The following is a 55966-nucleotide window of genomic DNA, read 5'->3' as shown; positions in this document are numbered from 1 at the left end:
GCCCAGGGCAGCCATACGGCGCGCTTCGGCGAGATCGAACAGCGCGGCGCGGCGCTGACGCCCAAGGGGCGCCAGCTGTACGACCGTCTGCTGGATGCGACCCGTGAAGCCTTGGGCGGCGCGCCGGCGGAGGCCAATGCCGAGCGTTACAAGGCGCTGCTCGCGGAGCACTTCGCCGAGTTTCCGGATGACCTGGGGCAGATGCGCGAGCAGGGGCTGGCGTACTTTCGCTACTTCGCCACCGAGAAAGGCCTGGCCGAGCGCGGGCAACAGGATCGCCCGACCACCCTGCAGGGGTTGATCGACGCCGGGCACGTGCATTTCGAGGCGCTGGTGTACGAGGATTTCCTGCCGGTGAGCGCGGCGGGGATCTTCCAGTCCAACCTGGGGGACGATGGGCAGGCCGACTATGGCAGCAACGCCAACCGCGAGGCCTTCGAGCAGGCGCTGGGGTTGCAGGTGCAGGATGAGCTGGCGCTGTATGCGCAGAGCGAGCGCAGGTCGTTGCAGGCGTGCGCGCAGGCGTTGGGTCTGGGGACGCTGTAGGGTTTGAAACCGCTGGGGCCGCGTTGCGGCCCTTTCGCGGCACAAGGCCGCTCCTACAGGAGAGCGCAATCCCATGTAGGAGCGGCCTTGTGCCGCGAACGGGCTGCAAGGCAGCCCCTGTGCACTATCGGTGGGTGCGGAACCGATCCACTTCCTGACGCAACTGCCCCGCCAGCCCTTCCAGCTCGCGGGCGGTCATGGCCAGTTCATTGGCCACATCGCGCTGTTCGCTGTTGGCCTGGGCGATGCTCTGCAGGTTGCGGCTGAGCACCGTCGCGGTGCTGCTCTGCTCCTGGGTCGCGGTGCTGATCACGGCGAACTGCTCGCCCGCCACCCTGCTCTGCTCGTCGATCCGGGCCAGGGCCTCGGCCACCTTGTCGTTGCGCGCCAGGCCTTCCTGCATCAGCTGGTTGCCCTGCTCCAGGGTGCTGATGGCATGGCCGGTCTGCTGCTGGATGCTGGCGATCATGCCCGAGATCTCGTCGGTGGCCTGGCGGGTGCGCGCGGCCAGGCCACGAACCTCGTCGGCGACCACGGCGAATCCACGGCCCTGCTCGCCGGCGCGCGCCGCCTCGATGGCAGCGTTCAGCGCCAGCAGGTTGGTCTGCTCGGCAATCGAGGTAATCACGCCGACAATCCCGCCGATCTCCTGCGAACGGGCACCCAGGGTGTCCATCACACTGGCGGTGCCGCCCAAGGCCTCGGCGATCTGCCGCAGGGAAACCGAGGCTTCGTCCATGGCGCTGCGGCCGATGCGGGTCTGCTGGGCATTGTCGCGGGCCATGCGCTCGGTACCGGCCATGTTGTCGGCGATGTTCATCGAAGTGGCGCTGAACTCCTCCACCGCGCCGGCCATGCTGGTGATCTCGCCGGACTGCTGGTCCATACCCTCGCAGGCGCCGGACGACAGGCCCGACAACGAGCGGGCACGGCCACTGACCTGGTCGGAGGCGGCGCGAATATGCTCGACCATGGTCGCCAGGGCCTCGCCCATCTGGTTGAAGCTGCGGGCCAGCTGGCCGATTTCGTCATGGCTGGTGACGCTCAGGCGGGCATTCAGGTCGCCGGCGCCAAGGGCTTCGGCCTGGCGCACCAGGTCGCCCAGCGGGCGCAGCTTGCGCCGCAGCAGCCAGAGGGTAGCGGCCACGGCCAGCAGCATCGCCAGCACGCTGCCGATGGCCAGGCGCAGGCCGACGCTCCAGGTCACTTCGCGGATCTCGCCCTCGGGCATGCTTGCCACCACGGTCCACGGGCCCTCGGCGAACGGCTCGGTGACGCTGAACAACGGCTCGCCGGCACCAGCCCAGAACTGCCCTGCTCCCGGCTTGATCGCCTTGACCGCCTGGGCTGCCGCCTCGCCGTCACGCACCTCGGCCGGCGGCACCAGCCACTTGCCCTGCTCGTCCAGCAACGCCAGCGAACCGGTCTGGCCGATGCGGAAGCGCTTGAGGTTGGCGAACTGGGCGTTCTGCGCGTCGGTGTAGTCGAAGCCGACAAACAGCACCGCGATCACCCGACCACCGCCGTCACGCACCGGCACGTAGCGAGTCATGTAGTTGCGCTCGAACAGCACGGCGCGGCCGACGTAGGTCTGCCCGGCCATCAGCTTGGCGTAGGCCGGATGCTGGCGATCGAGCTGGGTGCCGATGGCGCGGCTGCCGTCCTGCTTGGTCAGGCTGGTGCTGATGCGCACGAAATCGTCGCCGCTGCGCACGAACAGGGTAGCGACCCCGGCGGTCATCTGCTGGAACTCGTCGACCTGGCGGAAATCGTTGTTCAGCAGGTGGTCGCCCAAGTACAGCGCCGGTGTTGCCGCGCCAGCGACGTTGACGGTCTCGCCGGTGTGAAGCGCCAGCCCCGAGGCGAATCGGCGCTCGAACAGGCCGCTCAGGCGCTGGGTATTGTCCTTGAGCGAGCCGTGGAAGGTGTCGAGCTGGTCGGCCAGCAGCCGCGCCTCGCTGGCCAGGTGCGCCTGGCGGGTGGTGAGGTTGGCGTCGTCCAGCGAACGTAGGGCGAACAGGGTGCTACCGGTGATCACCAGCGCCAGCACGATGGCGAGGGCGATCCCGAGCTGCGAGGCGATTCGGGCACGCGGTTGAGACATGGCAAGGCTCCTGGCAAGAGGCCGGGATCGTCCTGATCACGCTGACCGCCCGCTGCATATCGACGGGGAATCGCGTCCTCTTCCGGGACGCTGGTGCAAGTTGATCGGCGTCTGTAGGAAATACTTGAGTGCAGGACCGGGATATTCGCAAACGTTTTCTTGCTGTGGCCCCGCGATGGTTATCAGCCTTGCGCCGACAGTACCTGCACCGCCGGCAGGTCCATCGCCGCCGCCTCCTCCTGCAGGAACACACTCAACCTGCGCAGCCGCTCCCCGCCCGGCCGGGTCCGCGGCCACACCAGGTAGTAGTCCATGCCACTGGCCACCGCGGTCGGCCAGGGCAGGCTCAGCCGGCGCTGGGCCACGTCCTCGGCCACCATCAGCAGGTCGCCCATGGAGATCCCGTAGCCCCGTGCCGCGGCGATCATGCCCAGTTCCAGGGTGTCGAACACCTGCCCGCCCTTGAGCGAAACCTTGTCGGTCAGCCCCATGCGCGCCAGCCAGGCACGCCAGTCGCGCTTGTCCGGCGTGGGGTGCAGCAGTTCGATGCCCGCCAGGCGCCGCTCGTCCCACGGCGCGTCGTCAAGCAGGTCCGGCGCGCCCACCGGGATCAGCAGCTCGGAGAACAGCCGGCGCACCTCCCAGTCCACCGGGAAGCTGCCATCGCTGAGCAGCACCGCGCAGTCGAACGGTTCCTGGTTGAAGTCGACATGGTCGACATCCATCCAGGCGCTGGTCAGTTGCACCTCGTTGCCCGGCTGCAGGTGGCGGAAACGGCTCAGGCGCGCCAACAGCCAGCGCATGGTCAGGGTCGAGGGCGCCTTCATGCGCAGGATGTCGTCCTCGCCACGCAAGGCCTCGCAGGCCCGCTCCAGCGAGGCGAAGCCGTCGCGCACACCGGGCAGCAGCATGCGTGCGGCTTCGGTCAGTTGCAGGCTGCGCCCGCTGCGCACGAACAGGCGACAGGCGAAATGCTCCTCGAGGGTGCGGATATGCCGGCTGACCGCGCTCTGGGTGATCGACAGCTCTTCACCGGCACGGGTGAAGGAACTGAGCCGGGCGGCGGCTTCAAATGCGCGCAGCGCATAGAGCGGAGGCAGTTGGCGGGTCATGGCGCACCTGTCAGGCGGGGCGTGGATCGGATGCACAGGATCATACATTCATGAGTCAGACTCATGTCAGTGATCGCATTTATCCTTTTGTGCAAAGCTGACCGAAGCCTCAAAATCGACGGCTCGCTTCCCCGAATCATCCAGAAGGACCGCCCCCATGCATGTCGCGCCTACCACCGAACTCAAGGCTTTGCTGCGCCTGGCCGGGCCGCTGATCGCCTCGCAGTTGGCGCACATGCTGATGGTGCTCACCGACACCCTGATGATGGCCCGCATCAGCCCGCAGGCCCTGGCCGGTGGCGGCCTGGGCGCGGCGAGTTATTCGTTCGTGTCGATCTTCTGCCTGGGCGTGATCGCCGCGGTCGGCACGCTGGTGGCGATCCGCAAGGGCGCCAACGACACCGAGGGCGTCACCCGCCTGGCCCAGAGCGGCCTGTGGCTGGCCTGGGGCCTGGCGCTGGTCTCGGCGCTGGTGATGTGGAACCTCAAGCCGGTGCTGCTGCTGTTCGGCCAGAAACCGGAGAACGTCGACTCGGCGATGCAACTGCTCACCCTGCTGCCGCTCGCCCTCCCCGGATACATGACCTTCATGGCCCTGCGCGGCTTCACCAGCGCCCTGGGCCACTCGACCCCGGTGATGGTCATCAGCCTGGTGGGCACGGTGTTCAACTACCTGTTCAACCATGCGCTGATCGAGGGCATGTTCGGCCTGCCCAAGCTGGGGCTGATGGGCATCGGCCTGGTCACTGCGGTGGTGACCCTGGGCATGGCCATTGCTCTCGCCCTTTATATTCGCTGGCACAAGGCCTATGCCGCCTATCCGCTGCGCAAGGGGCTGTCGCGCCCTTCCCTGCCGGCACTGCGCGAGCTGTGGCGGCTGGGCCTGCCGATCGGTGGTACCTATATGGTCGAAGTGGGTCTGTTCGCCTTCGCCGCCCTGTGCATGGGCGTGCTGGGCAGCACGGAACTGGCGGCGCACCAGATTGCCCTGCAGATCGTCTCGACCGCGTTCATGGTCCCGACCGGCCTTTCGTACGCGGTGACCATGCGCGTCGGCCTCTACTATGGTGCCGGCAACCTGTTGGCGGCCCGCAGCGCCGGGCGCGTGGGGATCGGCTTCGGTGCCTCGCTGATGTTCGCCTTCGCCGCACTGTTCTGGTTGTTGCCGGACGCCCTGGTCGGATTGTTCATCGACCGTAACGACCCGGCCTTCGCCGCGATCTTCATGCTGGCGGTACAGTTGGTGATGGTGGCGGCGTGGTTCGAGCTGTTCGATGGCGTGCAGACCATCGCCATGGGCTCGATCCGTGGCTTGAAAGACGCCAAGACCACCTTCCTGATCGGCCTGGTGTGCTACTGGCTGGTGGGGGCGCCGAGCGCTTGGCTGTTCGCCTTCAACCTCGGCGGCGGCGCGCAGGGAATCTGGTGGGGGCTGGCGCTGGGCCTGGCCTGCGCGGCGGTGGCGCTGACGTTCGGCTTTGAGTGGCGGATGAAGCGGTTGCTGGGCAAGGCCGAGCGGGCGCGGGGGGCGGCGGTATCGGCTTGAGGGGTTTGGGGGCGCTGGGGATCGCGTGATGGCGGACAGGTACCTGGCGCTGCAACTGTATCGTCGAACACCTCGAAGCAAAACCATCTAAAACTGTACTACTGTACCGCCTCAAACATCACTTCCTGCGTTCTATTTCCCCACCAACACCACAAAATCGCACCAAACTAGTGCGCACCAGTACAGTTCCCTCAATAACTGGTGCAACAGTCCCTTCCAACAGTTAACTGCCCCCTCACAATACACCTGAACTGTACCTACTGTTCTGGACGAGAGAAGAGGAAGATGGGCACCAGTTAAATCACTCCCTAATGCCGCCACAAGCGGAAGGATGACACATCATGGAACGTACCCTCAGTTCCGACCTGGTTTTCGAAAACGCCCAAGCTTCCAACGCCGCCCTGCCGCTGCGCGTCCTGTCCACCCTGGTACTGTGGCAGCGCCGCATGGCCAGCCGCCGCCAACTGGCGCGCCTGGACTCCCGCCTGCTGGCCGACGCCGGTATCAGCGAGTCGCAGCGCTACGAAGAGCTGAGCAAGCCTTTCTGGCGCTAAGCGCCGGCCGCCGGCCCAGGCCGGCACCGCGAATTCACAAGAACCCGTTGCAGGAAACTGCAACGGGTTTTTTGTTTCAAGGCCCGGATTAGAGCGCTCGCACAGCAAACCATAACAGTTCAAACTATTCTCGAATCGACAGGTACAGTTACTATTTGTGATCTTTTCTCGAGCCAAACGCCCGAACCAGCGCGTGTTACGCTTGTCTTACGCGCCTGGCAGAGAAAAGTACCGTGACGAGCCAAGCGAGCGTCCGATAAGCAGAACCATCCAGACCCTGTGCAGGAGTCCCCGACCATGTCCCGTTATCACCTGTTTGGCGCCGCCTTGCTGCTGTCGCTCGCCGGCGCGGCCAATGCCACCAGCTTCGTCGTCACCACCGACGCCGTGGTGGGCGCGGTAGCCGCCTCCACCGACGCCACCTCCGACATCTCCTCCTCGTTCCGCGACGACAAGATCGTCAAGGCCGCCCGTGACGATGCCGCCAGTTTCGTCGGCAGCGACGGTGCCATCCGCGGCGCCAAGCTGGAGAGCGCGTTCGCGCACATTCGCCAGCAACTGCCGGACCTGCAGGCCAGCGACGCGCAGCTGGCCCGCGCCATCCTCGCCATCTGAGCCCCACACTGCCCGGATTCACTGGCCCAGCCCGTGGATCCGGGGTAGCCTTCGCAGCCCGAGATCATCGCCAGACCGCCCATGCGTTACCTGTTGCCTTCACTGTTCGCCCTGGCCTGCATGAGCAGCGCCCAAGCCATGGATAGCACTACCCAGAGCCTGGTCATCAGCGGCTACGTCACCAGCCAGGTCACCGCCGCGCCGTTCGACCGCAAGCTGGTCGCCGCCGCCCGTGACGACGCCGCCGCATTCGTCGCCAGCGACGGCCAGATCCGTGGCGCGCGCCTGCAGGCGGCGCTGGACATGCTGCACCAGGACCTGGCCCGGCCTTGCGTCGGCGACCGTGAACTGGCCGAAGCGATTCTCGTCCAATAACTACATTCGACTCCCCTGTATTTCCGGAGATGCTCCATGCGTAAACCGCTGATCGCCGCCACCCTCGGCATGCTGCTGCTCGCCGACCTGGCCCAGGCGCACACCCTGGTGGCCACCAGCAACATCATCGTCCGCGCCTTCGGCCGTTCGATCGATTTCACCTCCGACACCACCACCTCGATCCGCGACTCCAAGGTGGTACGTGAAGCCCACGACGACGCCGCCAGCTTCGTCGCCAGCAACGGCGACATCCGCGGCGCCCAGCTCGAAGCCGCCTTCGACACCCTGCGCGCCCGTGTTCCCGAGGCCCGTGACGCCAGCGACCAGGTGCTGGCCGAAGCCATCCTCGCCCTGTGAAGCGCGTGCGTGCCTGGCTGCTGGGCTGCGCCCTGACGCTGCTCGGCACGCCCGCCCTGGCCGACCTGCAGCTGGTGCTGCAGCGCGACGGCCTCGACCCTGCGCAACAGCAGGCGACCCAGACGTTGCTCGACGAAGCCATGGCCAAGCTGCCACCGCGCTTCAAGCAGCAATTGGACCGGCAGATCCTGGTCGGCTGGACCGAGCGCATGCCCGAGGACGCCTACGGCCAGGCCTCTCCGGTGGCCAGCCTGGACCTCAACCGGCGCCTGCTGCCGGGGCTGGTCGACGGCAGCGCCGCCCGCGAGAAGACCAACCGTCCCCACGGCACGGTCCGCGAGGAACTGCTGGCCACCGTGCTCCACGAGCTCACCCATATCTATGACCGCGCGCGTCTGTGGCCGGACGCCGAGCGCCAGCTGATCAGCCGCTGCAAGCGCCAGCAGGGCGCCCTGGGCAAGGTCGGGCTGCCGCAGGACTGCCGTGGCCAGGCCGAACGCCGCTTCACCCTGAGCGACGACCCGCGCCTGCTGGACTTGGCCGGCTGGCCGCAGTACGTCGGCCGGCGCGGCGAGCGCGAACAGCACAACGGCCAGTTGGTGCGCAGCCCCGATCCCTACGAGCTGAGCAGCCCGAAGGAGTTCATCGCGGTCAACATGGAGTACTTCCTCCTCGACCCGAGCTACGGCTGCCGTCGCCCGGCGCTGAACCAGTACCTGCGCGACCACTTCGGTTGGGCGCCGCGACAGGACGCCTGCGCCAAAGGCCTGCCGTTCCTCAACGCCGGCAATGACTTCGCCCGCCAGCCATTGGGCGAGATCGACCCGGAACGGGTCTACGAGGTGGACTACCTGCTGGCCGAAGCCAACCAGAACTGGGTCAGCCGCTGGGGCCACAGCATGCTGCGGCTGGTGATCTGCGCCCCGGGCCGTCCACGCGGACCAGCCTGCCGCCTGGATCTGGACCAGAGCCTGGTGCTGTCATACCGCGCCTTCGTCAACGACGTGCAACTGTCCAGCTGGGACGGCCTGACCGGCGCCTATCCCTCGCGGCTGTTCGTGCTGCCGCTGGGGCAGGTGATCGACGAATACACCAAGACCGAGCTGCGCAGCCTGGCCTCGGTGCCACTCAAGCTCAGCCGCGGCGAGATCGAGAACCTGGTGCGCCAGGCCGCCGAGATGCACTGGAGCTACGATGGCAACTACTACTTCCTGTCCAACAACTGCGCCGTGGAATCGCTCAAGCTGCTGCGCAGCGGCACCGGCAACCCGCGCCTGAACGACCTCGACAGCATCATGCCCAACGGCTTGCTGGAGGTGCTCAAGGGCAGGGGACTGGCCGATACCCACGTGCTCGACGACCCGCGCGAGGCCCTGCGCCTGGGTTATCGCTTCGACTCCTACCGTGATCGCTACCAGGCGATGTTCGAGGTGCTGCGCAAGCAGTTGCCGATCAAGCAGACGAGCGTGGAAGACTGGCTGGCGCTGGACGCCGAGCAGCGCCGCCAATGGTTCGACCGCGCCGACCTGCGCACCAGCGCGGCCTTGCTGCTGCTCGAGCAGGCCGGCCTGCGCCGCCAGCTGCTGCTTGCCCAGGACGAGGTCAAGCAACGCTACCTGAACGGCCGGGCGCTCAAGGACGGCAGCTTCGACAAGGCCAACGAAACCTTGCAGGCGATGCTGGCCAACAGCGGCTTCCTCAGCCGCCCGGCGGAATTGCTGGGGGCAGGGGGCTATGGCCTGCCGCAGCCCGCGGAGCGCAAGCAACTGGAACAGGTGAGCAGCGAGCGCCAGGCGCAGCTGCTGCGCCTGAGCACCGACCTGGACCAGCAGGTGAGGGCGCTGCTGGGGCCGGAGCGGGGCAGGGAGATCAAAGCCGTGGAAGCCAATATCAAGCAGGTGGGCGAGCACCTGCGGGCGTTGCACAAGGCGGCCGGGGGGTTGCAGCTGCCCTGAGGTATGCCAGGTCCACCCTCATCGCTGTAGGAGCGGCCTTGTGCCGCGATTGGGCTGCGTAGCAGGCCCAGGATTCAGTGTTGACGCAAAAATCGCCGGGGCTGCTCTGCAGCCCATTCGCGGCACAAGGCCGCTCCTACAGAAAGTCTCGCAGCCCGACAGCCAGCACCAAACCTCAAAGGCTTTCCTCGTCCTCCTCCGGCAACCCCTGATCCACCTGCAACCACGGCAGCCGACTCCCCACCCAGATATGCCGATTGGCCGGCACCCGCTCGGGATGATCCAGCGTCGCCACCGTCACATCGATCGTTTCAGGGCTATGCGCCGTCACCAGCGCCACATGCGCCCCGCAGTTGCCACAGAAGTACCGGCTGCAACTCTGCGGCGCCATGTAGCGCTGGGGCGAGCCCGCCAGCCACTGGAAACCCGCGAGGGGCAGGGTGACCCAGGTCACCAGCGTGCCACCGCTGACCCGCCGGCAGATCGAGCAATGGCAATGGGCGACATCGCCCAGATCGGCCTGCAGCCGGTAGCGCAACGCCCCGCAATGACACCCGCCTTCCACGACATCCACCATCGAAACGACCTCCCGTCGCCTGACCGCAGGCGAAAGCTGGCTGAAAGCTTGCCCACATAGGATAGCGCCACCACCGGCAGCAGACCGGTCAGCCAGGGCACCCGGAAACTTCCGCGCCCGGCCCAATCAACAACAACAATGGTGATTCTGATGTTTTCCTGTGCCCGCCTTTTCGCAGTACCCCTCCGCCTGCTCCTCGCGCAGCGCCTGACGCGCTGATCCGCCCGAATCGTCCTTCCTTTCGCCGCGCCACGCCTGGAGTACCGTCATGCTGACCTTCCTCGGCTTCGCCATGGTCATCACCTTCATGTACCTGATCATGACCAAGCGCCTGTCGGCCTTGATCGCGCTGATCCTGGTACCGATCCTGTTCGCCCTGTTCGGTGGCTTTTCCGCCAAGATCGGCCCGATGATGCTCGAAGGCATCAGCAAGCTCGCGCCCACCGGCGTGATGCTGATGTTCGCCATTCTCTACTTCGCCCTGATGATCGACTCCGGCCTGTTCGACCCGGCCGTGCGCAAGATCCTCAAACTGGTCAAGGGCGACCCGCTGAAAGTCTCGGTCGGCACTGCGGTGCTGGCCCTGGTGGTGTCCCTCGACGGTGACGGCGCCACCACCTACATGATCTGCTGCGCCGCCATGCTGCCGCTGTACAGCCGCCTGGGCATGAGCCCACGGATCATGGCCGGCCTGATCATCCTCGCCGGCGGGGTGATGAACATGACCCCGTGGGGCGGCCCCACCGCCCGCGCCGCCAGCGCCCTGCATGTGGACCCGTCGGACATCTTCGTGCCGATGATTCCGGCCATGGCCTTCGGCGTAGCGGCGATCCTGGCCATCGCCTACTGGTACGGCAAGCGCGAGCGTGCCCGCCTGGGCGAGCTGCACCTGCCGACCGACGACATCGACCACAGCGAGATCAGCGTGTCGCAGTTCCCGGAGGCCCGTCGTCCGAAACTGATCTGGTTCAACGGCGCCCTGACCGCCGCGCTGATGGTCGCGCTGATCGCCGGCGTGCTGCCGCTGCCGGTGCTGTTCATGATCGCCTTCAGCATCGCCATGATCGTCAACTACCCATGCCTGCAGCAGCAGAAGGACCGCATCGCCGCCCACGCCTCCAGCGTGCTGGCCGTCAGTGGGCTGATCTTCGCCGCCGGCATCTTCACCGGCATCCTGTCGGGCACCGGCATGGTCGACGCCATGTCCAAGAGCCTGTTGGCGGTGATCCCGGAAGCGTTCGGCCCGTACATGGCGGTCATCACCGCCATCGTCAGCATGCCGTTCACCTTCTTCATGTCCAACGACGCCTTCTACTACGGCGTGCTGCCGGTGCTGTCGGAGTTCGCCAGCCACTACGGCGTCACCCCGGTGGAAATGGCCCGCGCGTCGATCGTCGGACAGCCGGTACACCTGCTCAGCCCGCTGGTACCCTCCACCTACCTGCTGGTGGCCCTGGCCGGCATCGAGTTCGGCGACCACCAGCGCTTCACCCTCAAGTGGGCAGTGCTGGTGTGCCTGTGCATAATGGCCGGCGCGCTGGCGCTGGGGACTTTCCCGCTATTCAGCAGTCTGTAACACAAGCGCATTATCCAACCGCCAAGCGCCCGAAATCCGGGCGCTTGGCCTTTACCGCTCGAAGGAATACACATGGAATGGCTGACCAGCCCGGAAATCTGGGTTGCCTTTTTCACCCTCACCGCGCTTGAGATCGTGCTCGGGATCGACAACATCATCATGATCTCGATCCTGGTCAGCCGCATGCCCAAGCACATGCAGCCGCGCACGCGGATCTTCGGCCTGGCCCTGGCCATGGTCACGCGGATCATGCTGCTGCTGTCGATCACCTGGGTCATGCGCCTGACCGACGACCTGTTCCATGTGCTCGGCCAGGGCATTTCCGGCCGTGACCTGATCCTGTTCTTCGGCGGCCTGTTCCTGCTGTGGAAAAGCTCCCAGGAGATCTACCACGGCCTGGAAGGCGAGGACGAAAGCGCGGACGAGCCGAAAGGCGCGGGCGGCAAGTTCTTCTACACCATCATCCAGATCGCCATCATCGACATCGTGTTCTCCCTGGACTCGGTGATCACCGCGGTGGGCATGGTTTCCCACGTACCGGTGATGATCGCCGCGATCATCGTCGCGGTGCTGGTGATGATGCTCTGCGCCGGCACCATCAGCGACTTCATCGACAAGCACCCGTCGCTGAAGATGCTCGCACTTTCGTTCCTGATCGTCGTCGGTACCGTGCTGATCGCCGAATCTTTCGATGTTCACGTGCCGAAGGGCTATGTCTACTTCGCCATGGCCTTCTCGCTGGCGGTGGAAGCGATCAACATCCGCATGCGCACGGCGCTGGCGCGCAAGAAAGGCAAGGAACACGATCCAGTGAAACTGCGCAAGGACATTCCGGGTCAGTAAGACCGGAATGTGCCATGAAGGAAGGGCTCGCCTTCAGAGCCCTTTTCCACTCCTGACTGCACCAACAAAATCACAGTACCCAGCAACACCTCCTGGGCAAACCAGGTCATCAGACCGAAAGTCTCAAGGCGAGCCATCTCTGATGGTCACTGATGCCTGCACGACGCTTTGGTATGAAGGTGGTGGTTCATCAAGCACAGTTGGACGCACACCCGAAAATTCCGTTGCATCATTGAAGGCCTTGGAAAATCAAGGGCCAATTCGTATGAGGGCGGTAGACTGAGGTGATGACGCTGTACTTCGTCTAGCTTTCGGAAGGTTTCGCTGACCTTGACCGCCCGGCTAATCAGTTTGGACTGATATTGCCAAGGGTCCGAATAAGGTGGATTGTCGATTGCCAATTGCATTTTTGCTGCAGTTCGGACGAATTTTTCTATACGCCCCTCCAGTTTGTAAACCTCACGAACCAGATCGTTGGAAATCCCCTCAAACGTTCTCCATTGTCCATAGCCCTGCAGCGGACTCTGCTGGAAGGCGCGAGGATCCACCCGTGCCATCGTTAACGTTAAGAATGCCTGTGGGAGCGACACATGTCCGGATCTGTCGGTTCGATTAATCGGGTCTCCCTTGCAATAGGCATACGCATTGATACCCCCTGCACCGAAGGGGCTCATGTTGTCCGCGGCGTTGAATCGCATCAACGATGGGGCATAGGCCCGATAGCCATTACCGAGCAAGTAACTACCGGTAGCTTCTCGTTTCTGCCCTATGAACCCAACCACCCTGTGTTGAGCGCCATCCTGTCGAGCATGACCATAAGCGGTGTAGGCGAAGCTCTGCACTGCCCGAGGGATATATAGGCTCAGCAACGAACCTTGGCAGTCAGTTGCCAGTATCATTCGTTCCGCTTGTGCAATGTCTTTCATGGTATTTCAACCCCGACCAGGCAATACCAGAATCTTATGGACAATGCATCGAAGGGCCTACTATCAAAATTACCAAGTCATCGACATCGGCAATCCGGAACTTTCACAGATGAATTCGACTGGACACCCTGCCGTCGATGATGCCATCGATGTTTCAAATGGCTGCCAACCATGCCAAGCTGGCACTCACCGCGCAAAACAACTAAAGCTTCAGTGAGCACTGAAAAAACCAGCCCACCCCCGGGCCAGGCTCACCGCCGCACCCATTGGCCCCGCCCAGGGGCATAGAAGAAAAGGGGGCCCGACCATGCTGACCCTGCTCAACCTGCTCTCCGCCGTGGCGCTGCTGGTGTGGGGCACCCATATCGTGCGGACCGGCATCCTGCGGGTCTATGGCTCGAACCTGCGCCGGGTGCTCGGCCAGAACATGAACAAGCGTCCGCTGGCGTTTATTGCCGGGATCCTGGTCACCGCCATGGTGCAGAGCAGCAACGCCACCGCCATGCTGGTCACCTCGTTCGTCGGCCAGGGCCTGATGGCCATGACCCCGGCCCTGGCGATCATGCTCGGCGCCGATGTGGGCACCGCGCTGATGGCGCGGGTGCTGACCTTCGACCTGTCCTGGCTGTCGCCGCTGCTGATCTTCCTCGGGGTGATCTTCTTCCTCTCGCGCAAGCAGACCCGCGCCGGCCAACTGGGCCGGGTCGGCATCGGCCTGGGCCTGATCATCCTGGCGCTGCAGCTGATCGTCCACGCCGCCGCGCCGATCACCCATGCCCAAGGGGTCAAGGTGCTGTTCGCCTCGCTGACCGGCGACATCCTGCTCGACGCCCTGATCGGCGCGCTGTTCGCCATGATCTCCTACTCAAGCCTCGCCGCCGTGCTGCTCACCGCCACCCTGGCCGGCGCCGAGGTGATCAGCCTGCCGGTGGCCATCGGCCTGGTGATCGGCGCCAATATCGGCAGCGGCCTGCTCGCCTTTCTCACCACCAGCCTGCAGAACAGCGCCGGGCGCCGGGTGGCGCTGGGCAGCCTGCTGTACAAGATCGCCGGCCTGTTGCTGATCATCCCGGTGCTGCACCCTCTGGTGGAGTGGATGGACAGCCTGAGCTTCAGCCCGCAGGAGCTGGTGATCGGCTTCCACCTGCTCTACAACACCTTGCGCTGCCTGCTGATGCTGCCGACGGTCAACCCCATGGGCCGGGTGTGCAACTACCTGCTGCCCGAGCGCGACAACGGCAACGGCCACCACCAGCCACGCCACCTCGACCCGACCGCGCTGAACACCCCCAGCCTGGCGCTGGCCAACGCCGTGCGCGAGACCCTGCGCCTGGGCGATATCGTCGACAGCCTGCTCGAAGCCATGCTCGGCGCCCTGCGCGGCACCCAGACCGCCATGCCGCAGCAGGTGCGGGCCCTGGGCGAGGACGCCGAGGCCCTGTACAACGCCATCAAGCTGTACCTGGCGCAGATGCCCCGCGAGGATCTTGGCGAGCAGGACAACCGGCGCTGGGCGGAGATCATTGAGCTGGCGATCAACCTCAAGCTGGCCAGCGACCTGATCGAGCGCATGCTGCGCAAGGTCCAGCAGCAGAAGACCTCGCAGCGCCGGGAATTCTCCCAGGTCGGCCTGGAGGAACTGACCGGCCTGCAGGAGCAACTGCTGGCCAACCTGCGCCTGGGCCTGTCGGTGTTCCTCAGCGCCGACCCGCAGAGCGCGCACCAGCTGCTACGCGAGAAACGCCGCTTCCGCGCCCAGGAGCGGCGCCTGGCCCATGCCCATGTCAGCCGTCTGCAACGTAAAGTGGTGCAGAGTATCGAGACCAGTTCGCTACACTTGGAGCTGATTGCCGACATGAAGCGTTTGAACTCTTTGTTCTGCAGCAGTGCCTATGTGGTACTGGGCGGCACCGACACCGGCGGGCTGATGCTCGACAGCGTGCCGGACGAAGCCCGCCAGCCTTGAGCCCAGACACCCCGGAGACCGAAGCTCGCCTATGCGTTGCCTGTTGTTCGCCTGCCTGCTGATCCTCAGCCTGCCCACGCTCGCCCTCGACCGCTCGCGGGTCGAGGGCTACCTGCTGCCCAACGGCCTGCAGGTGATCCTCAAGTCCGGCTACGAGCGCGACCATGTGTCGATCCGCCTGGTGGTCGGCGTCGGCCTGGACGACTTCGACTGCGACCAGCGCGAGCTGCCGCACCTGCTCGAGCACCTGCTGTTCAGCGGGATCGACGAGACGGGCGAGGGCGGCCTGGAAGAGCGCATGCAGGCCCTGGGCGGGGAGTGGAACGCCTTTACCAGCAGCGCCGACACCACCTTCGTCATCGAGGCCCCGGCGCGTAACCAGCGCAAGGTGCTCGACTTGCTGCTGGCGATCATTCGCGACACCCGCATCGACGAAAAGGCGCTGGCCACGGCGAAGAAGATCATCGAACGCGAGGATGGCGGCCACTACGGCCGCCTGCAGCGCTGGCTCGACCGCCAGGACATCGGCCACCCGGCCAGCGACCAGTTGGCCACCGAGCTGGGCCTGAAATGCCCCGAGCGCTCCAGCCTCGACGACATGACCCTGGAGCAGGTCCGGCAACTGCGTGAGCACTGGTACGTGGCCAACAACATGTCGCTGATCGTCGTCGGCGGCCTCGACCGCCTGCTGCCGGCCTACCTGGAACGCACCTTCGGCGAGCTGCCGGCCACCGAACCCGGGGAGCGCCGTAACCTGGAAAGCATCAGCCAGCAGGCCGAGCAGCGCCGCGACCTGACCCGCGGCTGGCTGGGCGACAACATCAAGCTGCACTGGCTGTTCATCGAGCCGACGCTGGAGGAGGGCCACGACCAGACCCTCGAGCTGCTCTCGCGTTACCTGGACTGGGCGCTGTACGACCAGTTGCGCCTGCGTCACGGCCTGTCCTATGGCCCGTCGGTGCAACGCGAGAGCTTCGGCGACAGCGGGATGCTCAGCCTCAATGCCGACCTCGAGCGCCAGGACCTCGACAAGGCGCTGAAGGTGCTCGGGGAGCTGTTCGACCACCTGCGCAAGCACGGCCTGGACCCGGACACCTTCGCCCGGATCAAGGAAGCGGCGATCGCCCGGGAAAGCTGGACCACCCAAGGCAACGCAGCGCTCGCCGACTATTACTGGGGGGCGCTCAACGCCTACGAGGACGGGCGTTTCACCGATCCGGTGCGCCAGCTGCGCCAGGTCAGCCTCAAGCAGGCCGACGCGGCACTGCGCGAACTGCTCAAGGAACCGGGGTACCTGCGCATCGAGAAGCCGTTGCTGGGGTATGACGAACTGTATGGGCTGGTGGCACTGGTGCTGGGGCTGATCCTGGCCGCGGGGCTGATCCGCCGGCGCCGCGTGGTGGCCAATCGCCCCAGTGGTGCTACACGGGAGCCGTGATTCGGCGGTATCCTGTCGGCCAACAGCGTCCGCTCCCACGACGCCTCGAACACGCCTTTTCCTGTTGTAAACCCATGCCCCCGATCCCCAGCTTCATCCTGCGCATCATCGAGCTGCTCAAACGCTATCCCGGCATCATCGCGCTCTACGGTTTCCTCTCGGGGATCGGCAGCTTCATCCTGGTCGACCGCCAGGCCGGGCTGGCCAGCTGGATCGCCATCGTCATGCTGGTCAGCTGGATCTGGCTGATGCTGGAGAACACCCTCACCGAGCTGTTCGCCCGCACCTTCAAGCGCGAGATCCCGCAGCCGCTGCTGCGCTTCGCGACGCAGATGATCCACCAGGAAAGCCTGTTCTTCGTCCTGCCGTTCTTCTTTATCACCACTACCTGGAACAGCGGCCAACTGATTTTCACCGGCCTGCTCGGCGCCGCCGGGCTGATCTCGATCGTCGACCCGCTGTACCACAAGTGGCTGGCGCCACGCCGCTGGCTGTTCCTCGCGCTGCACACCCTGACGCTGTTCGCCGCGATGCTCACGGCGCTGCCAATCATCCTGCACCTGACCACCGCGCAGAGCTTCAAGCTGGCGCTGATCGCCGCCATGGTGCTGTCGTTCCCGAGCCTGGCCAGCAGCTTCCCGATCAACAACTGGCGCCGCGGCGTGGCCCTGGTGCTGGTGACCCTGGCGGTCGGCGGTGGCGGCTGGCTGCTGCGCTCCTGGGTGCCGCCGGCCACGCTGTGGATGACCGACGTGGCGATCAGCACCGAAGTGCTCAACCGCCAGCCGGGCGCCTCGCTGGACGAAGTGGCCGCCAGCCGCATCCGCAGCGGTGGGCTGTACGCCTATACCGCCATCAACGCGCCCCGTGGCCTGAACGAGCGCATCTACCATGTGTGGCAGCTCGACGGTAAGGAAGTGGACCGTATCGCCCTGGATATCCACGGTGGGCGCAAGGAAGGCTACCGGGCCTGGACCCACAAGCAGAACTTCCCGCCGAACCCGGTGGGCAAGTGGCAGGTGAGGGTGCTGACCGAGGACGGGCAGGTGATCGGGGTGTTGCGGTTCAAGGTGGTCGACGACACCGCCCGCTGAAACAACCCTGTAGGAGCGGCCTTTCGCGGCACAAGGCCGCTCCTACAGGAATGCGTCCCGCTGCGCTATGATCAGCCTCTATGCCCTCAGTCAGACGCATGGAGCCTATGACCGTCCCGAGCGCCACCCTGGACACCACCGAGCAGCCCTCGCGCCTGCGTATCGTCGGCGACTGGACCCTGGCCCACTACGCCAGCCTCAAGCGCGAATGCGAGCGCCTGGGCAGCCAGTACGGCGATGACACCCAGGTCGACCTCAGCCAGCTGGGCCGCCTGGACACCGCCGGCGCCTCGCTGCTGGCCGAGCTGCTGGGCTCCGAACGCCTGTCGCGCTGCACCGACGAACTCCCCGACGCCAGCCGCGCGCTGCTGAAGAACGTCTACTGCTCGGTGCAGGACTACTGCATCCCGGTCAAGGAGCCGGAGCAACCGGTGCTGCTCCTGCTGCTGGCGCGCATCGGCCGCGCCGTCGACCAGCTGTGGCAGGACACCAACCAGGTGCTGGGCTTCATCGGCCTGATCCTGCAGACCCTGTTCCTGCGCCTGTTCCAGCCGCACCGCTGGCGCGTCACGCCAGTGGTCGCGCACCTCGAGCAGACCGGCCTGGACGCCGCGCCCATCGTCGCCTTGCTGACCTTCCTGGTGGGCGCGGTGGTGGCCTTCCTCGGCGCCACGGTGCTGGCCGACTTCGGCGCGACCATCTTCACCGTCGACCTGGTGGCGTTCTCCTTCCTGCGTGAATTCGCCGTGCTGCTGACCGCCATCCTCATGGCCGGCCGCACCGCCAGCGCGTTCACCGCGCAGATCGGCTCGATGAAGGCCAACGAGGAGATCGACGCCATCCGCACCCTGGGCCTGAACCCCATCGAACTGCTGGTGGTGCCGCGGGTGCTGGCGCTGCTGATCGCGCTGCCGCTGCTGACCTTCGTCGCCATGCTCTGCGGCATGATCGGCGGCGCGGTGGTCTGCGCCCTGACCCTGGATATCTCGCCGGCCATGTTCCTCTCGCTGCTGCAGAGCGACATCGGCGTGCAGCACTTCCTGGTGGGCCTGGCCAAGGCGCCGTTCTTCGCCTTCCTGATCGCCGCCATCGGTTGCCTGGAAGGCTTCAAGGTCAGCGGCAGCGCCGAGTCGGTGGGCGCCCATACCACGTCTGCCGTGGTGCAATCGATCTTCGTGGTGATCGTGCTGGACGCGGTGGCCGCGCTGTTCTTCATGGAGATGGGCTGGTGACTGAAGCCGTGATCGAAGCCCGCGGCCTGTGCAACCGCTTTGGCAGCCAGAGCGTGCACGAGAACCTCGACCTGGACCTGTACCGCGGCGAGATCCTCGCCGTGGTCGGTGGCTCGGGCAGCGGCAAGTCGGTGCTGTTGCGCAGCATCGTCGGCCTGCGCCGGCCCAACGAAGGCACGGTCAAGGTGTTCGGCCAGGACCTGGCCACCCTCGACGAAACCCAGCGCTCGCTGGTCGAACGCCGCTTCGGCGTGCTGTTCCAGAAGGGCGCGCTGTTCTCCTCGCTGACCGTCACCGAGAACGTCGCCCTGCCACTGATCGAGCATGCCGGGCTGTCGCGGGCCGACGCCGAGCACCTGGCCGGGGTCAAGCTGGCCTTGGCTGGACTGCCGATCAGCGCCGCCGACAAATACCCGGCGTCGCTGTCCGGCGGCATGATCAAGCGCGCCGCCCTGGCCCGCGCCCTGGCCCTGGACCCGGACATCCTGTTCCTCGACGAGCCTACCGCCGGCCTCGACCCGATCGGCGCCGCCGCCTTCGACCAGTTGATCCTGACCCTGCGCGACGCCCTGGGGCTGTCGGTGTTCCTCATCACCCACGACCTGGACACCCTCTACACCATCACCGACCGAGTAGCGGTGCTGTCGCAGAAGAAGGTGCTGGTGGCAGGGCCCCTGGCCGAGGTCGAGCAGACCGACGACCCATGGATTCACGAATACTTTCACGGCCCGCGTGGCCGGGCGGCCGAAGACGCCGCCCTGCGCGCCCGCCAGGAGCGCTGAACGATGGAAACCCGAGCTCATCATGTCCTGATCGGCCTGGTCACCGTGCTGGTGGTGGCCGGCGCCATGCTGTTCGGCCTGTGGCTGACCAAGTCCAGCGTCGACGACGCCTTCAAGGACTACGAAGTGGTGTTCAACGAGGCGGTCTCCGGCCTGTCCCGCGGCAGCCCGGTGCAATACAACGGCATCAAGGTCGGAGACGTCAGCAGCCTGCGCCTGGACCCGAAGGACCCGCGCCGGGTGCTGGCACGGGTGCGCCTGAACGGCGACACGCCGGTCAAGGAAGACACCCAGGCCAAGCTGACCCTGGCCGGGGTGACCGGCAACGCGTTCATCCAGCTTAGCGGCGGCACCCCGCAGAGCCCCGAACTCAAGGGCAAGGACGGCAAGCTGCCGGTGATCGTCGCCTCGCCCTCGCCGATCTCGCGCCTGCTCAACGACAGCAGCGACCTGGTGACCAACATCAACCTGCTGCTGCACAACGCCAACCTGATGTTCTCCGAAAGCAACATCGAGCGCCTGAGCAACACCCTGGCCAACCTGGAGCAGACCACCGGCGCCTTCGCCAGCCAGAAGGGCGGCATCGCCGATGCCATCGAGCAACTGGCCCAGGTCGGCAAGCAGGCCAACGCCACCCTGGCCGAGACCCAGGCGCTGATGCGCAACGCCAACGGCCTGCTCGGCACCCAGGGCAAGCAGGCCATCGGCAGCGCCGAGCAGGCCATGCAGTCGCTGGCCGAAAGCACCGCCACCATCAACAACCTGCTGCAGGACAACCGCCAGTCCCTGGACGACGGTGCCCAGGGCCTGAACCAGATCGCCCCGGCGATCCGCGAACTGCGTGAGACCCTCAACTCGCTCAAGGGCATCTCCCGGCGTCTGGAAGCCGACCCCAGCGGCTACCTGCTGGGCCGCGACAACAACAAGGAGTTCCAGCCATGATCCCGTCGCTGCGCCTGGCCTTCGCCGCCGCCACGCTGAGCCTGGTTTCGGCCTGTTCGATCCTGCCGCAGAGCGAGCCTGTGGATATCTACCGCCTGCCGGTGAACCAGTCGGCCCGCGCCGCCGCGCCGCTGGACTGGTCGCTGCGCCTGAACAAGCCGCTGGCCAGCGAAGCCCTGGCCGGACCGCGCATTGCGGTGATCCCCCAGGGTGACGTGATCAGCAGCTACAAGGGCGCACGTTGGAGCGACCCGACGCCGATGCTGGTGCGCAACCGTCTGCTCGACGGTTTCCAGCGCGATGGCCGGGTGCAGCGCCTGAGCGCCGATGACAGCAACCTGCAGGCTGACTACGAGCTGGGCGGCGAGCTACAGGCCTTCCAGAGCGAATACCGCCCGGGCGGGGCGGTGGAGGTGGTGATCCGCTACGACGCGCGGCTGGTGCAGGGCCGCAGTCAGCGCATCCTCGCGAGTAAACGCTTCGAGGTGCGCCAGGCGCTGGGCGAACAGCAGGTGCCGGCGGTGGTCGCCGGTTTCGGCGCGGCCAGCGATCAGCTGGCGCGCCAGGTGATCGACTGGACCGTCAGCCAGGCTCAGGCGAAGAACCAGTAGCAGACGAAAATCGCCGCGATCACCCCGGCCAGCTCGGCCAGCAGGGCGCAGCCGACGGCGTGGCGCACGCGCTGGATGCCCACCGCGCCGAAGTACACCGCCAGCACGTAGAAGGTGGTCTCGGTGCTGCCCTGGATGGTCGCCGCCACCAGCGCCGGGAAGCTGTCCACGCCTTGGGTCTGCATGGTCTCGATCAGCATGGCCCGCGCCGCGCTGCCGGAGAACGGCTTGACCAGCGCGGTGGGCAGGCCCTCGACGAAGCGGGTGTCCAGGCCCATCCAGGTCACCGCGTGGCGAATGCCGTCCAGGGCCAGCTCCAGGGCGCCCGAGGCGCGCAGCACGCCAACTGCGACCAGCATCGCAACCAGGTAGGGCAACAGGCTCTTGGCCACGTCGAAGCCCTCTTTGGCGCCCTCGACGAAGGCCTCGTATACCTGAACCCTTCGTAACGCGCCGATCACCAGGAACAGCATGATCACGCCGAACAGCGTCAGGTTGCCGAGGATCGACGACAGGCTGGCCAACGCGGCCGCCGACAGCGTGCCGAGGAAGGCCATGAAACCGCCCAGCAGCAGGGCGCCGGGGATCAGGTAGGCGAGCACCACCGGGTCCCACAGGCGCAGGCGCTGCATCACCGCCACCGACAGCAGGCCGACCAGGGTCGAACAGCTGGTGGCCAGCAGGATCGGCAGGAACACCATGGTCGGATCGGGCGCGCCTTGCTGGGCGCGGTACATGAAGATGGTCACCGGCAGCAGGGTCAGCGACGAGGCGTTGAGCACCAGGAACAGGATCTGCGCGTTGCTTGCCGTGGTGCTGCTGGGATTGAGCTCCTGCAGCGAGCGCATGGCCTTCAGGCCGATGGGCGTGGCGGCGTTGTCCAGGCCCAGGCCGTTAGCGGCGAAGTTCATGGTGATCAGGCCCAGGGCAGGGTGGCCGGGCGGCACTTCCGGCATCAGCCGGGCGAACAGCGGGCCGAGGACCTTGGCCAGCCATTCGACGATGCCGGCCTTCTCGGCGATCTTGAGGAAGCCCAGCCACAGGGTCAGGGTACCGAACAGCAGGACCATGACCTCCACCGACAGCTTGGCCATGGCGAAGATGCTCTCGACCATCGCGGCGAAGATGCCGGCGTTGCCGCCCACCAGCCATTGGGCCAGGGCGGAGATGGCCGCCACCAGGAAAAAGCCGAGCCAGAGGCCGTTGAGCATCCGTGTGTTCCCCCGTGAAAAATGCCCGAATGATAGCGCATGCCGGTGCCTGGCTGGAGGCCGCGCACCTGTAGGAGCGGCCTTGTGTCGCGATGGGGCGCGTAGCGGCCCCAGGATCTCAGCGCCAAGGCAGAAATAGCTGGGGCCGCTCCTACAGGTCCCTATGCGAATGCAAGAATGCAAAAAGCCCCGACAAGTCGGGGCTCTTCGCTCAGCTCAGTGGCTTACTGGTTGACGGTCTTGCCCGCCACCACAGCCTCTTTCTTGCCTTTTTCCAGCACCAGCGACTGGTAGTACGCCGCGCCTTTCTCGGCGTCGTACATGCCCTGCCACTTGGCGATGACCACTGCGGCCAGGGCGTTGCCCACCACGTTCAGCGCGGTACGGGCCATGTCCATGATGCGGTCGACACCGGCGATGAAGGCCAGGCCTTCCAGCGGAATGCCCACGCTGCCCAGGGTGGCCAGCAGTACCACGAAGGACACGCCCGGCACGCCGGCGATACCCTTGGAGGTGACCATCAGGGTCAGTACCAGCAGCAGTTGCTGGCTCCAGGACAGGTCGATGCCGTACAGCTGGGCGATGAAGATCGCCGCGATGCTCTGGTACAGGGTCGAACCGTCGAGGTTGAACGAGTAGCCGGTCGGTACCACGAACGAGCAGATCGACTTCGGCGCGCCGTACTTCTCCATCTTCTCGATCACGCGCGGCAGCACGGTCTCGGAGCTGGAGGTGGAGTAGGCGAGGATCAGCTCGTCCTTCATGATGCGCATGATCTTGATGATCGAGAAGCCGAACACGCGCGCCACCAGGCCCAGCACCATGAAGGCGAAGAAGGCGATGGCGAAGTACACCAGCAGCACCAGCTTGGCCAGCGGCAGCAGGGAAGCGAAGCCGAAGTTGGCGACGGTGGCGGCGATCAGGGCGAACACGCCGATCGGGGCGTAGTTCATGATCATGTGGGTGACCTTGAACATGGTCTCCGACACGCCCTGGAAGGTACGTACCAGCGGCTCGCGCAGGTCGGCGTTGAGGCTCGACAGGCCCATGCCGAACATCACCGAGAAGAAGATGATCGGCAGCATCTCGCCACGCATCAGCGCCGCGAAGATGTTCGACGGGATCAGGTTGAGCAGGGTCTCGATGAACGCGTGCTCATGCTGCACCTCGGCCGCGGTGGCCTGGTACTTGGAGATGTCGACGGTGCCCAGGGTGCTCATGTCGATGCCGGCGCCCGGGTGGAACACGTTGGCCAGGACCAGGCCGACGACGATGGCGATGGTGGTCACCACCTCGAAGTAGATGATGGTCTTCAGGCCGATGCTGCCCAGTTTCTTCGCGTCGCCAACCCCGGCGATGCCCACGATCAGCGACGAAATCACGATCGGGACGACGATCATCTTGATCAGGCGAATGAAGATGTCGCCGGCCGGCTGGAGGACGTTGCTGATCCACCATGCCTTTTCTGCACTGAAATGATTCAGCAGCGCGCCGACTGCAACGCCCAGCAACAGACCAATCACGATCTGCCAGGCGAGGCTCAGTTTTGCCTTCTTCATGTCATTACCCTTTGTTGTAGTGGTCACGGGCACCGGCCGAAAAGGCGTATTCCAGAGCGGCTTAAAGCCATTCCGGTTGCACCTGGTCAGTCCGGCGTCCCACTGTAAGGACACCGCGAGCGAACATTGCTGGCGCTCGGGCCGAGGAAAAAGGCGGCAACTATTGCGACGTGGGGAGGGGCAGTCTAATGCCGGAAACGACTACCCTATGCCGAATCGGCATGAGACCAGAAGCCAAAATCGGGCATCGCCAAGCCCTTGATTTTCAACGTTCGGATTTCCGAACAAGACCAAAGTGCCATTTTTAGGCCGATTTGACGGTTGGACAGAAAGGTGTGAAGTGGCGTGTTCGACAATCCGAATGGCTGAAATGCCACGCGAGCTGACCTGTCGGACAGCTAAAAAAATTTCGATATACGGTAGCGACAAAATGTGTCTGAAGTAAAAAGTCGCTCGTATTAAAGGAATGAGTCTTACAGGCGCTTCGGAAGCCAGATCGGTCACATCGTCCTGTTCGGACCCAACCGACCTGCAACTTCCGATGCCACCCTCTCCTGACCCGGCCCATGACGGAGGCACTCCCTGTACCCCTAGGCCACTGCGACCCTGCAACAGTCAGAGCGGCCCGGCCCCCTGGTCATGCGCCGCCCCTCCTCGGGGCGGCGCATCATAGAAGCCTGAAAGATAAAAAGGTTCAGCTTCTATCTAGTGCGCGATCGCTGGTCAGTACCAGTTCGGGTCACGCTTGAGCTGCTCCTGCAGCAAGGCCTTCATGCCATCGTCCGGCTTGCCCAGCCAACGGTAGTCGGCATGGCGGGTGGGCGACTTGTCGGCGGGCAGGCCTTCGGGCACTTCCACGAGCATGCCGTAGGCGTCCTCCTTGTCCCAACTGAAGGCCACGATCAGGCGCTTGTAGGTGCAGTTGCCTTCGGACTCGCACAACGGTCCGACCAGGTACTGGTCACCGTCCTCGGTCACTGCCGACATCTGCTGCGCCGAACTGCCGCTCAGGTTGATCACCCACTCGGGCAGGCGCTCTTCGTGCTTGATGGTCTTTTGCCAGGTTTCCCGGTACTCGGGATCCGAGCCGAGCAACTGGTTGGCCCGAACCTGGCCGTCATTGGCCGCCAGCGCCGTCGCGCCGCTGCCCAGCAGCAGCGCGACGACAAAGGCCTTGGGGAGCATCCTGCTCATGGTCATCAACCTCTGCCGCGGCCGAAGAAGAAGGAGGCGACGAACAGCACCAGGAAGACAATGAACAGGATCTTCGCGATACCGGTCGCGGCGCCAGCGATGCCGCCAAAGCCCAGAACCGCGGCGATGATGGCGATGATCAGGAAGGTGATTGCCCAACTAAGCATGATGTTTCTCCTTTTCTTGTGCGAAATCGGTCGATGGCGTCAGAACACCCAACGCTCCTCGGGCTGGACGCGCTCGAGCACAGCAGGCGCATTGTCGGCACTGGGCAGCGGCTCGGCGGCCTTGACCAGGGTGGTGGCATGGGTTGCCCGCATTTGCGTCAACAGCGCGGTCTGCACCGCCACCTGCTCGGCCAGCCGGGCGGTCTGCCAGCTGTGGTAGAAGAGGCCTGCCGCCAGGGTGAGCAGCAGGGCCATGCCGAGGAACAACAGCTGGTGCAGGGGGACTACAACGCTCTGCGTACGATTGTCTTGGGGGCGATTCATGCCGGCTCCTCCTGCTGTGCTTGTTATCCATTCTGCAAAGGTCATTGCAGCCTGCATGCCAGCCTTCTCAAACTGAATAAATCCTTTTAAATCAGATAGATATGAAATACCCCCATCTTGCCGGGGGACGTATCCTGCACGATGCCCCGCAATCGGGTCGTGCGTTTTGCACGACCCAGCCCTCGGCCAGGCGATAGCGATGCCTCGAATCCAGCCCCTGGGATCGGAATAGCAGCCAATTGCCAGCGATCAACTTCATATTTATCAGACACTTAGCCATCATTAGGGCATGCAGCTAGCATGCATGGAGCGGAATCAATCAGAATCGACCATGCAACTTGCCCGATTTTTCCGACACTAATTGAGATCAATCCCAAAGGAGCGCAGGAAATGGAATCAGCCCAGGACAACCAAGGCCGCATTCTGCTGGTGGACGACGAGTCCGCCATCCTGCGCACATTCCGCTATTGCCTCGAGGACGAGGGCTACAGCGTGGCCACCGCCAACAGCGCCGCCCAGGCCGAGGCCCTGTTGCAGCGCCAGGTGTTCGACCTGTGTTTCCTCGACCTGCGCCTGGGCGAGGACAATGGCCTGGACGTGCTGGCGCAGATGCGTATCCAGGCACCGTGGATGCGGGTGGTGATCGTCACCGCCCATTCGGCCATCGACACCGCGGTGGATGCTATCCAGGCCGGCGCCGCCGACTACCTGGTCAAGCCCTGCAGCCCCGACCAGCTGCGCCTGGCCACCGCCAAGCAGCTGGAGGTGCGGCAACTGTCGGCGCGCCTGGAGGCCCTCGAAGGCGAGGTGCGCAAACCCAAGGACGGCCTTGACTCCCATAGCCCGGCGATGATGGCGGTGCTGGAAACCGCGCGCCAGGTGGCGACCACCGACGCCAACATCCTCATCCTCGGCGAGTCGGGTACCGGCAAGGGCGAGCTGGCCCGTGCCATCCATGGCTGGAGCAAGCGGGCGCGCAAGGCCTGCGTGACCATCAACTGCCCCTCGCTGAATGCCGAGCTGATGGAGAGCGAGCTGTTCGGCCATACCCGCGGTGCCTTCACCGGCGCCAGCGAAAGCACCCTGGGGCGGGTCAGCCAGGCCGATGGCGGCACGCTGTTTCTCGACGAGATCGGCGATTTTCCGCTGACTTTGCAGCCAAAACTGCTGCGTTTCATCCAGGACAAGGAGTACGAGCGGGTCGGCGACCCAGTCACCCGCCGGGCGGACGTGCGGATCCTCGCGGCCACCAACCTCAACCTCGACGAAATGGTCCGCGAGAACCGCTTCCGTGAAGACCTGCTGTACCGCTTGAACGTCATCACCCTGCACCTGCCGCCGCTGCGCGAGCGCAGCGAGGACATCCTGACCCTGGCCGACCGCTTCCTGGCCCGCTTCGTCAAGGAGTACTCGCGCCCGGCCCGCGGCTTCAGCGACGAAGCCCGAGCCGCGCTGCTCAACTACCGCTGGCCGGGCAATATCCGCGAACTGCGCAACGTGATCGAACGGGCGAGCATCATCTGCCCGCAGGAGCGGGTGGAGATCACCCACCTGGGCATGGCCGAGCAACCCGCCAGCAACGCGCCCAGGGTCGGCGCGGCGCTGAGCCTGGATGAACTGGAACGCGCCCATATCGGCGCGGTGCTGGCCGCCAGCGACACCCTCGACCAGGCGGCCAAGACCCTGGGCATTGACGCCTCCACCCTGTACCGCAAGCGCAAGCAGTACAACCTATGAAATGGCCGATGAAGCTGCGCACGCGGCTATTTCTCAGCATTTCGGCGTTGGTCACGGTAGCGCTGCTGGGCCTGATGCTGGGGCTGTTCAGTGTGCTGCAGATGGCAGCCCTGCAGCAGCGCGTGGTGCAGGACACCACCCACACCCTGGAGCTGGGCCTGAAGCTGCGGCAGAACCTGGGTGAGCAACTGAACCTGATCCTCGACGAGGACACCGCCCCGGCCAGCCTGGTGACCTTGCAGGAACAGTTCCAGGCGCTGCTCAAACAAGGGTTGGAACAAGGTGGCGAGCGCACCGGTTTCAGCAAGGCTGCCAGCAACTACCAGGCGTTCGTCCAGGCCTACCGGCAGAGCCCGGCGCCCGCCCGCAGCATGGGCGTGGATCAACCCCTCGGCGCCGCCTTCAACCAGGTCCGCGCCGACCTGCTGGACTCCCACCGCCAAGCCTTGGATCACATCGCCCGCAGCGAGGAGAAGTCACGCGACCGCGCCCTGCTGATCAGCGGCCTGCTGGGGCTGATGGGCCTCACCGTGCTGGTACTCGGTTTCATTACCGCGCACAACATCGCCCGCCGCTTCGGCCAGCCGATCGAGGCGCTGGCCAAGGCCGCCGACCAGGTCGGCCAGGGCAATTTCGACGTCACCCTGCCGGTGACCCAGGCCACCGAGCTCAACCAGCTGACCCGCCGCTTCGGCCTGATGGCCGATGCCCTGCGCAAGCACCAGGCCACCAACATCGACGAGCTACAGGCCGGCCAGCAACGCTTGCAGGCGGTGCTCGACAGCATCGATGACGGCCTGCTGATCATCGATCGCCAGGGCCGCCTGGAACACCTCAACCCGGTGGCCCAGCGCCAGCTCGGCTGGGACCCGAGCCGGCTCGGCGCAAGCCTGGCCGAGGCCCTGCAGCGCCCTGAGCTGGAAAAGCAGCTGCGCCAGGTGCTGCGCGGCGGCAGCCTGGACAGGCCGCCAGACGACCTGAGCCTGGAGGTGGATGAGGAAACCCGCCTGCTGACCTACAGCCTGACCCCGGTCAGCCACCCCGAGGGGCCGATCCTCGGCGCGGTGATGGTGCTGCACGACGTCACCGAGCAGCGCGCTTTCGAGCGGGTGCGCAGCGAATTCGTGCTGCGCGCCTCCCACGAGTTGCGCACGCCGGTCACCGGCATGCACATGGCGTTCGGCCTGCTGCGCGAGCGGGTCAGCTTCCCGCCAGAAGCGCGCGAGAACGACCTGCTCGAGACCATCGCCGAGGAGATGCAGCGCCTCACCCAGCTGATCAATGACCTGCTCAACTTCTCCCGCTATCAAAGCGGCCTGCAGAAGCTGGAACTGGCCCCCTGTGCCCTCGACGAACTGTTCGAGCGGGCCCAGGCACGCTTTGCCGAACAGGCCTCAGGCAAGCAGATCGAGCTGATACGCGAGCTGGAACCGCCGTTGCCACGCATCCAGGCCGACGTCGCGCAACTCGATCGGGTGCTCGACAATCTGCTGCACAACGCCATCCGCCACACCGGCAGCGGCGGACGCATCCGCCTGCACGCACGGCGCCACGCCGAACGGGTGATCATCAGCGTCGAGGACAACGGCGAAGGCATCGCCTATGGCCAGCAAGGGCGGATCTTCGAGCCGTTCGTGCAGGTCGGGCGCAAGAAGGGCGGGGCCGGCCTGGGCCTGGCGCTGTGCAAAGAGATCGTCCAGCTGCATGGCGGGCGGATGGGGGTGTTCTCGCGACCCGGGCAAGGTACGCAGTTCTACATGGCTTTACCGGTCTGACATCGTTTCTTGGTGGAAGCGGCAGTGCGCCGATGCGACTTGCCCCGCAATGAGGCCGGCCCAGGCAACCCAGCCTCAAGGCTCATCATCGATCCGCCGCCCAGCCACCCGCCGCCCCCGGGTAATCAGCTCGGCAAACTGGCGCGCGTTCAACGGATGGGCGAACAACCAGCCCTGCCCATAGTTGACCCCCTCGCTGTTGAGCAGCTCCGCCTGGTCCTCTGACTCGATGCCCTCGGCGATCACCCGCAGGTGCAGGTCATGGGCCATGCGGATGATGTGCGGCGCCACGCCGCTGCTGGCGGCGTCATGGCCGAGGGCGTCTATGAACGACTTGTCGATCTTCAGGCAGTCCACCGGCAACGTCTGCAAATAGGCCAGGCTGCAGTAGCCGGTGCCGAAGTCATCGATCAACACCTGGTGACCCACGGCGCGCAAGGCCTGCAGGTTGTCCCGCGCCACCACCACGTCGATCAGCCCGCGTTCGGTCACCTCGAAGGCGATCTGCCTGGGCGCCACCCGATGATGGGCCAGCAGCCGCGCCGCCACCCGGCCGATACGCGGCGCCATGACATCGCAGGCCGCCAGGTTCACCGAGATGTACAGCTGGCGATTGGCCCGCAGCAATTGCCCCAGCTGCTCGAGCACCCGCTGCAGGACGAAGTCGGTGATCTGGCGAATCTGCCCGGTGTTCTCCGCCAGGGGAATGAACAGGTCCGGGCTGGTCAGGCTGCCGTCCGGGCGGCGCCAGCGCACCAGCGCCTCGGCCCCGACACAACGGCGGCTGTCCAGCTCGAAGATCGGCTGGTACAGCACCTGCAGTTCGCCCCGGCGCAAGGCTTGCTGCAGCTCCGAGCTCATCGAGCGGCGCTGCAGGATCAGTTGCAGCACCAGCCAGCCGATGCACGCCGCCAGCACCAGGCTGCCGGGGAACAGCAACCAGAGCAGGCCGTTGAGCTTCAGGGGCAGGCTGGCACGGGGAGCGATCAGCACCAGCTGGTAGTCCGGCGACTTGGTGGACATGCGATAGACCAGGCGGTCGGGCAGTTCGATCAGCGACTTGCCCTGCGGCGGCGGCCAATCGGCGATCGGTGGCCAAGCTTGCGCCGGCCCCAGCACCGGGATGGCCCGCGTGCCCCGGTCCAGCACCACCAGCAGGCTGCCGCCCGGGGGCAGGTCGACCACGTCCGTGAGGTGGCCACGGGAGGTCGACACCACGAAGCGGCCCCGACCCAGCATCAGCGCCGCGAGGTTCTCGTTGGGCTCGGTAGTGGTGTTGAGCCAGTAGCTGTAGGTCGGGCCCTGGATATCAGGGCTGCGCAAGGGTTCGATAGTCCGCTCGCCGCCACGGTTCGAACAGGCCAGCGTGCCTTCCACATAGGACGCCTCGTAGATGAACCGCGACTTCAGCGCCACCTGCTGCAGTTGCGCCAGCATCTGCGGGTCGCAGCCGCGTAGGGGTTGCGCCTGAAGCTGGTCCACGCCCTCGCGCAACTGACCGAAGACCTGCTCCAGGCGCTCCAGGAAACGCTCGCCCTGGGCGTTCATCTGCGCGCTTTCGCTCTGCTTCATCTGCTGCAAGGCCACGTTGACGCTGATCGCCAGCAACAGCACGGCACTGGCCAGCGCCGCGAGCGCGGCCAACAGCCAGGGTCGGTGGAAAAATTGACGCACCGAAGCGAGGAGGTCAAACATGCGTGGCATCCAGTTGAATACCAAAGGTATAGCAACTGAATCGGAGCTTGGCGTGGCCGCTGGGCGTGTGAATTGTCAGGATCGGCTCGCACTCCCTGTAGGAGCGGCCTTGTGTCGCGAAAGGGCTGCGCAGCAGCCCCGGCAATCTGCAGTCAGACTCGAGATCCTGGGGCCGCGCTGCGGCCCTTTCGCGACACAAGGCCGCTCCTACAGGACCAAGCTACGCAACCTCACTGCTTGCGGTTGAGCACCTGCAACATCGCCGCGGTCTGGGCATCAGGCACACCATCGAAGCGCTGCGGGCGGAAGCGCATCTGGAAGGCGGCGATCACATGGCGGGTGGCCACATCCAGCTCGCCGGTCTGGTCGATGGCGTAGCCAAAGCGCGCCAGCTGCTGCTGGTACCAGGTGACGCTCGGCGGATTGACCTCGAAATAGGCCCGCTGGCGTGCCACCGAGGCGGCATCCGGCCAGATGCCCAGGCCGGCGTCGGCCAGGCGCTTCCAGGGGAACAGCGGGCCGGGGTCGAGCTTGCGCAACGGCGCGATGTCGCTGTGGCCGATGATGTGGCGCGGGTCGATGTTGTTGCGCTTGACGATGTCCTTGAGCAGCGCGATCAGCGCCTGCACCTGCGCTTCGCTGTACGGGTGCCAGACCCGCCCGGTCGGCGTATCGGTATACCCCTCGTTGACGATCTCGATGCCGATGGAGCTGGAATTGAGCCAGGTGCGCCCCTGCCACTGGCTGTCCCCGGCGTGCCAGGCGCGGCGGTTCTCGTCCACCAGCTGATAGACCGTGGCCGGGCCGTCACCGATCAGGTAGTGACTGCTGACTTCGCCATGGGTCAGCAGGGCGAGGGAACGCTCCAGCGAGGCGTTGGTGTAATGCAGCACGACGAACTGGATACGGCTGTCCTGGTTGGCCGAGGGATGGCTGCGGTCGATGCGCAGGCCACTGGAACAACCTGCCAGGGCCAGCAGGAGCAGGGCAGTGAAGAGTCTTTTCATTGCGGGAATACGTCATCAGGTAAGCGGCAACAGCGCTATAGTATAACGTGCTGACCGCTTGGCGTCAGAGCGCGTTGCATCCGCTCAGCGAATGCACATGACCAGAAACTCCAGTGAGTTGTCGCCACTGGCGCCTTTCATGTCCACCAGTTGCGTCATGACCGTGGCATGCGAGACCTGCGGATTACCAATCACCTTGGCCTGACCATGCATCTGCCGATCATGGCTGCTGGCATCGATTGGCGACACCGAGCAGTAGCCTGGGTCTTGTTGGACGATACGTGGATTGAACATGAGCTTGTACTGGGTGAAGTAATTGGCCTGCGCCTGGCGCTCGACTTCACTGATCCACTGTGGCCACTGACGCAGCACCGTGCCATCGGCACCCACATGCGCGGTAAAGAACTGATCCTTGGCCATTGCACTTGTCTGGAAAACCAGCCCCAGCAGCAGCGGCATGATCAATCGGGTCACTTTCATTCTTCGAACTCCTGTCGTCGGTCTGTTGGCGAGGCGCTGAACAGTCAGCGCTCACCCGTAGTCTCAACGGTCCGGGAGTCAGAGAAGCAGTACTTATTTATGCCTGTTCGACGCGGTTACGGCCATTGTCCTTGGCCCGGTACAACGCCTCGTCCGCGCGCTTGAGCACCTGGTCGCCGCGCTCACCGGAGCGGAAGGCGCTGATGCCAATGGAAGTGGTGATGACCACCCGCTCGCCCTTGAAGTGGAACGGGCAGGCCTCGATGGCCGACCGCAGTGTCTCGGCCACCTGCGCCGCCGCGGGCGGCGAGGTTTGCGGCAGCAGCAGGACGAATTCCTCGCCACCGAAACGGGCGATGAAGTCGCGCCCGCGTAGGCGCTTGCGCAGCTGGTCGGCCACGATCTTCAGCACCTTGTCGCCGGCCAGATGGCCATAACCGTCGTTGATGCGCTTGAAATGGTCGAGGTCGAGGATGGCCATGGCCAGGTGGCCGCCGTTTTCCTGCCAGTCGAGCACCTCGCGCTCGACCTGCTCGCTCCAGGCCGCACGGTTGGGCAGGCCGGTAAGCGGATCGATCATGGCTTTCTGGCGCTGCTCCTCCAGGTGCTCGCGGTAACCGAGGGCCTCCTGCTCCATGCTCGCCACGCGCTCGGCCAGGCCTTGCAGGCGGCTGGCCAGCTCGTGCTCGCGACGGTCGCGCTCGTGCTGGTGATCGTCCATGGTCACCAGCAGGCCCTCGAGACGGTTCTCCAGGATGTGCTTGAGGCTGTCGACATCGGCGGCGCCCTGCACGCTGCTTTGCAGGCCATCGACCTGCTCGCGCAGCTGGCTGTCCAGCTCGCGGGCGGCGGAACTGTTGTCGGCGTGGCCGGCGCTGGCTTCGTGCAGATGGCTCTGAAAGGTCTCCAAGCGCTCGTTGAGCTGTTGCAGGTAGGCTTCGAACTCATGCTGGCCACTGTCGGTGATCGCCAGCATTAGCACGGCCAGGTCATCCAGGACCGGAATCAACTCGTACCAGTTCAGCCCTCGTGAAACCCGCTCGCGCATCTCCAGGGCCTGGGCCTTGTGGCGCTCTGGCAGGCTGAGGTCATCGAGCAGGCCGATCAGGGTCTGCTCGATATGCGCGGCGACCTGGCTGTACGGTGGCTCGACCGCGTCGGGGAGGGCATAAGGGCCATCTTCACCGATAACCTCATCTGCCGCAGGTTCCAGCTCATCCGGTACGGGTTGCAAGTCCTCGACAAGCGCCACTGGCTCAGCAATCGCTACGTCAACGGGCTCCGCCTCAGCTTGAGGTTCGGCTTTCGGTTCGACAACGAGCACTGGCGTGGTTTCAACCAACGCAGGACCGGGCAGTTCAATTTCGGGCTCGGGTTCGGGCAATGCGGAAGACGCGGCGTACTCCTGCGCAGGCTCAGGCGTGACAGGCGGCACAGGTGCCAGGGCATGCAGTTCGTCGGCATCCCTGGGCTGCGCCTCAGGCGCGATGACGGGAGCCTCCTGCGCCACAGGTACAGGTACTGCGACTGCCACAGGCGCAGGCACCAGCTCGCCCGCGGCCTCGTCACGGCCACCGAACAGGCGCTGCAGGAATCCAGGGCGGGCCTCATCCTCGGGCTTTTGCACCGCGCTCAGGGCGCGCCCCTGCAAGCCGCTGAGCTCGCCCAGCAAGGGCGGCAGCTCGCGGGACTGGCTGACCCCACCGTCAAGCTTCTTCGCCAGCTTTTTCAGCGGCCGCGACACCTCGCCCGGCAACGGCAGAGTCTGCAGTTGGGTAACCAGTGCAGTCAGCGCCTCGCTGACCTGGTTCATGCGGGTCTCACGACGCTGCTCGGAGTCGAGCACGGCTTTTTCCAGGCGTGGAATCAACCCGGCGAGGCCGGCGTCCATGTTGTCGCTGCGGATGACCTCGCGCATTTCCTTCATGCACTGGTCAACGATCTTGTCGCTACCTTCAGCCGCCAGGGTGCTGCGCACCAGGCCACGACGCAGCAGGTCGAGGCGGGCTTCCCAGCGCCGCTCGAGCTTTTCCTGCTGCTCGATGCTCTTGAGGTATTTTTCTTTCCAGCGCTCGGCTTCTTCGGTCATGCCTGGATCCGCAACGGGTAATGGCATCTAGTCCTGCAATCACTGGATTTCGGCGGAAAAGCCCAACACTTGAGTGCCGGATTCGCCCAGGCAGAACTAACTCAGGACCGGCAGCGTATCCACAGTCAGGGCATCAGGCAATCGGATCTCGACGGCAACCGGAAGGTGGTCGGAAATAGGCTGCGCCAGCACCTCGACACGCTCGAGCGTCAGGCTCGGGCTGAGCAGGATATGGTCAAGGCAACGCTGGGGGCGCCAGCTGGGGAAGGTGGCCTCGACCTGAGGCGCGATCAGGCCAAGATCGCGCAGTGGCGAGTGGTCGATCAGGTCGTTGGCATGGGTGTTCATGTCACCCATGAGGATCTGGTGGCGATAGCCACCGATCAGCTCGCGGATGTAGGCCAACTGGCGGGCGCGGGTCTTGGCGCCAAGGGCCAGGTGCATCATCACCACGATCAGCGCATCCTCGCCTTCGCCAAAGCGCACCAGAATCGCCCCGCGGCCGGACGGGCCGGGCAGGGGGTGGTCTTCCAGATGCTGGGGCTTGAGGCGGCTGAGCACGCCGTTGCTGTGCTGGGCGAAACGCCCGAGGTTGCGGTTGAGCTGCTGGTACCAGTAAGGGAAGGCGCCCAGTTGTGCCAGGTGCTCCACCTGGTTGACGAAGCCGGAGCGCAGGCTGCCGCCGTCGGCCTCCTGCAGGGCCACCAGGTCGAAGTCGCCGAGCAGGTCGCCGATCTTCTGCAGGTTGCCGGCGCGCCCGTTGTGCGGCAGCAGGTGCTGCCAGCTGCGGGTGACATAGTGCCGATAACGCTCGGTACTGATGCCGACCTGGATGTTGAAGCTGAGCAGCCGCAGGCGACCATCTTCCGGCAGGCCGGTGGCCCGCAGGTGATGCTCGTTGACCTGCGGCTGGGGCAGGCCAATGCCTCGCGTGGCACGCAAGCGCATGGCGGTCGCCGCTTACTTAGCGGCGCGCTCCTTGGCGATCAGTTGGTCGGCGACGTTCAGCACGCCTTCCGGACCACCGGCAGTGCCCAGGTCGAAGCGATACTTGCCGTTGACGACCATGCTCGGAACGCCGGTGATTTCGTACTTCTTGGCCAGTTCCTTGGCCTGGTTGACCTGGCCCTTGATGGCGAAGGAGTTGAAGGTGGCCAGGAACTTGTCCTTGTCCACGCCCTGGGTGGCCAGGAAGTCGGCCATGTCGTTCGGGTCAGTCAGGCGCTTGCGCTGATTCTGGATGGCGTCGAATACCGCGGCGTGAACCTTGTGCTCCACGCCCATGGCTTCGAGGGTCAGGAACATCTGGCCATGGGCATCCCATGGGCCGCCGAACATGGCCGGGATGCGTTTGAAGTTGACGTCCTTCGGCAGTTTTTCAGCCCAGGGGTTGATGACCGGTTCGAAGTGGTAGCAGTGCGGGCAGCCGTACCAGAACAGCTCGACGACTTCGATCTTGCCAGGCACCGATACCTGAACGGGGTTGCTCAGCTCGATATATTCCTTGCCGGCGGTGGCAGGCTCCGCGGCCTGCACGGCGGCCATACCGAATACGCTGGCGGCGACCAGCGCGGCGCTGAGAATCAGTTTACGCATGCTTTACTCCTGAGCAGTCTTTGGTCGCCTCGACGCGACCCGTGTAGGACAGGCCGGGAAGGGCTCGAGTTCTGTAGTGTAACGGCTATGGACAGAAAAAAGGGCAGCCTGGGCTGCCCTTTTCATCTTTAGCGCTGATGCATTAACCGAGTGTTAACGCGTATGTCAGTGCAGGCCCTGAATGTAGCTGGACAGCGCTTCGATGTCCTTGTTGCTCAGCTTGCCGGCGATGGTGCGCATGGTCATGGCGTCGCCGTCGTTGGTGCGGTTGCCTTCGCGGAAGTCGGTCAGCTGCTTGCTGACGTACTGCGCGTGCTGGCCGCTCAGGTGCGGGAATTTCGCCAGGGCGATACCCGCGCCGTTGGGCGAGTGGCAGCCGGTGCAGGCGGGCATGCCTTTCTCGAGGTTGCCGCCATTGAACAGGGCACGGCCACGCTCGACCAGTTTCGGGTCGGCGGCGCCCACGCTGCCTTTCTGGCTGGCAAAATAGGCGGCGATATCGGCCAGGTCCTGGTCGTTGAAGTTGGCCAGCATGCCGGTCATCTCCAGCACGGTACGCTTGCCGTCCTTGATGTCATGCAGCTGCTTGTTCAGGTAGGGCTCACCTTGGCCGGCGAGTTTCGGGAAGTTCGGTGCCAGGCTGTTGCCGTCAGGGTTGTGGCAGGCCCCACAGACAGCTGTTTTGGCCTGACCGGCAGCAGCATCGCCTTTGATGGGTCCCGCAGCAGTTGCCGCACCTGCGACCCCCATGGTCAACAGCAGACTCACGAATAGTTTGTTCATCAGCTAATCCAACACGGCTAAGGGTGAAATGTTATGTATCGGGACTGCCGCTCATCCAAAGGATGACCAAACGGTAGTCCTCGGCACTGCAGTCCATGCACAATCCACGCGGCGGCATAGCCTTGAAACCCTGTGTAACATGCACCACCAGTTGCTCCATGCCTCGCGCCAGCCTTGGCTCCCAGGCCGCCCGGTCACCGCTTTTGGGTGCCTGGGGCAGTTGTCCGGCGTGACAGGCCGCGCACGTGCGGTTGTACAACGCCTCGGGATCCTGTGTAGCCTGTGCGCTGAAAAACGGCAGGAACATACCGACAGCAAGCAGCCATTTCGCCATGCGAAACGACCTGACAGGGTTGGGGGCCGCGCTGCGTTCTGTTGCGCGAGCTATTGTTCGACACCCCATGCTCAATTGCCTTCGCTGGGCGAATGAGCACACAAAAACTGGGGCATTATATACTTCCGCCAGCCAAACGGAAACGACACCGCTTGCCAGGCCTGGTCCTACGCCTCCAGCGCTGGGCAACACCCACATCGGAAATCCCATGCAAGTCAAGAACCCCATCCTCGGCCTCTGCCAGAAAGCCAAATTCGCCCTCAGCGCCGCCAAGGTCGAACAATGCCCCGAAGACCAGGGTTACGAGGTGGCTTTCGCCGGCCGTTCCAACGCCGGTAAATCCAGCGCCCTCAACACCCTGACCCACGCCAGCCTGGCGCGCACCTCGAAGACCCCCGGGCGCACCCAGCTGCTGAATTTCTTCAGTCTGGACGATGAACGGCGTTTGGTCGACCTGCCGGGCTACGGTTATGCAAAAGTGCCGATTCCGCTCAAGCAGCACTGGCAGAAACACCTGGAAGCCTACTTGGGCAGCCGCGAGTGCCTGCGCGGGGTGATCCTGATGATGGACACCCGCCACCCGATGACCGACTTCGACAAGATGATGCTCGACTGGGCCAAGGCCAGCGGCATGCCCATGCACATCCTGCTGACCAAGGCCGACAAGCTGACCCATGGCGCCGGCAAGAACACCCTGCTCAAGGTGCAGGCGGAAATCCGCAAGGGCTGGGGCGATGCGGCGACCATCCAGCTGTTTTCGGCGCCCAAGCGCCAGGGGCTGGAAGAGGCCTACCGGGTGCTGGCGGACTGGATGGAGCTGGAAGACAAGCCGGTGGCGTGAGGCGATACCCGCCTTTGTAGGAGCGGCCTTGTGCCGCGAAAGGGCAGCACAGCAGCCCCGGCAGTCTTGAGTCAGCCTCGAGATCCTGGGGCCGCTACACGCCCCTTTCCGGCCGGTCCGACGCCTCGGCAAGGCCGCTCCTACACACGGGCTGTGTGGAACCCTGAATTCCGGGCAAAAAAAACCCCGGACTTCGTATGGGGAGGGGGAAGTTCGGGGTCCAAGTCCGGACCGCTAGGGCGGGGTCCAGATATCTGCCAACACTTAACACAACATAGGAGCATCGAAAGGCTTCACCAGCCATTCAGTACCTCTGAGTGGCGGTTCACCGGTTTAGTTCCGAGCCCCTCGAAACTATTTGCGATAGTTTCATGAAACTCCCGATCTAAGGCCCGAGGCCAGCACCGGATCCGCGACACTACGCCGCAGATCCTACACAGCTTTCACACGGCGTTTAGTGAGCTTCGTCCCAATTCGAGCCAACGCCCACTTCAACCAGCAGCGGCACATCGAGTTCCGCGGCACCGCTCATGTAGCCACGAATTTCATCTTTCACCTGCTCGACCAGGTCCTCGCGCACTTCGAGCACCAGTTCGTCGTGCACCTGCAGGATCACTCGCGCATCCAGCTTGCTGTCGGTCAGCCAGTTGTCCACCGCCACCATGGCGCGCTTGATGATGTCCGCCGCAGTGCCCTGCATCGGGGCGTTGATCGCGGTACGCTCGGCGCCTTTGCGCAGGGCCGGGTTCTTGGCGTTGATATCCGGCAGGTACAGGCGACGGCCGAACAGGGTCTCGACGAAGCCCTGCTCGGCGGCCTGGGCGCGGGTGCGCTCCATGTAGGCCAGCACGCCGGGATAACGGGCGAAATAGCGGTCGATGTAGTCCTGGGACTGCTTGCGGTCGACGCCGATCTGCTTGGCCAGGCCGAACGCGCTCATACCGTAGATCAGGCCGAAGTTGATCGCCTTGGCGCTGCGGCGCTGGTCAGTGGTGACGTCCGCCAGGGCCACGCCGAACACTTCGGCGGCGGTGGCGCGGTGCACGTCCAGGTCGTTGCGGAAGGCATGCAGCAGGCCTTCGTCCTTGGCCAGGTGGGCCATGATGCGCAGCTCGATCTGCGAATAGTCCGCCGCCAGCAGCCTATAACCGGGGCTGGCGACGAAAGCCTGGCGAATGCGCCGGCCTTCGGCGGTGCGCACCGGGATGTTCTGCAGGTTCGGGTCGCTGGACGACAGCCGGCCGGTGGCAGCCACGGCCTGCTGGTAGGAGGTGTGGATCCGCCCGGTGCGCGGGTTGATCTGCCCCGGCAGCTTGTCGGTGTAGGTGCTCTTGAGCTTGCTCAGGCTGCGGTACTGCATGAGCACCTTGGGCAGCGGGTAGCCTTGCTCGGCCAGGTCATCCAGGACCGCCTCGGCGGTGGACGGCTGGCCCTTGGCGGTCTTGCTCAGCACCGGCATGCCCAGCTTGTCGTAGAGGATCGCGCCCAGCTGCTTGGGCGAGCCCAGGTTGAATTCCTCGCCGGCCAGGGCGTATGCCTCACGCTCCAGCTCGACCAGCTTCGCCCCCAGCTCGCCGCTCTGCACGCCGAGCAGCGCGGCGTCGACCAGCGCACCCTGGCGCTCGATCTTCGCCAGCACCGGCACCAGCGGCATCTCGATGTCCATCAGCACCGGCAGCACGCTCGGCGTCTTGGCCAGGCGCGCCTGCAACGCGTGGTGCAGGCGCAGGGTGATGTCGGCGTCCTCGGCCGCGTAGGGGCCGGCCTTCTCCAGGGGGATCTGGTTGAAGGTCAGTTGCTTGGCGCCCTTGCCGGCGATGTCCTCGAAACCGATGGTGGTGTGGTCCAGGTACTTCTGCGCCAGGCTGTCCATGTCGTGACGGGTGGCAGTGGAGTCGAGCACATAGGACTCGAGCATGGTGTCGTAGGCCACGCCGCGCATCAGGATGGCCGGGCTGCCGTTGGCCAGGATGTTGATGTCGTACTTGGCGTTCTGGCCGATCTTGCCCTTGGCCGGGTCTTCCAGCAGGGGCTTGAGGGCCAGCAGCACGGCGTCACGGTCGAGCTGGGCGGGGGCGCCTTCGTAATCGTGGGCCAGCGGCACGTAGGCGGCCTCGTGGGGCTCGACGGCGAACGACAGGCCGACCAGTTGCGCCTGCTGCGCGTCGAGGCCGGTGGTCTCGGTGTCGAAGGCGAACAGTGGCGCCTGGCGCAGCTTCTCCAGCCAGGCGTCGAAACGCGCCTGGTCGAGGATGGTCTCGTACTTCGGCTCGACCTTCTCGGCCACAGGCTCGATGTCGGCAGCAACGCTGTCACCGGCCTTGGGCGCGCTGCGCTGGACTTCGGCCACCCAGCTCTTGAACTCCATCTCGGTGTACAGCGCCAGCAGCGCCTCGCGGTCCGGCTCGCCGCAGACCAAGGCTTCCACTTCGACATCCAGCTCGACATCGCACTTGATGGTCGCCAGCTCGTAGGACAGGAAAGCCGCGTCGCGGTGCTCCTCGAGCTTCGCCGGCAGGGTCTTGGCGCCACGGATGGCCAGGGCCGGCACCTTGTCGAGGTTGTCGTACAGGTCGCGCAGGCCACCGCCGATGCCGGTCAGCAGGCCGACCGCGGTCTTCTCGCCAACGCCCGGCACGCCGGGGATGTTGTCGACCTTGTCACCCATCAGGGCGAGAAAATCGATGATGTGCTCGGGACCTACGCCGAACTTCTCGTGCACGCCAGCGATGTCCAGCACGCTGCCGGTCATGGTGTTGACCAGGGTGACGTGGCCGTCCACCAGCTGGGCCATGTCCTTGTCGCCGGTCGAGATGATCACCGGGCGGCCGGCAGCGGCGGCACTGCGGGCCAAGGTGCCGATAACGTCGTCAGCCTCCACGCCCTCGACGCACAGCAGCGGGTAGCCGAGGGCGCGGACGCTGGCGTGCAGCGGCTCGACCTGCACCCGCAAATCGTCAGGCATGCTCGGGCGGTTAGCCTTGTACTCGGCGAACATGGCGTCGCGGAAGGTCCCGCCCTTGGCGTCGAAAACCACCGCGAACAGGCTGTCCGGGTACTGCTTGCGCAGGCTCTTGAGCATGTTCAGCACGCCCTTGACCGCGCCAGTGGGCAAGCCCTTGGAAGTGGTCAGCGGCGGCAGCGCGTGAAAGGCGCGGTAGAGGTAGGACGAACCGTCCACCAGGACGAGGGGCGCTAGGCTCATGAGGAGAATCAACCTTTTCGACGGGTCCGGCGCTAGAATAGCCGGATCAATGACGACAAAAGGACTAGGTTATCATGCGCACACCCATTCGCCTGTTACTGCTCGGTCTGCTGGCCACCATGCCGGTCGTCACCCTGGCGGCGGACGAAGCCCCATCGGCCGATCCCGATGTAACCATTCGCACGGAAGGCGACAAGACCATCCAGGAGTACCGTCAAAACGGCTTCCTGTATGCGATCAAGGTCACGCCGAAAGGCGGCAAGCCTTATTTCCTGGTACGCGCCGATGGCTCCGAAGGCAATTTCATTCGTTCCGACCAGCCGGACATGCTGATTCCGTCCTGGAAGATCTTCGAGTGGTAAGCTAGTAACGCGTATCGTTCTTATCAACCAGGCACTTCCGGCGGAAGTGCCCGCATGGGCAATTCTTCAACATGTCAGTCTTCACCCCTGTGTCCCGGCCTGAGCTGGAAACCTTTCTGGCGCCGTACGAGCTGGGTCGCCTGCTCGATTTCCAGGGCATCGCCGCCGGTACCGAGAACAGCAATTTCTTCGTCAGCCTGGAAAAGGGGGAGTTCGTCCTCACACTGATCGAGCGCGGGCCGGCTGAAGACATGCCGTTCTTCATCGAGCTGCTCGACGTGCTGCACGCTGCCGACATGCCGGTGCCCTACGCCCTGCGCGACCGCGACGGCAACGGCCTGCGCGAGCTGTGCGGCAAGCCGGCGCTGCTGCAGCCACGGCTGTCGGGCAAGCACATCAAGGCGCCGAACAACCAGCACTGTGCCCAGGTCGGCGAGCTGTTGGCGCATATCCACCTGGCCACCCGCGAGCACATCATCGAGCGCCGCACCGACCGTGGCCTGGACTGGATGCTGGAATCGGGCGCCGAGTTGCTGCCGGGCCTGAATCTGGAACAGGCCGGGCTGCTGCAGCCGGCACTGGCGGAAATCACCGCGCACAAGGCGCAGATCCTCGCCCTGCCCAAGGCCAACCTGCACGCCGACCTGTTCCGCGACAACGTGATGTTCGAAGGCACCCACCTGACCGGGCTGATCGACTTCTACAACGCCTGCTCCGGGCCGATGCTGTATGACATCGCCATCACCGTGAACGACTGGTGCCTGGACGAGCAGGGCGGTATCGACCTGCCGCGCGCCCAGGCCCTGCTGGGCGCCTATGCGGCGCTGCGGCCGTTCACCGCCGCCGAGGCCGAGCTGTGGCCGGTGATGCTGCGGGTGGCCTGCGTGCGCTTCTGGCTGTCGCGCCTGATCGCGGCGCAGGCATTCGCCGGGATGGACGTGATGATCCATGACCCGAGCGAGTTCGAAGTGCGTCTGGCGCAGCGCCAGCAGGTGGCGCTGAAGCTGCCGTTCGCGCTCTAAAGGGCGATAACGCAACCTGTAGGAGCGGCCTTGCGCCGCGAAAGGGGTGCGAAGCACCCCCCAGATCTGCGCATCAAGCTGATATTGCCGGGGCCGCTATGCGGCCCTTTCCGGCCGGTCCGACGCCTCGGCAAGGCCACTCCTACAGTTGTTCCAGGCAACCGGTCAGGTCGCTGCCCAGCTTCTCCAGCAAACGCTCATAGCCCCTGGCATCCACCGCATCGCTGCCCCCCAGCGCATCCAGCTCCGCCAGGCGCACCGGCAAACCAGCGGTCAGCGTCTCGGCCAGGCGCGGGCGCAGCGGCGGCTCGCTGAACACACAGGTCTTGCCCACCGCCTGCAGGCGCTTGCGCATGGCGGCGACGTGCTGCGCGCCTGGCTGCACTTCCGAGGCGACGCTGAACACACCGGCGTGCTTCAGGCCATAGGCGGCCTCGAAGTAGTCGAAGGCCTCGTGGAACACGAAGTACGGCTTGCCGGCGATCCCCGCCACCCGCTGCTTGATCCGTCCATCCAGGGCATCCATGCGCTCGACGAACAGCTTGAGGTTGGCCTGGTAGCGCGGCGCATTGGCCGGATCCGCTGCCGCCAGGTCACCGGCCATCTTCGTCGCGATCACCCGGGCATTCACCGACGACAGCCACAGGTGCGCGTCAAGGCTGCCCGGACGGTGGTCATGGTCGTGATCGTCGTGGTCTTCCTCGTCGTGGGAGTGGCTGTCCTCGCCGAAGTGGCGCAGCTGCAGGCCTGACAGCGACTGCACGGCCACGGTCGGCTTGGCGCGGCTCTTCAACACACGGGGCAGGAAGCCTTCCATGTCCGGGCCGATCCAGTACAACAGGTCGGCATCGGCAACCTTGCGCACGTCGGAGGGGCGCAGCGCGTAGTTGTGTGGGGAGGCGCCCGGCGGCAGCAGCACGTCGGGGCTGCCGACACCGTCCTGGACGGCGGCGGCGATCTGCTGCAGAGGCTTGATGCTGGTCAGCACGCGCACGTCGGCGTGGGCCGAAAAAGCGATGAAAGCGACAAAGAGGGCAAGGAATCGGGACACGGTGGATACTCGGGTCGTCAGAAACAGGTAACATAATAACGTCTCCATCCTGAACCGTCGCTGCCCATGTCCATCACGCCGCTGGCCCACCGTCCCCACGATCATTCCCACTGCGTCCACAGTGCGCTGGCCGAGGCCGACGCGCTGTGCAACCGTCAGGGCCTGCGCCTGACCGCCCTGCGCCGCCGCGTGCTGGAGCTGGTGTGGCAAAGCCACAAGCCGCTGGGCGCCTACGACATCCTCGCCGTGCTCAGCGAGCAGGACGGCCGCCGCGCCGCGCCGCCCACCGTCTATCGGGCGCTGGACTTCCTGCTGGAGAATGGCCTGGTGCACCGCATCGCCTCGCTCAACGCCTTCATCGGCTGCAGCCACCCCGAGCATGCGCACCAGGGCCAGTTCCTGATCTGCCGCGCCTGCCATGTGGCCATCGAGCTCGAGCAGAACAGCATCAGCGACGCCATCGTCAGCAGCGCCAAGGCCGTGGGCTTCGCCGTAGAGACGCAGACGGTCGAAGTGGTCGGCCTGTGCGGCAACTGCCGGGGCAAGGCATGAGCGACGCCCTGATCCGCCTCGAGCAGGTCGGCGTCAGCTTCGGCGGCGAGGCGGTGCTCGACAGCATCGACCTGGCCGTCGCGCCCGGGCAGATCGTCACCTTGATCGGCCCCAACGGCGCCGGCAAGACCACGCTGGTGCGCGCCGTGCTCGGCCTGCTCAAGCCGCACCAAGGCAAGGTGTGGCGCAAGCCGAAACTGCGTATCGGCTACATGCCGCAGAAGATCCAGGTAGACGCCACGCTGCCGCTGTCGGTGCTACGCTTCCTGCGCCTGGTGCCCGGGGTAGACCGCGCGGCAGCCTTGGCGGCGCTGCAGGAAGTCGGCGCCGAGCAGGTGATCGACAGCCCGATCCAGACCATCTCCGGCGGCGAAATGCAGCGCGTGCTGCTGGCCCGCGCCCTGCTGCGCGAACCCGAACTGCTGGTGCTGGACGAACCGGTGCAAGGCGTCGACGTGGTCGGCCAGACCGAGCTGTACAACCTGATCACCCGCCTGCGCGACCGCCATGGCTGCGGCGTGCTGATGGTCTCCCACGACCTGCACCTGGTGATGAGCGCCACCGACCAGGTGGTCTGCCTCAACCGCCATGTGTGCTGCTCGGGCCACCCGGAGCAGGTCAGCAACGACCCGGCCTTCGTCGAGCTGTTCGGCCAGAACGCGCCGAGCCTGGCCATCTACCACCACCATCACGATCACAGCCACGACCTGCACGGCTCGGTGATCGCCCCCGGCGCCCATGTCCACGGAGAGCACTGCAAGCATGGCTGATTTTCTTCTCTACGCCCTGCTTGCCGGCCTGTCGCTGGCGCTCGTCGCCGGTCCGCTGGGCTCCTTCGTGGTCTGGCGGCGCATGGCCTACTTCGGCGACACCCTGTCCCACGCCGCGCTGCTTGGCGTGGCGCTGGGCTTCGCCCTGGACGTCAGCCCGGCGCTGGCGGTAACCGTCGGCTGCCTGTTGCTGGCGATCCTGCTGGTGACCCTGCAACAGCGCCAGCCACTGGCCTCGGACACCCTGCTCGGCATCCTCGCCCCCAGCACCCTGTCGCTGGGCCTGGTGGTGCTGAGCTTCATGCACGATGTGCGCATCGACCTGATGGCCTACCTGTTCGGCGACCTGCTGGCGATCAGCACCACCGACCTGGCCTGGATCCTCGGCGGCAGCGCGCTGGTGCTGGTACTGCTGGCGATGTTCTGGCGGCCGCTGCTGGCGGTTACCGTGCATGAGGAGCTGGCGATGGTCGAAGGCTTGCCGGTGGCCGGCCTGCGCCTGGCGCTGATGCTGCTGATCGCCGTGGTGATCGCGGTGGCGATGAAGATCGTCGGCGTGCTGCTGATCACCTCGCTGCTGATCATCCCGGCCGCCGCGGCACAGCGTCACGCCCGCTCGCCGGAACAGATGGCCGTGGGCGCCAGCCTGCTGGGGGTTACTGCGGTCTGCGGCGGCCTGGCGCTGTCCTGGTTCAAGGACACCCCGGCCGGGCCTTCGATCGTGGTCTGTGCGGCGGTGCTATTCTTGCTGAGCCTGGCGTTGCCGAAACGCTGAGATTCCAGGGCGCCTGCTGACGCGCCCTGCAACCTTTTCATCGCTTGAAGGTCTGACAAGACCAGTTTTCGAGCGTGCGCACCTGGGTGTAGACTTGCTCGCTTTTTGCGCAAATAGAGAGTCGCAGGAATGAAGCCGTTCGCCTCACGTTATCTGCTTGTTGCCGCGTTTTCCCTGTTCCTGGCCGCCTGCTCCAGCAAGCCGGCCGAGCAGCCGGTCGCGCCTGCCCAGCCGGATGCCTGGCAGCAGCTGGAACAAAGCATCGCCAGCAACGAACTGGCCACCGCCGAGGACCAGCTGGCCGCGCTGCAGGCCCAGGCACCGGGCGATGCGCGCCTCGAGCCGCACCAGCGCCAGCTGGCCGAGGCCTACCTGCAACGCAGCCGCATCGTCCTGCAAAAGGGCGATGTGAATGCCGCCGCTACCGCGCTGGCCCGCGCCCGGGCGCTGATGCCCCAGGCACCGGCCCTGACTGGCGGCGATGCCATGGCCCAGGCGCGCAAGGCCGAGCTGGAAAAGGCCGAGGCGGCGCTGAAGGCGGCCGAGTCCAAGCCCAAGGCCCGGGTCATCGACCCAACCGCGCCCAGCACCGTGGTGGCGTTGAAGACCACCGACAGCCGTGCGATGCGTCGCCAGCTGGATGACATCGCCGCCGACGTGGTGAACTACCAGTGCGAGGTGGTGTTCCAGGTGCCGCGCACCCAGGACGCGCCGTGGCTCAAGACCCTGCTGGAGAAGCGGGTACGCAAGCTCGACAGTGGTTTCGCGCTTGAGCAGAAGCATGAGATCCAGCGCTCGCTGCCAGCGCAGGTGGTCTTGATCCCTCATCAGCAGTGAACAATCGCGGGGCAAGCCCGCTCCAATTCAAGATTGCCGGGGCTGCTTTGCAGCCCTTTCGCGACACAAGGCCGCTCCTACAGGGATCGCATAACTCCTGTAGGAGCGGCCTTGTGTCGCGAAAGGGTCGCAAAGCGACCCCGGCAATTCCAAGCCGAGCACCAATTATCGACACTGAAAGGGCTGATTCTTACGCTGGTATCGCCTCGGCAACAGCCTCCCGCGCCCACACTCGATGCCCCTCTAGCGCCTTGAAGAACCCATCGAACGCCTTCTGCCCATCCCCCAGCAGCAGCCCCGCGTCCTCCTTCAGCCCCAGTTTGTTCAGCAGCAGCTTGCCTTCACTGCTTACCCCAATCGGCTTGAGATGCTTATAGGCCTCCAGCAGGAAATGCCTGGCCACGCCGCTTTTCTCCAGCGCCTCCAGCGACACCTTGCCCGCCGGCACCCACACGCCATCGAACATCACCGACGGCATGCCTTCCATGGAGGCATCCACCGGCAGTGGCGTGCCATCGGCAGCCTTGACCGGCGCCAAGGTCGGCGCCAACAGCACGGGATGTGCGCGCTTGGCCTCCAGCGCCTTCACCACCTTGTCGACGCTGCCAGCCTCCACGCCATCGGTCACCAAAATGGCGACCTTGCGCCCACTGATGCCAATCGCACCGGGATGGTTCATCTGGCTCAAGGCCTTTGACTGCGCGGGCTTGCTGCCTTTTACCTTGACCGTGCCGGCCTTGGGCGCCGGCAACCCGAGGTTGGTCGCCACCGCCGCCGCCAGCTTGAGGTCGATGTTGGCGAGGATCTCGTTCACCTCCCGGGCGCGAATCGCCTCGCGCTCCACCTTGCCCAGCTCGAAGCTGTAGGCCTTGATGATGTGCTGCTGCTCCGTCGGGCTCATGCTCTGGAAGAACAACCGGGCCTGGGAAAAATGATCGCCGAACGACGCGCTGCGCTGGCGGATCTTGTGGGCATCGATACGCTCCCCATAGCTCTTGAAGCCGCCATCCCGCGCGGCGGGCGGCGTCTCTTGCGGCCAGCCGCCATCGATGGAGTTGGGCTCGTAGGCGGCGCGGCCCTTGTCGAGGGTCATGCGGTGCATGGCATCGCGCTGGCTGCTGTGGTTGGGCGCGACAGGGCGGTTGATCGGGATCTCATGGAAGTTCGGCCCACCCAGGCGGCTGATCTGGGTATCGGTGTAGGAGAACAGCCGGCCCTGCAGCAGCGGGTCGTTGCTGAAGTCGATGCCCGGGACGATATGCCCCGGGCAGAAGGCGATCTGTTCGACCTCGGCGAAGAAGTTGTCGGGGTTGCGGTCGAGCACCATCCTGCCCAGCGGCGTCACCGGCACCAGCTCTTCGGGGATGAGCTTGGTCGGGTCGAGCAGGTCGAAGTCGAACTTGTGCTCATCGGCCTCAGGGACGATCTGCACGCCCAGCTCCCACTCCGGGTAATGGCCGGTCTCGATGGCCTCCCACAGGTCGCGGCGGTGGTAGTCGGTATCCTTGCCCGCCAGCTTCTGCGCCTCGTCCCACAGCACCGAATGCACGCCCTGGCGCGGCTTCCAGTGGAACTTGACGAAGCTTCCCACGCCCTCGGCGTTGACCAGGCGGAAGGTATGCACGCCAAAGCCTTCCATCATCCGCAGGCTGCGCGGGATGGCGCGGTCGGACATGGCCCACATGACCATGTGCGCCGACTCCGGCACCAGCGAGACGAAGTCCCAGAAGGTGTCGTGGGCCGAGCCGCCAGTGGGCATCTCGTTGTGCGGCTCGGGTTTCACCGCGTGGACGAAGTCGGGAAACTTGATCGCGTCCTGGATGAAGAACACCGGCATGTTGTTGCCGACCAGGTCGAAGTTGCCCTCGTCGGTGTAGAACTTCACCGCGAAACCTCGCACATCACGCACCGTGTCGCCCGAGCCACGTGGCCCCTGCACGGTGGAGAAACGCACGAACACCGGGGTGATCTTCTCGGGATCCTGCAGGAAACCGGCCTTGGTCAGTTCGCCATGGCAGCCGTAGCTCTGGAAATAGCCGTGGGCACCACAGCCCCGGGCATGGACAATGCGCTCCGGTATGCGCTCATGATCGAAGTGGGTGATCTTCTCGCGCATGATGAAGTCTTCGAGCAGCGAAGGCCCACGGGCGCCGGCCTTGAGGCTGTTCTGGTTGTCGGCGATCCTCACGCCCTGGTTGGTGCGCAGCGCCTGGCCGCTGGCGTCGCTGCGAAAGGCTTCCAGGCTCTGCAACTTGGCGTTGGTGTTGGCCTTGTCAGGGGTATCGGTGCCCGCGACCGGGCTCGGCTGCGGCGCCTGGGGCTTCTTGCTGGGCATCTTCGGCTCTCCTCATCAGTACTCGGCTTGTTCAAGTAGATGACTGGGAGGCCGTCGGATGCGTTCAATCGGATTGCCGACCGTCGCGATATGCCGATTGGATTGGAGCATTGCGAAATTAATGCTAAGAACAGGCAGGGGAAAAGGCTAAAATGCGCGACCCCGGCTAACCGCTGACCCAAATTCCATGCGCCCCACAAGGTTCGCTCAGTGATCGAGTTTCAAAATGTCCACAAGACCTACCGCGTCGCCGGTAGGGATATCCCGGCCCTGAACCCGACCAGCCTGACCATCGAAGATGGCCAGGTGTTCGGCCTGATCGGCCACTCCGGTGCCGGCAAGAGCACCATGCTGCGTCTGATCAACCGCCTCGAGGAGCCGTCCGGCGGCAAGATCGTGGTCGACGGCGAGGACGTCACCGCCTTCGACGCCAACCAGTTGCGCCGCTTCCGCCAGCAGGTCGGGATGATCTTCCAGCACTTCAACCTGCTGGCGTCCAAGACCGTCGCCGACAACGTCGCCCTGCCACTGGTGCTGGCCGGCGAGCTGTCGCGTGGCGAGATCGACAAGCGCGTCACCGAACTGCTGGCCCGCGTCGGCCTGTCCGAGCACGCGAAGAAGTACCCGGCGCAGCTGTCGGGCGGGCAGAAGCAGCGTGTCGGCATCGCCCGCGCCCTGTCCACCAACCCGAAGATCCTGCTGTGCGACGAGGCCACCAGCGCCCTCGACCCGCAGACCACCGCCTCGGTGCTGCAACTGCTGGCCGAGATCAACCGCGAGCTGAAGCTGACCATCGTGCTGATCACCCACGAAATGGACGTGATCCGCCGGGTCTGCGACCGCGTGGCGGTGATGGACGCCGGGCAGATCGTCGAACAAGGCCCGGTGGCCGACGTGTTCCTGCACCCGCAGCACGCCACCACCCGGCGCTTCGTCCAGGAGGACGAGCAGGTCGACGAGAACGAGCAACGCGACGACTTCGCCCATGTGCCGGGCCGCATCGTGCGCCTGACCTTCCAGGGCTGCGCCACCTACGCGCCGCTGCTGGGCACCGTGGCCCGCGAAACCGGTGTCGACTACAGCATCCTGGCCGGACGCATCGACCGCATCAAGGATATTCCCTATGGCCAGCTGACCCTCGCCTTGATCGGCGGAGACATGGACGCGGCATTCGCCCGCTTCACTGCAGCTGACGTACATATGGAGGTACTGCGTTGATGGACGCCCTGAATTTCTTCGCCAACGTCGACTGGGCCGAAATCTGGCTGGCCAGCATCGACACCATGATCATGCTGTTCGGCTCGCTGTTCTTCACCGTGCTGCTGGGCCTGCCGCTGGGCGTGCTGCTGTTCCTCTGCGGGCCGCGGCAGATGTTCGAGCAGAAGGGCGTCTACGCGCTGCTGTCGCTGGTGGTGAACATCCTGCGCTCGCTGCCGTTCATCATCCTGCTGATCGTGATGATCCCGATCACGGTCCTGATCACCGGCACCTCGCTGGGTGTCGCGGGGGCCATTCCTCCGCTGGTGGTGGGGGCCACGCCGTTCTTCGCGCGCCTGGTGGAAACCGCCCTGCGCGAGGTGGATCGCGGCATCATCGAAGCCACCCAGTCGATGGGCGCAACCACCCGCCAGATCATCACCAACGCCTTGCTGCCGGAGGCCCGTCCGGGCATCTTCGCGGCGATCACCGTCACCGCCATCACCCTGGTCTCGTACACCGCCATGGCCGGCGTGGTGGGCGCGGGCGGTCTGGGCGACCTGGCCATCCGCTTCGGCTACCAGCGTTTCCAGACCGACGTGATGGTGGTCACCGTGGTCCTGCTGCTGATCCTGGTGCAGGTGCTGCAGAGCGTCGGCGACAAGCTGGTCGTGCATTTTTCCCGTAAGTAACCCCAATGGGGTCGGCCTGGCCGACCCGTTCGGGGGCCGTCGCGGCCCTCACAAGGAGTGATCAATGAAGAAGCTGCTTGCTGTTGTCGCCGCCGTCGCGGCCTTCTCGGCCCACGCCGAGACCCTGACCGTCGCCGCCACCCCGGTGCCACACGCCGAGATCCTCAAGTTCGTCCAGCCACAGCTGGCCAAAGAGGGTGTGGAGCTGAAGGTCAAGGAATTCACCGATTACATCCAGCCGAACGTGCAGGTCGCGGAAAAGCGCCTGGACGCCAACTTCTTCCAGCACCAGCCGTACCTGGATGAGTTCAACAAGGCCAAGGGCACCCAGCTGGTCAGCGTTGCCGGCGTGCACCTGGAGCCGCTGGGCGCCTACTCGAGCAAGTACAAGAAGCTCGACGAACTGCCATCCGGCGCCACCGTGGTCATCCCCAACGACGCCACCAACGGCGGCCGTGCCCTGCTGCTGCTGGACAAGGCTGGCCTGATCAAGCTCAAGGACAGCAAGAACATCCTGTCGACCGTGAAGGACATCACCGGCAACGACAAGAAGCTGAAATTCCGCGAGCTGGAAGCGGCCACCATCCCGCGCGTGCTGACCCAGGTCGACCTGGCACTGATCAACACCAACTATGCGCTGGAAGCCAAGCTGAATCCGGAGAAGGACGCCCTGGTGATCGAAGGCAGCGATTCGCCTTACGTGAACATCCTGGTGGCCCGTCCGGACAACAAGGACGCCGATGCCATGAAGAAGCTGGCCGCGGCCCTGCATTCGCCTGAGGTGAAGCAGTTCATCACCGAGAAGTACAAGGGCGCGGTGATCCCGGCGTTCTGATCTGACATCCCCGGGGTCGCTCTGCGGCCCATCGCGGCACAAGGCCGCTCCTACAGAGGGACGCGATCTCCTGTAGGAGCGGCCTTGTGCCGCGATAGGGCTGCGCAGCAGCCCCAAAAAATGGCGCTCCAGCACAGACCAGCAAGAAGCGTTCCGTGCTGCTGAATGGATTCTACTCTACACGAACTGCGCCGCCGCGTTGGCCGAAGCCCAGGCCCACTGGAAGTTGAAACCGCCCAGGTGCCCGCTCACGTCCAGCACCTCGCCGATGAAGTACAGCCCGGGGCTTTTCAGCGACTCCATGGTCTTGGACGACACCTCGCGGGTATCCACGCCACCCAGGGTGACTTCCGCAGTGCGATAGCCCTCGGTGCCTGCGGGTACCACCTGCCAGGCCGCCAGTTTTTCGGCGATCTGGGTCAATTCCGCCGGGGTGTACTGCTTCAGCGGTTTCGAAACGAACCACTGCTCGGCCAGAAGGTTGGCCAGCTTGCGGGTGAACACCTCGCCCAGCACCGTCTTCAGTTCGCTGTTGGGGCGCTCGACTTGCTGGCCTTGCAGCCACTCCAGCGCGTCTCGGTCGGGCAGCAGGTTGATCTCCACCGTGTCGCCTGCTTCCCAGAACGACGAGATCTGCAGGATCGCCGGGCCGCTCAGGCCTCGGTGGGTGAACAACAGGTTCTCGCGGAAGCTCGTGCCATTGCAGCTGGCGACGCAGTCCAGCGAGGTACCCGACAGCTCGGTACACAGTGCCTTGAGCTGGGGCTCGGTGATGGTGAGCGGCACCAGGCCGGCGCGGGTCGGCAGCAGCTCATGGCCGAACTGGCGGGCGACCTGGTAGCCGAAGCCGGTGGCGCCCAGGGTCGGGATCGACAGGCCGCCGGTGGCGATCACCAGCGACTGGCAGGCGAACGGGCCGGCGCTGGTCTGCAGGGTGTAGCCGCCTTCGGTCTTGTCGATGCGCTCGATGCTGGTGTTCATGCGCAGTTCGGCGCCGGCCTCGTCGCACTCGGCCAGGAGCATGTCGAGGATGTCGCTGGACTTGTTGTCGCAGAACAGCTGGCCGAGCTTCTTCTCGTGGTACGGCACGCCGTGCTTGCACACCAGCTCGATGAAGTCCCACTGGGTGTAGCGGGCCAGCGCCGACTTGCAGAAGTGCGGGTTGTGCGAGAGGAAATTGGCGGGCTCGGTGTACATGTTGGTGAAGTTGCAGCGCCCGCCGCCGGACATGAGGATCTTCTTGCCCGGCTTGTTGGCGTGGTCGAGCAGCAGCACCCGGCGCCCGCGGCGGGCGCTGAGCTGGGCGCACATCAGGCCGGCGGCGCCGGCGCCGAGGATGATCACGTCGGTGGAGTGCACGAAATTACCTCTTCAAGAACTGGGCCCGCAAAGCGGCCCCAAAAAGTCTTCAGACGATACGGACTTTCAGGGCGCGACCCTTGATCTTGCCGCTGTTCAGTCGCTGCATGGCCTGCTTGGCCACCGCCCGCTCCACGGCGACGAACGCCACGAAGTCGAAGATGGCGATCTTGCCCACCTGCTTGCCCGGCAACCCGGCATCGCCAGTCAGCGCGCCGAGGATATCCCCCGGGCGCAGCTTGTCCTTGCGTCCGGCGCCGATGCACAGGGTGGTCATCGTCGGCAGCAGCGGCTCGCCGCCCTTGCTCTTGAGGTTGTCCAGCTGTTCCCAGCGCAGCGCCTTGTTCTGCAGGTCCTCGATGGCCTGGGCGCGGTGGCCTTCGGCCGGGGCCACCAGGCTGATCGCCACGCCTTTCTCGCCGGCGCGGCCGGTACGGCCGACGCGGTGCACGTGGATCTCGGCGTCACGGGCCAGCTCGACGTTGATCACCAGGTCCAGGCCGTCGATGTCCAGGCCACGGGCGGCGACGTCGGTGGCCACCAGCACCGAGCTGCTGCGGTTGGCGAACATGGTCAGCACCTGGTCGCGATCGCGCTGCTCCAGGTCGCCGTGCAGGGCCTGGGCGACGATGCCCTTGGCGGTCAGGTGGGTGACCAGGTCCTCGCACTGCTGCTTGGTGAAGCAGAACGCCACGCAGGACTGCGGACGGTAGTGGCCGAGCACGCGGGTCACCGCTTCCAGGCGCTGCTGCGGGTCGATCTCGATGAAGCGCTGTTCGATCTGGCTGTCGCTGTGCAGCGCCTCGACCTTGACCTGCTGCGGCTGGCGCATGAAGTCCTTGGCCAGTTGCTCGATGCCGGCCGGGTAGGTGGCGGAGAACAGCAGGGTCTGGCGGCGCGACGGGGTCTTGCCGATGATGCTGGCGATGGCGTCGAAGAAACCCATGTCGAGCATGCGGTCGGCTTCGTCCAGGACCAGGGTGTTGAGACCGTCGAGCACCAGGGTGCCTTTGTCCAGGTGTTGCTGGATGCGTCCCGGGGTGCCGACGATGATGTGCGCGCCGTGTTCCAGCGAGGCGATCTGCGGGCCGAGCGAGACGCCGCCGCACAGGGTGAGGATCTTGATGTTGTCCTCGGCGCGGGCCAGGCGGCGCAGCTCCTTGGCCACCTGGTCGGCCAGTTCGCGGGTCGGGCACAGCACCAGGGCCTGGCAGCCGAAGTAGCGCGGGTTGATCGGGTTGAGCAGGCCGATGCCGAAGGCGGCGGTCTTGCCGCTACCGGTCTTGGCCTGGGCGATCAGGTCCTGGCCTTTGAGGATGACCGGCAGGCTCTGGGCCTGGATCGGGGTCATCGAGGCGTAGCCCAGGGCGTCCAGGTTGGCCAGCATGGCGGCGGACAGCGGTAGGGTGGCAAAAGCGGTGGTTTCAACGGTCACGAGGCGGGCCTGCGGTGCGAAGCGAAAAATGTCGCATAGTCTACCAGCCTCATGGCCATTCGCCCTACGACTCGACGTGCTCTTCCGGACGACGGGCGCGCCTTCCGTCTGTCGGCGCCAGTTGCAGGAAGATCGCCGCCGCCAGCATGGCCATCACACCGATGGTGACGAAGGTCAGTTGGAAGGCGCCCAGGGTGCTCTGTACGCCATCGCCGCTACCGGCCGCGGTGAAACCGCCCAGCAAGGCGCCGGCGCAGGCCACGCCCAGGCTCAGCGACAGCTGCGCGACCACCGACAGCAGGCTGTTGCCGCTGCTGGCGCTGGCGTCGTCGAGGTCGATCAGGGTTACCGTGTTCATCGCTGTGAACTGCATCGAGTTGACCGCCCCCAGCAGCGCCAGTTGCACCAGCAGCACGGCATAGGGCGTCTGCTCGTCGACCAGCCCCAGGCTGGCCAGCAGCAGGCCCAGCAGCAGGGTGTTGCCGGTCAGCACGATGCGGTAGCCCAGGCGCTCGATCAGCGGCCGGGCGATGGACTTGGCGAGCATCGCCGCCGCCGCCAGCGGGATCATGCTCATGCCGGCCTGGGCCGGTGAATAGCCCAGCGCCACCTGCAGCAGCAACGGCACCAGGAAGGGCAGGGCGCCGCTGCCCAGGCGGGCGAACAGGTTGCCGAGAATGCCGATGGCGAAGGTCCGTACGCGGAACAGCGAGGGCGAGAACAGCGGCTCCGGATCACGCCCGGCGCGCAGCCAGTAGGCGGCCAGGCAGGCCATGCCGGCGAACAGCAACAGCATCACCCGCAGGTGCGGCAGGTGCAGTTCGCCCAGGCCCTCCATGGCGATGGTGATCAGCACCATCGCCGCGCCGAACAGCAGGAAGCCCGGGCCATCGAAGCTGGTGCGCTCGGCGCCGCGCAGGTCGGGGATGAACTTCCACACGGCGTAGCAGCCCAGTGCCCCCACCGGCAGGTTGATCAGGAAGATCCAGTGCCAGCTGAGAATCTCCACCAGCCAGCCACCCAGGGTCGGACCCAGCAGCGGGCCGAGCAGGCCGGGGATGGTGATGAAGCTCATGATCCGCACCAGTTCCGAGCGCGGGTAGGCGCGCAGCACCACCAGGCGCCCGACCGGTAGCATCAGCGCGCCGCCCAGGCCCTGGATCACCCGGGCCAGGATCAGGAAACCGAGGCTGTTGGCCATGGCGCACAACAGCGAACCGAAGCTGAACAGCAGGATGGCGCTGAAGAAGATGCGCTTGGTGCCGAAACGGTCGGCGATCCAGCCCGAGGCCGGGATCAGCAGGGCCACGGTGAGCATGTAGGCGATGATCACCCCCTGCATGCGCAGCGGGTCCTCGGCCAGGGAGCGGGCCATGGCTGGCAGCGCGGTGTTGAGGATGGTGCCGTCGAGCGACTGCATGAAGAAGGCGATGGCCACCACCCAGGGGATCCAGCGGGCGGTGACGGGGTCCAGCGGGGCACGGTCGGGCATGAGAAACCTCAGGCGAGTGTGGGGCCCATTGTGGGAGCAGGCTCGTGGGAGCGGGGGGGGGGGGGGGGGGGGGGGCGCGCGGGGGGGGGGGCGGGGGGCGCGGG

At 65.3% G+C, this 55966-nt stretch carries 51 protein-coding genes and 1 pseudogene (1 of these 52 cut by a window edge); 28 read left to right on the top strand and 24 right to left on the bottom strand.

Annotated elements, in window-relative coordinates:
• On the top strand, nt 1-546 hold the 3' portion of the coding sequence (gene hglS, locus V0R62_RS23485; RefSeq protein ID WP_330105418.1) for a 2-oxoadipate dioxygenase/decarboxylase HglS. The gene continues 840 nt to the left of window position 1, outside the view; only the last 546 of its 1386 coding nucleotides appear in the window; the start codon falls outside the window, past its left edge; it ends in the stop codon at nt 544-546.
• A gap of 124 nt (nt 547-670) precedes the next feature.
• Here hglS and V0R62_RS26965 read toward each other — a convergent pair whose 3' ends face one another.
• From V0R62_RS26965 to V0R62_RS23475, 3 genes and pseudogenes are all read right to left on the bottom strand, one after another.
• Complete coding sequence (locus tag V0R62_RS26965; RefSeq protein ID WP_371918076.1) at nt 671-1402, bottom strand: methyl-accepting chemotaxis protein; 732 nt, start codon at nt 1400-1402, stop codon at nt 671-673.
• Between the two features lie 135 nt (nt 1403-1537).
• Nucleotides 1538-2650: pseudogene (locus V0R62_RS26960) on the bottom strand (Cache 3/Cache 2 fusion domain-containing protein); the annotation flags it as partial.
• Nucleotides 2651-2832: 182 nt separating this feature from the next.
• The gene (locus tag V0R62_RS23475; RefSeq protein ID WP_330105416.1) at nt 2833-3762 is read right to left on the bottom strand and encodes a LysR substrate-binding domain-containing protein; all 930 of its coding nucleotides are present in this window, start codon (nt 3760-3762) and stop codon (nt 2833-2835) included.
• A gap of 157 nt (nt 3763-3919) precedes the next feature.
• On the opposite strand from V0R62_RS23475, the gene V0R62_RS23470 reads away from it, so the two are divergent.
• The 6 genes from V0R62_RS23470 (at nt 3920) to V0R62_RS23445 (ending at nt 9164) form a co-directional block, all read left to right on the top strand.
• A complete protein-coding gene (locus tag V0R62_RS23470; protein WP_186731896.1) occupies nt 3920-5308 on the top strand; it encodes a NorM family multidrug efflux MATE transporter in 1389 nt (462 codons plus the stop codon).
• A 341-nt stretch (nt 5309-5649) separates the two neighbouring features.
• Nucleotides 5650-5862, top strand: coding sequence for a DUF1127 domain-containing protein (locus tag V0R62_RS23465; RefSeq protein WP_011531561.1), 213 nt, complete (start codon nt 5650-5652; stop codon nt 5860-5862).
• Between the two features lie 297 nt (nt 5863-6159).
• A complete protein-coding gene (locus tag V0R62_RS23460; RefSeq protein WP_198745118.1) occupies nt 6160-6477 on the top strand; it encodes a DUF2388 domain-containing protein in 318 nt (105 codons plus the stop codon).
• 81 nt (nt 6478-6558) lie between these two features.
• On the top strand, nt 6559-6852 hold the full coding sequence (locus V0R62_RS23455; RefSeq protein WP_330105415.1) for a DUF2388 domain-containing protein: 294 nt from the start codon (nt 6559-6561) through the stop codon (nt 6850-6852).
• Between the two features lie 36 nt (nt 6853-6888).
• On the top strand, nt 6889-7209 hold the full coding sequence (locus V0R62_RS23450) for a DUF2388 domain-containing protein (protein WP_011531558.1): 321 nt from the start codon (nt 6889-6891) through the stop codon (nt 7207-7209).
• The gene (locus V0R62_RS23445) at nt 7206-9164 is read left to right on the top strand and encodes a DUF7844 domain-containing protein (protein ID WP_050703223.1); all 1959 of its coding nucleotides are present in this window, start codon (nt 7206-7208) and stop codon (nt 9162-9164) included. Before V0R62_RS23450 ends, V0R62_RS23445 begins: the two co-directional genes overlap by 4 nt.
• 175 nt (nt 9165-9339) lie before the next feature.
• Here the strand turns inward: V0R62_RS23445 and V0R62_RS23440 are convergent, their stop codons facing one another.
• On the bottom strand, nt 9340-9741 hold the full coding sequence (locus V0R62_RS23440; protein ID WP_028688651.1) for a GFA family protein: 402 nt from the start codon (nt 9739-9741) through the stop codon (nt 9340-9342).
• Between the two features lie 268 nt (nt 9742-10009).
• Here V0R62_RS23440 and V0R62_RS23435 point away from each other — a divergent pair, with 268 nt between their 5' ends.
• Both V0R62_RS23435 and V0R62_RS23430 read left to right on the top strand, forming a co-directional pair.
• A complete protein-coding gene (locus tag V0R62_RS23435; protein ID WP_028688652.1) occupies nt 10010-11317 on the top strand; it encodes a CitMHS family transporter in 1308 nt (435 codons plus the stop codon).
• 72 nt (nt 11318-11389) lie between these two features.
• Nucleotides 11390-12160: a TerC family protein gene (locus V0R62_RS23430; RefSeq protein ID WP_062572391.1), complete on the top strand. Its 771-nt coding sequence runs from the start codon at nt 11390-11392 to the stop codon at nt 12158-12160.
• Between the two features lie 146 nt (nt 12161-12306).
• On the opposite strand, the gene V0R62_RS26955 is transcribed toward V0R62_RS23430, so the two are convergent.
• Nucleotides 12307-13086, bottom strand: coding sequence for an RHS repeat-associated core domain-containing protein (locus tag V0R62_RS26955; RefSeq protein WP_408005734.1), 780 nt, complete (start codon nt 13084-13086; stop codon nt 12307-12309).
• 307 nt (nt 13087-13393) lie between these two features.
• On the opposite strand from V0R62_RS26955, the gene V0R62_RS23420 reads away from it, so the two are divergent.
• The 7 genes from V0R62_RS23420 (at nt 13394) to V0R62_RS23390 (ending at nt 21151) form a co-directional block, all read left to right on the top strand.
• A complete protein-coding gene (locus V0R62_RS23420) occupies nt 13394-15052 on the top strand; it encodes a Na/Pi cotransporter family protein (protein ID WP_330105414.1) in 1659 nt (552 codons plus the stop codon).
• A gap of 31 nt (nt 15053-15083) precedes the next feature.
• A complete protein-coding gene (locus V0R62_RS23415) occupies nt 15084-16490 on the top strand; it encodes a M16 family metallopeptidase (protein ID WP_330105413.1) in 1407 nt (468 codons plus the stop codon).
• A 74-nt stretch (nt 16491-16564) separates the two neighbouring features.
• Entirely contained in the window at nt 16565-17584 is a 1020-nt protein-coding gene (locus V0R62_RS23410; protein WP_186732098.1) for a DUF5924 family protein, read from the top strand.
• Between the two features lie 98 nt (nt 17585-17682).
• On the top strand, nt 17683-18816 hold the full coding sequence (locus tag V0R62_RS23405; protein ID WP_050703217.1) for an ABC transporter permease: 1134 nt from the start codon (nt 17683-17685) through the stop codon (nt 18814-18816).
• Nucleotides 18813-19598 carry an ABC transporter ATP-binding protein gene (locus tag V0R62_RS23400; RefSeq protein WP_110735994.1) on the top strand — a complete coding sequence of 262 codons (786 nt, stop codon included), beginning with the start codon at nt 18813-18815 and terminating at the stop codon, nt 19596-19598. The genes V0R62_RS23405 and V0R62_RS23400 overlap by 4 nt, the downstream gene beginning before the upstream one ends.
• Nucleotides 19599-19601: 3 nt before the next feature.
• Nucleotides 19602-20540, top strand: a complete 939-nt coding sequence (locus tag V0R62_RS23395) for an MlaD family protein (RefSeq protein WP_330105412.1) — start codon at nt 19602-19604, stop codon at nt 20538-20540.
• Nucleotides 20537-21151: an ABC-type transport auxiliary lipoprotein family protein gene (locus V0R62_RS23390; protein WP_203649088.1), complete on the top strand. Its 615-nt coding sequence runs from the start codon at nt 20537-20539 to the stop codon at nt 21149-21151. The genes V0R62_RS23395 and V0R62_RS23390 overlap by 4 nt, the downstream gene beginning before the upstream one ends.
• On the opposite strand, the gene V0R62_RS23385 is transcribed toward V0R62_RS23390, so the two are convergent.
• The 5 genes from V0R62_RS23385 to V0R62_RS23365 all read right to left on the bottom strand — a co-directional run bounded on the left by V0R62_RS23385 (nt 21133) and on the right by V0R62_RS23365 (nt 25606).
• On the bottom strand, nt 21133-22362 hold the full coding sequence (locus tag V0R62_RS23385) for a nucleoside recognition domain-containing protein (RefSeq protein WP_110736000.1): 1230 nt from the start codon (nt 22360-22362) through the stop codon (nt 21133-21135). The genes V0R62_RS23390 and V0R62_RS23385 overlap by 19 nt on opposite strands.
• A 224-nt stretch (nt 22363-22586) precedes the next feature.
• Nucleotides 22587-23921, bottom strand: a complete 1335-nt coding sequence (gene gltP, locus V0R62_RS23380) for a glutamate/aspartate:proton symporter GltP (RefSeq protein ID WP_050703212.1) — start codon at nt 23919-23921, stop codon at nt 22587-22589.
• A gap of 723 nt (nt 23922-24644) precedes the next feature.
• Nucleotides 24645-25115 (bottom strand): inhibitor of vertebrate lysozyme family protein, encoded by a 471-nt coding sequence (locus tag V0R62_RS23375; RefSeq protein WP_330105411.1) that lies wholly within the window; start codon nt 25113-25115, stop codon nt 24645-24647.
• Between the two features lie 5 nt (nt 25116-25120).
• Nucleotides 25121-25282, bottom strand: coding sequence for a DUF1328 domain-containing protein (locus V0R62_RS23370; protein WP_008092060.1), 162 nt, complete (start codon nt 25280-25282; stop codon nt 25121-25123).
• A 39-nt stretch (nt 25283-25321) separates the two neighbouring features.
• The gene (locus V0R62_RS23365) at nt 25322-25606 is read right to left on the bottom strand and encodes a hypothetical protein (RefSeq protein WP_330105410.1); all 285 of its coding nucleotides are present in this window, start codon (nt 25604-25606) and stop codon (nt 25322-25324) included.
• Between the two features lie 390 nt (nt 25607-25996).
• On the opposite strand from V0R62_RS23365, the gene algB reads away from it, so the two are divergent.
• The gene (gene algB / locus V0R62_RS23360) at nt 25997-27343 is read left to right on the top strand and encodes a sigma-54-dependent response regulator transcription factor AlgB (protein ID WP_330105409.1); all 1347 of its coding nucleotides are present in this window, start codon (nt 25997-25999) and stop codon (nt 27341-27343) included.
• Nucleotides 27340-29118 carry a KinB sensor domain-containing domain gene (locus V0R62_RS23355; RefSeq protein ID WP_330105408.1) on the top strand — a complete coding sequence of 593 codons (1779 nt, stop codon included), beginning with the start codon at nt 27340-27342 and terminating at the stop codon, nt 29116-29118. Before algB ends, V0R62_RS23355 begins: the two co-directional genes overlap by 4 nt.
• 75 nt (nt 29119-29193) lie before the next feature.
• Here the strand turns inward: V0R62_RS23355 and V0R62_RS23350 are convergent, their stop codons facing one another.
• From V0R62_RS23350 to V0R62_RS23315, 8 genes are all read right to left on the bottom strand, one after another.
• A complete protein-coding gene (locus V0R62_RS23350; protein ID WP_330105407.1) occupies nt 29194-30813 on the bottom strand; it encodes an EAL domain-containing protein in 1620 nt (539 codons plus the stop codon).
• 230 nt (nt 30814-31043) lie between these two features.
• Entirely contained in the window at nt 31044-31820 is a 777-nt protein-coding gene (locus V0R62_RS23345) for an N-acetylmuramoyl-L-alanine amidase (protein ID WP_330105406.1), read from the bottom strand.
• An 84-nt stretch (nt 31821-31904) separates the two neighbouring features.
• Nucleotides 31905-32300, bottom strand: coding sequence for a hypothetical protein (locus V0R62_RS23340; protein WP_330105405.1), 396 nt, complete (start codon nt 32298-32300; stop codon nt 31905-31907).
• 97 nt (nt 32301-32397) lie between these two features.
• A complete protein-coding gene (locus V0R62_RS23335) occupies nt 32398-34389 on the bottom strand; it encodes a GGDEF domain-containing protein (protein WP_330105404.1) in 1992 nt (663 codons plus the stop codon).
• A gap of 96 nt (nt 34390-34485) precedes the next feature.
• The gene (locus V0R62_RS23330; protein ID WP_028688670.1) at nt 34486-35337 is read right to left on the bottom strand and encodes an endonuclease/exonuclease/phosphatase family protein; all 852 of its coding nucleotides are present in this window, start codon (nt 35335-35337) and stop codon (nt 34486-34488) included.
• A 12-nt stretch (nt 35338-35349) separates the two neighbouring features.
• Nucleotides 35350-35985: a thiol:disulfide interchange protein DsbA gene (dsbA, locus tag V0R62_RS23325; protein ID WP_023629400.1), complete on the bottom strand. Its 636-nt coding sequence runs from the start codon at nt 35983-35985 to the stop codon at nt 35350-35352.
• Nucleotides 35986-36150: 165 nt separating this feature from the next.
• Nucleotides 36151-36768: a c-type cytochrome gene (locus tag V0R62_RS23320; protein WP_028688672.1), complete on the bottom strand. Its 618-nt coding sequence runs from the start codon at nt 36766-36768 to the stop codon at nt 36151-36153.
• A 31-nt stretch (nt 36769-36799) separates the two neighbouring features.
• Entirely contained in the window at nt 36800-37102 is a 303-nt protein-coding gene (locus tag V0R62_RS23315) for a c-type cytochrome (protein WP_050703202.1), read from the bottom strand.
• Nucleotides 37103-37310: 208 nt separating this feature from the next.
• Between V0R62_RS23315 and yihA the strand changes: the two genes are divergently transcribed.
• The gene (yihA, locus tag V0R62_RS23310) at nt 37311-37943 is read left to right on the top strand and encodes a ribosome biogenesis GTP-binding protein YihA/YsxC (RefSeq protein ID WP_110736025.1); all 633 of its coding nucleotides are present in this window, start codon (nt 37311-37313) and stop codon (nt 37941-37943) included.
• A gap of 454 nt (nt 37944-38397) precedes the next feature.
• On the opposite strand, the gene polA is transcribed toward yihA, so the two are convergent.
• Nucleotides 38398-41148: a DNA polymerase I gene (gene polA, locus V0R62_RS23305; protein ID WP_330105403.1), complete on the bottom strand. Its 2751-nt coding sequence runs from the start codon at nt 41146-41148 to the stop codon at nt 38398-38400.
• A gap of 74 nt (nt 41149-41222) precedes the next feature.
• On the opposite strand from polA, the gene V0R62_RS23300 reads away from it, so the two are divergent.
• Both V0R62_RS23300 and V0R62_RS23295 read left to right on the top strand, forming a co-directional pair.
• Entirely contained in the window at nt 41223-41510 is a 288-nt protein-coding gene (locus tag V0R62_RS23300) for a DUF2782 domain-containing protein (protein ID WP_110736028.1), read from the top strand.
• Between the two features lie 71 nt (nt 41511-41581).
• On the top strand, nt 41582-42532 hold the full coding sequence (locus tag V0R62_RS23295) for a homoserine kinase (protein ID WP_330105402.1): 951 nt from the start codon (nt 41582-41584) through the stop codon (nt 42530-42532).
• Nucleotides 42533-42674: 142 nt separating this feature from the next.
• Here the strand turns inward: V0R62_RS23295 and V0R62_RS23290 are convergent, their stop codons facing one another.
• On the bottom strand, nt 42675-43631 hold the full coding sequence (locus tag V0R62_RS23290; protein WP_330105401.1) for a zinc ABC transporter substrate-binding protein: 957 nt from the start codon (nt 43629-43631) through the stop codon (nt 42675-42677).
• Nucleotides 43632-43649: 18 nt separating this feature from the next.
• On the opposite strand from V0R62_RS23290, the gene zur reads away from it, so the two are divergent.
• From zur to V0R62_RS23270, 4 genes are all read left to right on the top strand, one after another.
• On the top strand, nt 43650-44135 hold the full coding sequence (gene zur, locus V0R62_RS23285; protein WP_028688679.1) for a zinc uptake transcriptional repressor Zur: 486 nt from the start codon (nt 43650-43652) through the stop codon (nt 44133-44135).
• Nucleotides 44132-44905 carry a zinc ABC transporter ATP-binding protein ZnuC gene (znuC, locus tag V0R62_RS23280; protein ID WP_198745682.1) on the top strand — a complete coding sequence of 258 codons (774 nt, stop codon included), beginning with the start codon at nt 44132-44134 and terminating at the stop codon, nt 44903-44905. Before zur ends, znuC begins: the two co-directional genes overlap by 4 nt.
• On the top strand, nt 44898-45680 hold the full coding sequence (gene znuB / locus V0R62_RS23275) for a zinc ABC transporter permease subunit ZnuB (RefSeq protein WP_050703194.1): 783 nt from the start codon (nt 44898-44900) through the stop codon (nt 45678-45680). The genes znuC and znuB overlap by 8 nt, the downstream gene beginning before the upstream one ends.
• 129 nt (nt 45681-45809) lie before the next feature.
• Complete coding sequence (locus tag V0R62_RS23270) at nt 45810-46517, top strand: PA5502 family lipoprotein (protein ID WP_330105400.1); 708 nt, start codon at nt 45810-45812, stop codon at nt 46515-46517.
• Nucleotides 46518-46707: 190 nt separating this feature from the next.
• On the opposite strand, the gene katE is transcribed toward V0R62_RS23270, so the two are convergent.
• Nucleotides 46708-48852, bottom strand: a complete 2145-nt coding sequence (gene katE / locus V0R62_RS23265; RefSeq protein WP_330105399.1) for a catalase HPII — start codon at nt 48850-48852, stop codon at nt 46708-46710.
• A gap of 210 nt (nt 48853-49062) precedes the next feature.
• On the opposite strand from katE, the gene V0R62_RS23260 reads away from it, so the two are divergent.
• The 3 genes from V0R62_RS23260 (at nt 49063) to V0R62_RS23250 (ending at nt 51576) form a co-directional block, all read left to right on the top strand.
• Nucleotides 49063-50070 carry a methionine ABC transporter ATP-binding protein gene (locus V0R62_RS23260; RefSeq protein WP_330105398.1) on the top strand — a complete coding sequence of 336 codons (1008 nt, stop codon included), beginning with the start codon at nt 49063-49065 and terminating at the stop codon, nt 50068-50070.
• Nucleotides 50070-50741 (top strand): methionine ABC transporter permease, encoded by a 672-nt coding sequence (locus V0R62_RS23255; RefSeq protein WP_050703190.1) that lies wholly within the window; start codon nt 50070-50072, stop codon nt 50739-50741. Before V0R62_RS23260 ends, V0R62_RS23255 begins: the two co-directional genes overlap by 1 nt.
• Nucleotides 50742-50805: 64 nt before the next feature.
• On the top strand, nt 50806-51576 hold the full coding sequence (locus V0R62_RS23250; RefSeq protein ID WP_330105397.1) for a MetQ/NlpA family ABC transporter substrate-binding protein: 771 nt from the start codon (nt 50806-50808) through the stop codon (nt 51574-51576).
• 177 nt (nt 51577-51753) lie between these two features.
• Here V0R62_RS23250 and V0R62_RS23245 read toward each other — a convergent pair whose 3' ends face one another.
• From V0R62_RS23245 to mdtD, 3 genes are all read right to left on the bottom strand, one after another.
• On the bottom strand, nt 51754-52935 hold the full coding sequence (locus V0R62_RS23245; RefSeq protein WP_330105396.1) for a BaiN/RdsA family NAD(P)/FAD-dependent oxidoreductase: 1182 nt from the start codon (nt 52933-52935) through the stop codon (nt 51754-51756).
• Between the two features lie 49 nt (nt 52936-52984).
• Nucleotides 52985-54322 (bottom strand): ATP-dependent RNA helicase DbpA, encoded by a 1338-nt coding sequence (dbpA, locus tag V0R62_RS23240; RefSeq protein ID WP_330105419.1) that lies wholly within the window; start codon nt 54320-54322, stop codon nt 52985-52987.
• Between the two features lie 112 nt (nt 54323-54434).
• Nucleotides 54435-55862, bottom strand: coding sequence for a multidrug transporter subunit MdtD (gene mdtD, locus V0R62_RS23235; protein ID WP_330105395.1), 1428 nt, complete (start codon nt 55860-55862; stop codon nt 54435-54437).
• Nucleotides 55863-55966 lie beyond the last annotated feature (104 nt).

The organism is Pseudomonas carassii (assembly GCF_036324045.1).
GTDB lineage: Bacteria > Pseudomonadota > Gammaproteobacteria > Pseudomonadales > Pseudomonadaceae > Aquipseudomonas > Aquipseudomonas peradeniyensis.
This window is presented reverse-complemented; position numbering and strand designations above follow the sequence as displayed.

Excerpts from the sequence above, each read along its gene's own strand:
- V0R62_RS23375 (WP_330105411.1), bottom strand. The coding sequence starts at position 25,115 with ATGAGCAGGATGCTCCCCAAGGCCTTTGTCGTCGCGCTGCTGCTGGGC.
- V0R62_RS23370 (WP_008092060.1), bottom strand. The coding sequence starts at position 25,282 with ATGCTTAGTTGGGCAATCACCTTCCTGATCATCGCCATCATCGCCGCG.
- katE (WP_330105399.1), bottom strand. The coding sequence starts at position 48,852 with ATGCCCAGCAAGAAGCCCCAGGCGCCGCAGCCGAGCCCGGTCGCGGGC.
- polA (WP_330105403.1), bottom strand. The coding sequence starts at position 41,148 with ATGAGCCTAGCGCCCCTCGTCCTGGTGGACGGTTCGTCCTACCTCTAC.
- mdtD (WP_330105395.1), bottom strand. The coding sequence starts at position 55,862 with ATGCCCGACCGTGCCCCGCTGGACCCCGTCACCGCCCGCTGGATCCCC.
- V0R62_RS23345 (WP_330105406.1), bottom strand. The coding sequence starts at position 31,820 with ATGAAAAGACTCTTCACTGCCCTGCTCCTGCTGGCCCTGGCAGGTTGT.
- V0R62_RS23320 (WP_028688672.1), bottom strand. The coding sequence starts at position 36,768 with ATGAACAAACTATTCGTGAGTCTGCTGTTGACCATGGGGGTCGCAGGT.
- V0R62_RS23420 (WP_330105414.1), top strand. The coding sequence starts at position 13,394 with ATGCTGACCCTGCTCAACCTGCTCTCCGCCGTGGCGCTGCTGGTGTGG.
- V0R62_RS23295 (WP_330105402.1), top strand. The coding sequence starts at position 41,582 with ATGTCAGTCTTCACCCCTGTGTCCCGGCCTGAGCTGGAAACCTTTCTG.
- V0R62_RS26955 (WP_408005734.1), bottom strand. The coding sequence starts at position 13,086 with ATGAAAGACATTGCACAAGCGGAACGAATGATACTGGCAACTGACTGC.
- V0R62_RS23460 (WP_198745118.1), top strand. The coding sequence starts at position 6,160 with ATGTCCCGTTATCACCTGTTTGGCGCCGCCTTGCTGCTGTCGCTCGCC.
- V0R62_RS23450 (WP_011531558.1), top strand. The coding sequence starts at position 6,889 with ATGCGTAAACCGCTGATCGCCGCCACCCTCGGCATGCTGCTGCTCGCC.
- V0R62_RS23315 (WP_050703202.1), bottom strand. The coding sequence starts at position 37,102 with ATGGCGAAATGGCTGCTTGCTGTCGGTATGTTCCTGCCGTTTTTCAGC.
- V0R62_RS23470 (WP_186731896.1), top strand. The coding sequence starts at position 3,920 with ATGCATGTCGCGCCTACCACCGAACTCAAGGCTTTGCTGCGCCTGGCC.
- znuC (WP_198745682.1), top strand. The coding sequence starts at position 44,132 with ATGAGCGACGCCCTGATCCGCCTCGAGCAGGTCGGCGTCAGCTTCGGC.
- yihA (WP_110736025.1), top strand. The coding sequence starts at position 37,311 with ATGCAAGTCAAGAACCCCATCCTCGGCCTCTGCCAGAAAGCCAAATTC.
- V0R62_RS23335 (WP_330105404.1), bottom strand. The coding sequence starts at position 34,389 with ATGACCGAAGAAGCCGAGCGCTGGAAAGAAAAATACCTCAAGAGCATC.
- V0R62_RS23455 (WP_330105415.1), top strand. The coding sequence starts at position 6,559 with ATGCGTTACCTGTTGCCTTCACTGTTCGCCCTGGCCTGCATGAGCAGC.
- V0R62_RS23355 (WP_330105408.1), top strand. The coding sequence starts at position 27,340 with ATGAAATGGCCGATGAAGCTGCGCACGCGGCTATTTCTCAGCATTTCG.
- zur (WP_028688679.1), top strand. The coding sequence starts at position 43,650 with ATGTCCATCACGCCGCTGGCCCACCGTCCCCACGATCATTCCCACTGC.
- V0R62_RS23440 (WP_028688651.1), bottom strand. The coding sequence starts at position 9,741 with ATGGTGGATGTCGTGGAAGGCGGGTGTCATTGCGGGGCGTTGCGCTAC.
- V0R62_RS23290 (WP_330105401.1), bottom strand. The coding sequence starts at position 43,631 with ATGGAGACGTTATTATGTTACCTGTTTCTGACGACCCGAGTATCCACC.
- dbpA (WP_330105419.1), bottom strand. The coding sequence starts at position 54,322 with ATGCTGGCCAACCTGGACGCCCTGGGCTACGCCTCGATGACCCCGATC.
- znuB (WP_050703194.1), top strand. The coding sequence starts at position 44,898 with ATGGCTGATTTTCTTCTCTACGCCCTGCTTGCCGGCCTGTCGCTGGCG.
- V0R62_RS23330 (WP_028688670.1), bottom strand. The coding sequence starts at position 35,337 with ATGCGCTTGCGTGCCACGCGAGGCATTGGCCTGCCCCAGCCGCAGGTC.
- V0R62_RS23255 (WP_050703190.1), top strand. The coding sequence starts at position 50,070 with ATGGACGCCCTGAATTTCTTCGCCAACGTCGACTGGGCCGAAATCTGG.
- V0R62_RS23415 (WP_330105413.1), top strand. The coding sequence starts at position 15,084 with ATGCGTTGCCTGTTGTTCGCCTGCCTGCTGATCCTCAGCCTGCCCACG.
- V0R62_RS23340 (WP_330105405.1), bottom strand. The coding sequence starts at position 32,300 with ATGAAAGTGACCCGATTGATCATGCCGCTGCTGCTGGGGCTGGTTTTC.
- V0R62_RS23300 (WP_110736028.1), top strand. The coding sequence starts at position 41,223 with ATGCGCACACCCATTCGCCTGTTACTGCTCGGTCTGCTGGCCACCATG.
- V0R62_RS23475 (WP_330105416.1), bottom strand. The coding sequence starts at position 3,762 with ATGACCCGCCAACTGCCTCCGCTCTATGCGCTGCGCGCATTTGAAGCC.
- V0R62_RS23385 (WP_110736000.1), bottom strand. The coding sequence starts at position 22,362 with ATGCTCAACGGCCTCTGGCTCGGCTTTTTCCTGGTGGCGGCCATCTCC.
- V0R62_RS23405 (WP_050703217.1), top strand. The coding sequence starts at position 17,683 with ATGGAGCCTATGACCGTCCCGAGCGCCACCCTGGACACCACCGAGCAG.
- V0R62_RS26965 (WP_371918076.1), bottom strand. The coding sequence starts at position 1,402 with ATGGCCGGCGCGGTGGAGGAGTTCAGCGCCACTTCGATGAACATCGCC.
- V0R62_RS23435 (WP_028688652.1), top strand. The coding sequence starts at position 10,010 with ATGCTGACCTTCCTCGGCTTCGCCATGGTCATCACCTTCATGTACCTG.
- V0R62_RS23270 (WP_330105400.1), top strand. The coding sequence starts at position 45,810 with ATGAAGCCGTTCGCCTCACGTTATCTGCTTGTTGCCGCGTTTTCCCTG.
- V0R62_RS23465 (WP_011531561.1), top strand. The coding sequence starts at position 5,650 with ATGGAACGTACCCTCAGTTCCGACCTGGTTTTCGAAAACGCCCAAGCT.
- gltP (WP_050703212.1), bottom strand. The coding sequence starts at position 23,921 with ATGAAGAAGGCAAAACTGAGCCTCGCCTGGCAGATCGTGATTGGTCTG.
- algB (WP_330105409.1), top strand. The coding sequence starts at position 25,997 with ATGGAATCAGCCCAGGACAACCAAGGCCGCATTCTGCTGGTGGACGAC.
- V0R62_RS23410 (WP_186732098.1), top strand. The coding sequence starts at position 16,565 with ATGCCCCCGATCCCCAGCTTCATCCTGCGCATCATCGAGCTGCTCAAA.
- V0R62_RS23390 (WP_203649088.1), top strand. The coding sequence starts at position 20,537 with ATGATCCCGTCGCTGCGCCTGGCCTTCGCCGCCGCCACGCTGAGCCTG.
- V0R62_RS23430 (WP_062572391.1), top strand. The coding sequence starts at position 11,390 with ATGGAATGGCTGACCAGCCCGGAAATCTGGGTTGCCTTTTTCACCCTC.
- V0R62_RS23250 (WP_330105397.1), top strand. The coding sequence starts at position 50,806 with ATGAAGAAGCTGCTTGCTGTTGTCGCCGCCGTCGCGGCCTTCTCGGCC.
- V0R62_RS23395 (WP_330105412.1), top strand. The coding sequence starts at position 19,602 with ATGGAAACCCGAGCTCATCATGTCCTGATCGGCCTGGTCACCGTGCTG.
- V0R62_RS23350 (WP_330105407.1), bottom strand. The coding sequence starts at position 30,813 with ATGTTTGACCTCCTCGCTTCGGTGCGTCAATTTTTCCACCGACCCTGG.
- dsbA (WP_023629400.1), bottom strand. The coding sequence starts at position 35,985 with ATGCGTAAACTGATTCTCAGCGCCGCGCTGGTCGCCGCCAGCGTATTC.
- V0R62_RS23365 (WP_330105410.1), bottom strand. The coding sequence starts at position 25,606 with ATGAATCGCCCCCAAGACAATCGTACGCAGAGCGTTGTAGTCCCCCTG.